The sequence below is a fragment of the Sphingomonas sp. Leaf33 genome, assembly GCF_001421785.1.
In the GTDB taxonomy this organism is placed as follows: domain Bacteria; phylum Pseudomonadota; class Alphaproteobacteria; order Sphingomonadales; family Sphingomonadaceae; genus Sphingomonas.
Map to the genome: position 1 here is coordinate 312,176 of NZ_LMLB01000017.1, position 53,850 is coordinate 366,025.

The following is a 53,850-nucleotide window of genomic DNA, read 5'->3' on the forward strand; positions in this document are numbered from 1 at the left end:
CGCCCGGTCGGTCGTCGGCGGACGTCGGTCCCTAGTCGATCCGACGCGCGTCGGGCTGCACGCGTGCGTCAGGGAAGCCATCGAGGCACGACTGCCGTTCGCCGGCGACGCACTCGGCGTAGGTCGCATATCCCTCGATGGATCGCTGGCAGGTCTCGGTGGCCGCACGCAGGCACACCGCATTCTTGCTCTGCGCGACCGCAGGCGCGTCGGCCGCGAGCATCACGCCCGCCATCAGGAAAGCGGCGCCGCAGAGTTTGCCGAACAATCGGGTCGTCATGATCCATCTCCTACATGTCAGCGCATCGACGTGCGCGTGCCGGAGGTAGCACTTTCCGAAAACCCAGCGTCGCGGAACTGGCGCAGTATCGGACCGAACTGGTCGGCCGAGGGCGGTAGGAAGCTCTTGATTCTAAACGGCAGCCCGTCGCGGGTGCGACTGCGCGATAAGACATCAGAGCTGTTGATGGTGCCGCCTACAGGACCATAACTCGATGTTCGCAGCTGCTCGCGGCTGTTCGCTTCGCCCTTGGCGTTCCCGATTGATTCACGTCGCGCGTTTCGTATCTGTTCGTTGACGTTCGCCACCGACCGCGTAAATATGTGGGAACAATGTGGGGAACCGATGGCGAAGCTGAACGCCCTTCAGGTCAAGAACGCGAAGCCCGGCCGGCATGGCGATGGGGCGGGCCTTTACCTGCTCGTGAAGCCCAGCGGATCGAGATCTTGGGTATTGCGGGTGCAGCGTGACGGCAAGCGTCGTGACGTTGGTTTGGGGTCGCTTGCAGCCCTCAGCCTTTCCGAAGCACGTGAGAAAGCGGCCGAACTGCGCAAGCATGCCCTCAACGGCCGCGATCCGATTGCCGAGCGCGATAAGGACAGACGCGCCGCGCCGACCTTTCGGGATGCTGCGAAGCAAGCCCACGCCGCCTTTAAGTCGAGCTGGACGGACAAGACGGCCGCCGTGTTTCTCTCATCGCTCGAAACCTATGCATACCCGTCGATCGGCAACCTGCGCGTCGACACGATCGAGGCGTCGCACATCCGCGATATGCTCGCGCCGATCTGGACGACCAAGCCTGAAGTCGGCCGAAAGGTGCGCGTCCGGGTCGGCCAGGTGCTCAATTTCAGCCATTCGAAGGGGTGGAGAAAGACCGAGGCACCGGGAAAGGCGGTGTCGGTTGGCCTGCCGAAGCAGCCCAAGGGGTCGAATTTCCTGTCGATGCCATATGCCGACGTCCCGGTTTTCTTCGCAGGCTTGAGTGGCAAGGCGCCCACGAAAGGGCGGCGCGCGCTACAGTTGTTGATCCTCACGGCGTCGCGTCCGGTCGAAGTGCGGCGCGGTCGCTGGGACCAGTTGGACTTCGGCAAGCGCGATTGGGTCCGACCCGCGGAGATTATGAAAGAGCGGGTCGCGCACACCGTCACTCTGAGCCAGCCGGCAATCACCTTGCTCGAACAGATCAAGGCCGACGGAGTCGCCAAGCCGGACGCGCTTTTCTTCCCCAACCGCGAGGGCAACCCGATCTCGGACATGACAATGAACAAAGTGCTGCGCGATGCAGGGCTGAAATGGGACGTGCATGGCTTTCGCAGTTCGTTTCGTGACTGGGCGGCGGAGCAGATGCCGGAGATACCTGATCCTGTCGTCGAAGCCGCTCTGTCGCACGACGTGCCCGACAAAGTAGTGCGCGCCTATAAGCGGACCAAATTCATCGACATGCGACGCACCCTATTGGAGGCATGGGGAAAGTTTGTGGCAGGCGCAGGTCCGCACAATGGTTCCTAAGCCAGTATCCTTCACCGCGAACTTGGTGGCCATTCCGCAAAACAGCGAGGGTGCCGCCCGCTATCTAGCGCAGATTGCCAAGCCGACGAATGTGCCAGCCGGCATGAAGAAGCTACGCGACCTGCACGCAATATTCGAAGGTGAGGTTCCTTGGAACAACCGTAGTCGGGATCAGGTGCTGTCAGCAGCTTCCACCATCTGGCTTCAACTTCGTCATGCGGTCCAGGTCGGCGATTGGTTTGACCGCGCTAGTCTCTATCATAGTCGCGCGGACCTGGACCCGAACGATCCTGCGCGCGAGTATGCGCGACCGCTGTCTGTTTCTCTCGCTGGTCGAGACAAGAAGACCGTGTGGAAGCCTTTTCTGCCAGTCGTTCATATGGCTGCGGGTTTTCGGTCGATGCTTAGCAAGACATCGCGCCTGCGTTTTTTCGCAGAGGGTTCAGTCCCTCGCAGCGTTCAGATTGATGAGCTGCGAACTCTGCTTTTCGACGACCACGAATGGCTATCGCACGCCGTCGAGGCTGGCGAGGCGCGGCTCGTGATCCCACGCCTCATGGGGATGCAACTGCCCGCAGAGACCCGCATTTTCGTCCTCACCGAAGCATTTTCGCAAGAAACACCCCCCGGTTCGCAAATCTAGCGTCCCGGCAAGAGCGGTCTCGTCCTCCATCTTCTTCTCGTCCGCTGCTGTTCGCCAGCGGCCATAAGGAGACAAACGATGGACGAGCCCTTTTTGTCGGTTCACCAAGCGCGCGCGGATCTCGGGAACATCGGGCGGACGAAGCTGTATCAGCTCGTTGCCCGGGGTGATCTGGAACTGCTGAAGCTCGACGGAAAGTCGATGATCACTGGACGCAGCTTGAGCCGGTTTAAGGCGAAGCTGCTCGAACAGCTTGCGGCGTGATCCGTCATGGCATCAGCAGCACGGGTAGCGTCGCCCACTAAGACGCGAAAGGCCCGCACCGCGCCAACGGTGCAGGCCTCCACGAATTTCGTCATCAACAGCGCTGACGAATATAGCCTTGCCGCCCGCCGCGCGCAACGCCTCGCTGACCGTTTCGGGCTAACCGAGCGCCGCGCCCGCGTTGTTGCCGACCTCTGCTGGGAGACGGCTCATGGCTGATATTCTTCCGTTCGGCCGCCGACCGCAATCGGTCGACGAGTTTCTCGCCGGCGTCGATCACCTTCCCGAGACGGAACGGTTCAATGCGCTGCACGGGCATGTCGCTTGGGCGATGGGCCAGGCCGACGACATCACCCAGGCCCGCGGCTGGATCGACACCGCCATCCTGCATTTGAAGCAGGCGAGCAGTGGTCGGACGGACGGCGGTGTCGATGTGTCGGTGGCCTCGCTTCATCTCGTGCTTGGCTATGTCGAGCATCTGGAAGGACGTCTGGGACTTATCCCCCAGCCGCCGCGTGCCGCATGACGAAATTTGTCACAGAGGAAGCTGCGGAATTTTTGAGCCTGATGCAGGAAGAGACCCGGTTGCCAGCCGACTGGGATGTGTCGGGCTTCTGGCTTGCTCACGCACAGCAGCTTGCCCAGTTCCTTGCTGACCAGCGCGGACGCATTCCATTCGCCGATGCCGCAATGCTCGTGGGCCTGGGCGGCATGATCGTCGAGATGGCGAAGCGGGAGCGTGAAGCCACCGACGCGGCTGCGTGTCTCTTCGACCGAAGCGGAGGCGACGCATGACGGCGTTTACCGACCACCGTCCAGCAGCAATGGCACTACTCACCAGTGGCGCCACCCTGCGCCCCCGAGAGGGGCAATTCCTCGGGGGGCTGGCGTTTGATGCCAACCCGCTGACGCAGAAGCAGAGAGATTGGTTGCGAATTCTGCTCGACCGGCACGGCCTCCCCCCGTTCAGCGATGGAGGGGCAAATGCTTGAATATCCAGCTGGCCCCGGCCACCGCGGGGTGGAAACGTCAATCGCAGCGGCGCGGGACATCGATCTGTCGGTGGGGCGACTGCAACGCATCGCCCTCTCGGCAATCCGAGCGGCTGGCGCCCGCGGTTTAACGACCAATGAGCTGTCCGCGCGTGTGCGTATCGACCGCGATTCGATCCAGCCGCGCACGTCCGAACTTCGCGAGCGTGGGCTTATCCGCGATAGCGGCGCACGTCGCCTGAACGCCAATGGCAAACGGGCGATCGTCTGGGTGGCGAACCGCCTGATAGGAGTGGTGTCATGAGGGCGCCGATCGACATCTCCACCGTCTGTGCCGACATCCGCGACCGATTTCCGGTTTCGGGTGTGGCAAGGCAGGCCGGCGTGAAGCTCGCGCGGGCTGGTCGCGAGTTGAAGGGGTGTTGCCCCTTCCATCCCGATAAGTCGCCGAGCTTCACCGTCTATGCCGATGACCGCCGCTTCCAGTGTTTCGGCTGCGGCGCCGAAGGCGACGTCCTCGACTTCGTTCAACGCGCCTATGGGGTGAAGCTGATCGCCGCGGTCGAGATGCTGGACGGCGGAGCGTTGCGCGAACTCGAGCAGCAGCGCGTCGTCGCCACCCCCAAGGCTGACTGGTCGAAGGCGGCACGGTCGATCTGGGACGCCGCGTCGGCGATCGCCGGCACCCCGGCCGAAGCCTATCTTCGCTCCCGTGGTATCACGATGGATCTGCCGCACACCCTTCGGTTCGCCCATCTCCGCTACCCGCAGGAGCAGGGTCGTCGTCCGGCACTCGTCGCCGCGGTGTGCGATCTGGCAGGCGACCTCACCGGGATCCAGCGCACGTTCTTAACCGAGGAGGGTCGCAAGGCTGATGTCCTCGAGGTGAAGCTGTCGCTCGGCAGGGTTGCCGGTGGCGCGATCCAGCTTGGCCCGCCCGTCGCCAGCCTCGTCGTCACGGAGGGGCTGGAGGATGGCTTGACGCTCGCCCAGGCGCTCGGGCGGTCGGTCTGGGTGTCGGCCGGCACGTCTATGCTGCCCCGCATGGAATTGGCTGACGTCACCCGCGCCGTCGTCATTGGTGCCGATGGGGACGCTGCCGGCGAAACCGCGGCCAACAAGGCTGCCCATGCTTTCGCGGCCGTCGGTCGCAGGGTGCGAATCATGCGGCCAGCCGCGGGATTCAAGGACTTCAACGCCGAGCTATTGGGGACGCGCTCGTGAACGCCGCGTCGATGCAGGCGCGGTTCGATACCGCGCAGCCCTTCGTCAGCCCCGTGGCCGCCGAGCCCGTGAAGATCTTCGCGTCCCCTTTCCGGTGGCCTGATCATCGCTCCCTACCCCGCCGACCTTGGGTGTGGGGACGATGGCTCCTACTCGGCACGGTGTCCGCCATCGTCGCGCCCGGCGGGGTCGGCAAGTCGTCGTTCGTCGCCTCGATGCTGCTGTCGTTGGCGAGCGGGCGCCGGGACATTCTCGGCAAGACGGTGTGGGTCGCCCCGAAGCGGGTTTGGTATTGGAACCTGGAGGACGGCATCGACGAGCTTGAGATGCAGCTTGTGGCGGCGTCGATGTTCCACGGCGTGGGGCAGGACGAGTGCGGCGACCGCATCTTCCTCGACAGCGGCCCGGAAGGCTCGGAGCTGCGGATCGCGATCGAGGATCGTGATGGCTACAGCATCGCCATCCCCGTCGTCGAAGCACTGATAGCGGAGCTCCTGGCGCGGAAGATCGACGTCCTGGTCATCGACCCGTTCGTGTCGTCGCACGGCGTGTCAGAAAACGATAACAGCGCCGTTGATGCCGTGGTGAAGACCTGGGCGGGCATCGCCAAGCGAGCCGCCTGCTCGATCGTCCTCGTCCACCACTCAAAGAAGCTGGGCAACGAGAAGGTGACTGCGGAATCTTCGCGGGGCGCCAGCGCGCTCGTGTCGGCGGCTCGGGTCACCTTGGTCCTGAACCGGATGGACAAGGATGAGGCGCAGCGATTCGGTATCGCCGAGGACAAGGAACGTCGCCGGCTCTTCACGGTGCAGGACGACAAGGCGAACCGTGCACCCGCCGAGGACGCGCAGTGGTATCGCCTCGCATCGCAGAATGTCGACAACTCGATCGGGCAGGATGATCCCTTCGGCGAGGAAGGCGACAGCGTTGGTGTTGTCACCCGCTGGTCGCCACCTGATGCCTTCGACGGCGTCACCGCCGATCACCTCTATCGGGTGCAGCAGCGGATCGAGACCGGTCAGTGGCGAGCTGACGTCCAGGCCAAGGAATGGGTCGGCAAGGCCGTCGCCGAAGTCCTCGACCTCAGCGCGGAAAGCGAAGCCAAGGCCGACCGAGCGAAGATTAATGCCCTGCTGCGAACCTGGCTCGCCACCGGTGCCCTGATCAAGGTCGAAGGCAAGGACGCGAAGAGCATGCCCCGCACCTTTGTCGAGGTGGGTGAATGGGCGCTTCAAGGCGTCGCCCCCACCTCCACACCCAAGGTGTGGAACGGTGTGGGTGGTAGGGAACCTTCGTCTCCACACCACACCTCCTCCCCTATGGGGGAGGTGGTGGGGAAGCGAGGTTCGGACGCGCCTGCGAAGGTGTGGAAATCGAACCCCGCGCTGGGGCGGACAGAAAGCGGCGAGCAGGACAACGGAGCACGAGCATGACGAAGGCGAAACCGAAGACGGCGAAGGCAACTATCGCGAAAGTTGCGCCGGGGCCGCTCACACGGGCCGCGATCGAGCGAGCGCGGGTAAAGCACGACGCGCTACCTCGCCGACCTTTTATGGCCGTGGAAAAGGACGAAGACGGCAAGTCGGAGATGGCGCCCACTCATTCTGACGACGTGGGTCATTCCGCATGGCTGCATGCATCGCTCGGCACCACCTCGACCTCGTTCCTGATGCAACAACTCTATTCCCTTCAGTTGGCGACCGGGGGAACAGCAACCGCAGGCGAGCCTGACGTCGCTGGCATGAATGCCAACTTGGCGCTGTTGGGGGCGATCGATCCGAAAGATGAGCTTGAAGGCGCCTTGGCCACCCAGATGGTGGGCTGTCACGCGCTTTCGATGGCGATGCTGTGTCGCGCGAAGACCACCACCCGGGTCGATCAGCTACAGCTCTACGGCAATCTCGCGGTGAAGCTGCAGCGAACCTTCACAGCGCAAATCGAGGCGCTCGCTCGAATGCGCGGCAAGGGGCAGCAGACTGTTCGTGTGGAGCACGTCACGGTCCAGCCGGGCGCCCAGGCGATCGTCGGAGACGTCCATCACCACGCCCCGGGGGGACCGGGGATCCTGCCGAAAACCGAGGAACGACCTCATGAACAGAGTGCCGCAGCCGCAAGCGCTCAAGGCCGCCCGGCGCTGCCTAGCCCGGACCCGACGCGGAACGGCGTGCCAATCCCCGGCGATGCGAAACGGGCGGTGTCGAATCCACGGCGGGCTGTCGCCCGGCGCGCGGCCCGGAAACCAGAACGCGCTGAAGCACGGTCATTGGAGCCGCGAGATGATCGAGCTTCGCCGCGCCATTCGGGTGATGAGGCGTGATCTGGCCGATGACCGATACATCTGACCACGCCGCGCAGACGTTGACCGGGGTAGCGCGCGCATTGGTGGGGTTCCGACCGTAACAACGCGTCGACCAGCCGCTTACCGAGCGCTGATGGCGGAGTATGCGGCGCTTAATCGTGACCTCGCACGCATGCCGCACCTGCCGGAACTCGAGGTGCACTCGACCATGCGGGCGCTCAACTGCGGCGCGAAGACGCGGGCTGGTGCCCCATGCAAGCGTCGGATCTTTGTCCGAGCGGTCGCTGTCGCTTTCACGGGGGCGCAAGCACCGGCCCGACCACTGCGGCCGGGATCAAGCGGGCGAGAGCGAACTTAGCCAGGCGATGGGAGAAGTGATTCAAACTATTCTGGCTGCTATTTCCGCCTGTAATTTGGACAAGAACTATAGCATGCTCACGGATCAACCGGGGGGTAATGTGATGACGAAGCTGAAGGGCCTGTTGGCCGCAATCGCACTGTGCGCGGCCTCGCCCGCTCTGGCCGACGAGTTCCTAGCGGTGACCCCGTCTGGCATGGCGGAAATGGCTTTCGGCGAAAAGCCGGCGACCACCATCGGTAAGCTGTCGAGCAAGTGCATAGATGCGCGCTGGACGGTCACTTCATCGACGCAGACGGAGCTGGTCTGCGAGGCCCCCATGAACTTTGGTCAGTCGTTGCTTGGCCAGATGCTGATGGGGAACAGCTACTCAACTCCTCCGCGCCGCTTCTTTCGGTTCAATGTTGCTGAGGTGAATGGAGTATCGCGTGTCCAGGCGTCCGGCTGGATGGAGCTTCAGATGGCGTTCGGCCAGATGAAGCGAACTGATTTCTCCGGTCCCGAATTTCAGAACAGCGTGATGTCGTTCATGGCCGCGGCCGGCGGCGCTTACCCGGTAGGCACTACGTTCCCGAATCATGCCGCCCTCGGCGTGCAAGCTGACAATGTGCAGCAGGGCAAATTGGTGTCGTTCCGCCTGACGGCTGTCGAACCGGACAGTGCAGCGTCGAAGGCGGGCCTTCAGGTCGGTGACCTCGTTACTCATATCGCCGGAAAGCAGTTCAAGAACACCGACGATTATCTCGATGCAACTGCAAAGGCGGCAAAGACTGAGAATTACGAAGTGCAGGTTACGCGTGCCGGCAAATCCATGAAGGTGCTGGTGCCAAGAGCGTTCCGAGCACCTATCACCCAAGGGGTTGCCGCGGTGTCGGAACCAGTAACGCCGGTTCCGGCTGGCGGGATGTCGATCGCAGATGAACTCGCCAAGCTGGCTAAGCTGAAGGAGCAGGGGCTTCTGACGGATGCCGAGTTCGACGCCCAGAAAAAGAAGTTGCTCGATCGCTAAGGCCAGCCTTAAGCGGTGAAGAGCGGGCTGCAGGGGTCGGTGACGAAGGCCTTCTCAGCGGTTGCCCTTCGTAGACGACTCGAATTCAAGTATGACTGTTCGCTGCTGCCCCTCCCCGATAACCGCGCGCCATTTCGAGAAGCCAATATCACGCGCTTGATCACCTGGGAGTAGCTCGCCCAGAAGAGGAAAATCGCGCACCTCATCAAATCCGTGACTGTCGCGGTAGACGGTAGAGATCCGCACACCTGCTGGACCGACAATGATGGCGCCGACAGGCTCTTCAGTGAAAGCGGGAAGAAACTGGCTAGACTGATCGACCTCAAAACGAAGGTTTTCGACTGCGTAGCCGTTTAGACGAACGTCCGCGACGCGGCCGGAACGTCCGACATCACTCCCACTTACTAGAACGAACATTCTGTCCGCCTCAGCGGTTACCAGCATCGGATCTCTATCCGGACGATTAGTCCAGAATAAAGCCGGTCCTTGCACCTGAGAAATCGAAACGACCTTAAGCTGTTCAACGGGTATGTAAGCCATGCCCCCTCCGACTGCGGAAACCGAACGCTCGTATCCAGACGGCGGTAACGGTTATTACGTTTTCGGGGAAGTAATTCCTTGTGGCGGATACATCATCTTCTCTGCGGCGTCAGCCCGACACCGGCACTCAGCGCCCTTATCGGCCGGCTCCGCGAGACTTTTGCGAAACCTACATCCGCATGGGGTGGGACGGCATCGCCGACCACTATCGGACCAACTACCGTTGCATCGCCCGATGGGTCGAAGAGTGCGGCGGCGACGAACTCCGGCGCGAGCGTTCGCAGGTGAGCGGAATTCCTGCCCGCCCGACGATGCGATCGGAACGGTATCGTGGTGTCGCCGACCGCGTAGGCCAAGCGAAGCGCGATGATGATGGCAACTTCCATGTTCCGACCGCCGGCACTTGGCTCAAGACCGCAGGCGGGGCATATCGACTTCTTCTGAATCTGCCGCGGATCGCCGAGCTGGAAGAAGCCTTCGCTGGCCCCGACCCAAACGGATCGGCCCAGCCGAAATCCATCTACAAGATGCATGACGACCTATCCGGCGGGTGGAACGAGATGGCCGACGCGCCGCTTCCTTTCGGTCCATCCTCTCCGGCGGGCTCGGCGTCGGAATGCGTCGAAGTGCTGCGGCAGGCGCTGATCGGCGGCGGGATGGCGGTCATCGGTGGGGAGCTGGTGAGCGTGGATCGCGCACAAGCGCAGCGCTTCCTCGACGTGCACATCTTGAATCGTCCGGTCGAACACGCCCGCAAGCTCGCGAGCATAATCCTGTCGTGGACGATTTTCGGCCCTCCATCGCCCGCATCAACCAGTTCCGGAGCAGCAGCTTGACCGATACCCGCCCCGCTCAGCGCATCGAGTTCGCCAACGGCACCGTGCTGGAAATCCCTCGCTACGATCCGCGCCATCGCACGGACCTGTGGATGGACGTGTTCGACGGCACTTATCGCTTCTTCCTGCCGATCGCGCTGGACCGTGAGCTGGAAGAGAAGTGCAACGGCCGAGCGATCATAGCGATCTACGGTTCTGTGGCGAGGGGACGCTACGAGCTGGAGGGTAAGTCCGTCGGGTTCAGCGTCGAAGGCGCTGCTTCGCTGCACGAATGCCTGGAGACGATCAGGCTGGCGCTTATCGGCGGCGGCACAGCCATCGTCGATGGGATGCAGGTCCGGATCGATGCGACCCGCGCGAAGCAACTGGTCGACGTGTATCTCGCGCCGGCGCCCGTCGAAGCCAGCTGGGACCTCGCCTACATGATCCTGCACACGCTGGTGCACGGACGCATGCAGCGTCCCGAGGAGGACGGGACGACTTCGAAAACAGCGGTCCGTCCATCCTACACCCTCGCCGGCCAGGTCGATGCGATCTCCCATGCTGGTGCTGACGCCACGATGTCGGCTGATCCAGCCGCGGGCGAAAAGTCCGCCTAGTGCCGGTCGTCACCTTTACGAAGCGCTGGGACCGCGGGGAGTCGCCCACGACTATGGTTCGCTACCTCGGCGACCATTCCTATGACGTCGCCCCGGCTATCGTGAAGGAGGCTCGCGCGGCTGGCGTCCTGAAGCGCGCCGCACGGACGAAGAAGCCTCGCTGATGGGAAAATTCGAACGCTTCGATACGGTGACGGACACGATCATCAGCGAGGTGGCCAGCGGCATGTTCGCCATCGGGTCGATGATCGCGGTTGAGGCGCAGATTTCGATCACCGCAGGGTCGGTGTCGGGAAAGAACCACGTGCCGTCGAAGCCCGGCGAGGCACCGAACAACGACGATGGCGACCTCGCCAACGGGATCGAGGTGCGCCAGCCTTCGCCCTTGACGGTGCAGGTAGTGAGCACCGCGGCGCATTCGATCCCATTGGAATACGGGACCAGCCGAATGGCCGAGCGACCATTTATGCGCCCCGCTCGTGATCGGAAGGCTCGCGAGGCTCAGCAACTAACGGCGAAGGCGATCAATCGCGCGCTCCGCAAGCATTTCCGGAGATAGCCGATGCCAGCCGTCTATACCGACCCGCTCATCCTCGACATCATGGCGCGCACCGACAAGCTCGAACGCGCGATGAAAGGTGCACGCGCACAGTTCACGACCGAAGCCGAGCAGATGAAGCGGGCGAGCGCGGCTATGCGCAAGCAGATGGAGTCCGACAGCGCGGGTGCCAGCGCCGCCTTCAAGCGCATGGCGGGGGCGATCGGCGGGTATTTCTCCGGGCGAGAAATCATCGCTCTGACCAACTCGTTCACCCAGTTTCAGAATTCGCTTCGCGTAGCCGGCGTGGCGTCGAGCGACCTGTCCGCGGTCCAAGAACGGCTATTCGCCACCGCCCAAAAATACGGGGTGGAGATAGGCACCTTGGGGCAGCTGTTCGGTTCGCTGACGAACGCTTCGAAGGAGCTGGGCGCGAGCCAGGAGCAGATTTTCAAGCTGACCGACGTTGTGTCCGCTTCCCTCCGCGTGTCGGGCCAATCGGCGAGCGAAGCTGGTGGCGCGCTACTGCAGCTTGGGCAGGCACTTCGCGGCGGCAAGGTTCAGGCGGAGGAATATAACAGCCTGCTCGACGGCATGTATCCGCTGTTGGAAGCGGCTGCGGCTGGTTCCGATCGGTGGGGTGGCTCGGTCGCGAAACTCACGGCTGACGTGAAGAACGGCACGGTCGCCTCGCAAGAGCTTTTCTCGGCGATCCTCACCGGCTCGGGCGACGTGATCAAGCGGGCTGAACTGTCGACCCTTTCGCTCGCCGGCGCTTTCACCCAACTGAAGAACGCGCTGACCGTCTATGTCGGAGAAGCCGCCCAATCGAGCGGCGCGCAGGCCGCGCTGGCCGCTGGCATCGGTAAGATCGCCGAGAACCTCGACAGCCTTATCCCCGCGCTGGCCATCGTCGGTGCAGCGATGGGAGTGAAATACGTTGTGGCGGCTGGCGCGGCGACCCTCGCCACTGTGCGGACGGACGCGGCGTTGCTCGGCCTGACAACCCGAGCCGAAGTCGCCGGCTTCGCTATGGGTGCGCTCGCGCGGGCGCTGGCGATCAATGGCGCTATCCTCGCGGTGACGGCCGCGATCGGAAGCATGGCGGCAGAGATCGCCACAACCGATTCGCTGGTGCGACAAGCCAACACGCAGTTCGACGAGATGCGTGGCCGGCTGGAGGCGACTGAAGCCGGTGCCAGGGCCGCCGGTGATGGCTCACGCTCGGTCGGTGATGGTGCCGCTTCCGCCGAACCCAAGGTGCGCGCCTTCGCCGGTGCGGTTGAGGACCTCGCCGACCAGCTCTATCGCCAGGCTCAGGCAGCGCGAACGGCGCGAACCGAAATGCTTGAGAAGCGCCTAGCCGATTCGCGGACGGCCGAGGTTGAGTTGGGCCGGCGCACACCAGCCGGAAGGAACGCCAGCGCGGGTGATTTTCGCAGGGGCGATTTCCTGAATAACGCGGGGATCATCGGACGCGCCGCGACTGGATCGCTACGTAACTTCCTGTCGGGCGGCCGAACTGATCGTGAAGCCAACGACGCCTACACGAAACAGGTTGCGGTCAGCGTCGACCTGCAACGTCAGCTTCGTGCTGCTCGCGCGGCTCCCCTAACCTCTTACGTGCCCAAGGCTTCGTCTGCGCCCGCCCCCGCCCGCACATCAGCCGGCCGCGGGAGAACATCGGCCGGCTCGACGTCCAGCACGTCGGGCAGCGCGGACCAGCGCCGCGAGGCGCAGCAGCGAATCGATGCCGACATCGCCAACGCTCAGGTCGGCTATCTCCAGGAACTGGCGCAGACGACGCAGAACGCCGCTGACCGCGCCGATCTGGAAAAGCGGGTCATTGAAGCGATGCGCGCCGTGAACGAGCGCGAGATCGGCAACAACGAATCCTTGAACGATGCCCAGCGTCAAAAGCTGGTCGAGATCAACAACCAGGTCGCGGGCCTTCGTGTTCAACAGATCGCCGACCGTGAAGCTGACCGCCTCCGTCAGCAGCAGCTAACCCTGACGGCTCAGGCGCTTCGTGACGAGGACGCACAACTGCAACTGAAGGCGCGACTAGCCGATAGCTCGGCAGAACGCCGGGACATCGAACTTCGCCGGGTAGACATCGCCTACCGTTTGGAACGAGCCGGCATTGCGGAGGAACTTGCACAGGCCGAAATCGCTGGCGACACCGATCGGATCGCGGCAGCCCGCAAGCGGCTTGCCGACCTAGAGGAGCGGCGTGTCCTGGAGACGAAGGGCGTTCGACGCGACACCGAGAGCCCCGGCGAGCGCTACATGCGCGAGATCAACAAGACGAGCGCACAGATTGGCGACGACATAGAGGCGGTCGGCGCCCGTGGTCTGGATCGATTGAACGATGGGCTTGTGGATGCGATTACCGGGGCGAAGAGCCTTGGCGATGTGTTCAGCGACGTCGCCGACCAGATCATCGGCGACTTGTTGCGGATCGCTATCCAGCAGGCCGTGATTAAGCCGCTCGCGAATGCCCTGTTCGATGGCGCGGGTTCCGGGGGTGGAGGCGGTGGCGGCGGTCTACGAGCGCTCGCCGGGTTGATCTTCGGCACCGCGGCTCCGCCAGCCGAGGATCTCGGCTTTGGCCCGATAGCGACCGCAGGCGGATCACTTGAACCCTGGAGGGCGAAGGCATGAGTTCGATCATCATTATTCAGCAGGCGGAAGCCGTGCATCTGATCACCGACGGTGCGCACTATGAGCGCGATGGGACATTAGGGCTGATCGGCTCGAAAGTGCGGCAGCTTCCTCGCGCCGAAACGGTTTTCGCGCTTCGCGGGATCGGGGCATTCGAGCCGTTCGAGGAAATTTTCGCGTCCTGCAGGTCGTTCGATGACGTGATCGATACAATTCCTTCGGCGCTTGCGTTCTTCGACCTCGCGGTGCGCACGTCGGTCCCCGATGCGGGCTTCCCCCATCTGGGCCTAGAACTGGTCGCGGCCGGCTGGTCTGATGCCCGCCAAGCATGGTCCGTTGGTATCGCCAGCCCCCTACCTGCACGTTACCCGCAGGATCAGGTCGGCATCTCCCACCTTCCCGGTTATGTGCAGTATGAGCCCTTCGTGGCCGCCCCGCTCAGTTGCGCGCCGCCGGTCGACATCGAAAAGGCGGTCGGTCGCAGCATTCCCGATCCCGCCGCGGTGAACGAGCTTTACCCAGCTGCCGCCGGCCTCGCGATCATTGAAGCACAACGCCTCGTCCCCTGCGACCTCAGCGCTGATGGAGACGGATTTCAATACGTTGTCGGTGGCTTCGCGGAACTGACGACCGTGTCTGCAAGCGGGATTTCACACCGAATCCTACGGACCTGGCCGGACGAGATTGGCCGCCGGCTTGAGCCGGCCGGTGCGGAAAGCATCGAAAGCGTGACCCGCCGCCTTCGCGACGACGGGACCGTCAGGCTCGCAGCATGACGCCAGCCAGCGTCAGTTGGTCGAGTTCATGGCCTCGTATTGCTGATTCGCCCGGTCGACGATGGCGTCGGCTTTCCACGATTCGACCATGAAGCTGGCGATCAGCCAGAGGATGACGGCAGTGATTAGGTTGCCGATAACCACGCCGGCGACGATCTTTGCGACTGACATAGCTTCTCCGGTTTCAAGCATGCCAGCCGCCCTAGGCACAAGCAACATCGGTCACCGATCGGGCAGAAAAGGCTGTGCATGTCGGTGCATCGCCTGCCTAAAATCTCGCTTGATATTGCGGTTCGACGCCGCGGCAGACGCCGATGGTTTTTAACCCCAGTATCTAGGCACGGAAGCTCACCGACACCGGGCAATGATCGGACGGGTGCTGCTCGACCGGCACCCCATAGGTGTATTCAGCGAACGATCCCGGCACGATCAGCTTTGCGGCATCGGCGCCGGCAACGATATAGTCGATGAAGTCGCGGTATCGCGGGTTGCACGTCGCGGATCGCCCGTCGTTCGTAAGCGTTAGATCCGCAGCTTTCGGCTGCGCCCGGTCGAGTGCCGCGAAGAACTGGTCGCCAGCCGACGACAGCCGGCGATTCCAGTCGCCCAAGATGGCGAAGGCCTCACTCGTGCGCACGCGATCCTCGATCCACTTCTTCAACACCGGCTCTTGGCTGAATAGCACCGGGCAGTCGGTGTCCGCAAAGTCGCGGCCGATATTGCAGCCCGACTTCAGGTGCACGGCCAGCAGTCGAAGGGGCTTCGACCCGCGCACGGTGATGTCGACGCCCCAACGCAGATCGGGATTGCCCAGGCCGAGGGCTTGCACATCGGGATTGCGGGACCAATCGACGCCCTTTCGGATAGCGAAGCCCACGTCCTGCTGGCGAATGGATAGGCCGGACTTACCGTTGCACGCGCCACCTCGCCCGCTCATCGGCCTGCCGGAGATCACGACATCATAGAGGGCGGGGTCGAAGACTCGCTCGGCCGCCGCCTTCGTTTCCACTTCCTGGAACGCGATGACGTCCGCGTTCAACGCCGCCGCGTCGCTCCGCATCCGGGCATAGTCCGCATCGGTGCGGGGACGGCAACCGACCCCGTTCGCTTCGGCCAAGTGCTCCATGTTCCAGGTCGCGACCCGTATCGACTTCGCCGCGGTCAATGACGCGGAAGGCGCCTTGTTCAACGCGCAGCCGGAAATACCAGCCGCGAGGACCGCGAGCGCGAGAGCGTGTGCCTTGAACATGCGATCCGATCCTGACGTGACCCCGCTGGCTATGCGCCCCACGGGGGAAAGAAGAACCAGAATAGGCAGGACAGCATTACAAGCAACCAGAGGAACGCGCCCCACGCCCGCTGGAGCGTCTTCAGGATCACCGGTCGATCGTCATGAGCTGGGCCGGATAGGGCTGGGCCAGTTCAGCGGCTGGCGCACCGTTCAGCCACCGCTGCTCGTCCTCGTCGTCCAGGATGACCGGCATCGCCTTGGGGTGGATCGGGCCAACGACCGAGTTGGGTTCGCACGTCAGAAAGGCGAAGGTGATCCCGGCAGTCGATGGCCGCCAGATACCGGCAAAGCTAAAGATCGGGCGGCTGGGCACGTCGAACCAGTGAAGAGGCAATCGGCCGTCCTCGCCGCGGACCTGCCCATACTCGCTAAAGGTGGTGACCGGGACCAGGCATCGCTGCGACGGCTTGTCGAGCATCGACCGCCAGAATGGGCTGTTCAGATTGCGGACGTTAGTCACGCTCTTCGTCAGCATCGCCGGCTTGCCCGTCACCTTGTCGATGCGCTTTCCAGGGACCTGCGTCGGGACGCCCCATGACATGACGTCGAGAATGCGCCGACCTTCCTCTTCGCGCACGACCCACGCCGGTTTGTCGGGGAAAAGCTCACCCGGCGGATAGCTCTCGTCCTCGGGATAAGGCACCTCGATCCCATAGCGTCGCGCGAGATCGGCTTGGCTGGCGGACATACGGTAACGGTTGCACATGCCGCGATCATGTCACCGCCAGCGATGTTCGCCAATGTCGTCTTGCGCCCAATCGCGGACATTGCGACGACCCGGGGGTGACCGCGTCTCATCGGCCGGTTAGGTGAGAAGGCTGATGGCGATCGGAAGTCGATCAGCGTCAAGGAGAGTATGCATGCTTTTCCACACCATGGTCGGATCGAACGACATTGAACGGTCGAAGCGCTTCTACGACACGGTGCTCGCCACCTTGGGGGCAGGCGAAGGGGCGCGGAACATCGCCGACAGCGGCCATACACGACTGATCTATAATAATGGCAACGGAACCAACTTCATCGTCAGCCAGCCGATTAACGACGAACCGGCAAGCGTCGCCAACGGCAGCACAGTCGCCTTTTCGTGCAACTCGCCTGAACAAGTGAAGCAGCTTCATGATACCGCGGTCGCCAACGGCGGCACCTCGATCGAAGCCCCGCCCGGCCCGCGTAATACGGCATCGCTGGGGACAGTCGAACTTGCCTATTTTCGCGACCCAGACGGCAACAAACTATGCGGAATTCATTTTCCTGCCTGATCTGTTCGGCACGGTTCCGCTTTTGACGCTAGCGGAACCGGATTTTGCGATCGCGCGAATGTCCGCTTACCAACCAGAAGCGGGCGTTCCGCTTTCGCCCAATAGCGGACCTTCGGCTTCACGGCATGTTGTCGGGCTCTACGTCGGCCTTCATCGCGACCAGCCGCTGGACGATCGCGCGATAGGGCTTGTGACAGCTGCTCCACGGGTGCCGAGGCTCAAGGGTGGCGGCTCTCCAATAATTGGTGAGGAGCGCCTGCTCGCGAACGAACGGGCGTAGGACGTGCAGAGCCAGCCGAACCTCGATGGTGCCGACTGGCATATCCGCCGACCGGTGCGCGGCATCGCGCAGGATCTGTAGCGCCAAGTTGATAAGCGCATGTCGATGGGCGCGTCGTCGCGCGCGCTGCTTGCCGTAGGGTATCGGCAGCAGGTGGATCATCGGCGACGCGCACCGATGCGGACACTTGATCGCCGACCGAGCTGCCCGCCAGTCAGTGTTGCCGCCGTTCGACCGCACCTCGTCGATCAGCGCGCCAAGTTCCCACACCTCGGTCGCTTTGCAACTGCGGCAGGTGACACGGACCTGCGCCTCGATGCGATACAGGTCGTGCAGGGTTTTCGGGTCGCCAACCACATCCGCCGTTTACGCGAAGACGAGAAGCGGTAGCTGCTCGCCCTGCGACGCCAACGCAGCTCGAGCCTGCTGCGCGGCGCCGACAGCTTGGCGGTAGTGGATGGTGCGGCATCGTTCGGCCTCGTCGAAGCCGACAGGTGCCCATTCCTCGCTCGGGTAGCAGGCGTCGTAGATCGCGCGCGCAGCCGCACGCAGCCGGAGATCGTGCTCCATGCCAAGGCTCCATATCGTCGAATCGCCGCAAGTCGCGGCGCCGGCCCAGCTAGAACAATTAGAGAACGAACTTCAACCCGGAGGCTGCGCAATTCCGATCAAGCCTGCGCAAATGCACAAGTCGGTGCACAATTGCGCAGGCGGATGGCGCATTTGCGAACCGGGATTTAACCGGGCAAACCTATCGTTGCGTGGGTATGTCGCTGCATTTCCTACCCAACAGCTTCAGTGTCGATCGAGCACACCCGCCGGGGCAGAAGCGGCGGCTGGATGTTACGCTCGACACCCGGGCAGCGTGTCCCACGTGCGGCCCACATGGTCGTATCCACAGCCGCGGGTTCCTGCACGGCGATAGATGGCCGGTCCGCGACCTCCCGCACGGCGTGCCGGTTGAACTGCATGTTCGTAGGCGGCGGTTCGAGTGCGCGGTCTGTAAGGGCGGCGGTGACCCTCTGGCCGCAAAGACGTTCACGGAGCGAGGGCCGGACACGCATCCGCGATATGACATTACGAAGCGCCTACATGCGCACGTCCTTCGGCTGCTCGCGCGGGAACCGTTCACGAAAATCACGGAGCAGACAGGCATCCCGCCTTCAACGCTCTGGCAGATGGCGATCGAACTGAGCCAGCGCCTCGACAGTGGCCACCGATTCCCTACCCCTTCAGTTCTCGCGATGGACGGGATTAAGATCCGCGGCGAAGAATACATGGTCGTCGCGGACGGGATCACAGGCCGGCCGATCGGATTCATACCGTCAATGCGGTCAGAGCCTATCCGGCAATGGGTGATGGATCGCCTGGACGTCGCCGCGGTTAGAATATTCGTCGCCGACCTCCATCGCACGAACACCAGCGTAGCACGCCTGCAATTCCCCAATGCCCTCTACGTCGCCGATAAGTGGCATGTCGTGCAGCGCTTCCAGAAGGTGCTTTCGCAAGTAATTAACCGCGAGATAGACAGGCTGCGGAAGGCCGGCGAAACCGACCGAGGCAACACGATCTATGACTTCAAGCCCGGCTTGATGGCGGTTAACAAGCGACTGAGACGGACGAGGCGGACGGCTAAGGGCGGGCAGCGCCGCTTGGACTTTTACGACGACCTCGTATCCATACTGAAGTCCCACCGCGTGATCCGGCTGGCCTTTTGGGCGCGACACGATCTTATCCGGTTCTACAGTGCGCCAACCTTAGCTGAGGCACTGCCCTGGCTGGATCGCTTTCGTCGGCATACCGAGACGTTCGCTGCGCTGCCAGATTACGAGACGTTCGAGGCGCACCTGACGAATAACTGGACGTTGATCACGAACTATTTCCAGACCACCACACGACGTAGCGATGGCCGTTGGCGTGGTGTGACTACAAACGGCCTTGAGCAGCACAACGGCGAGATCCGGAAGCGGGTGCGGGTCCGGAACGGTGTTCAGAACCTCGACCTGCTGCGGCTGGTGAGCGTGTATGGCTCCCGCTCCATCGGGGAGGACATCCTCCTCTGCGCGGGCGAAGGGTGCGACCAAGCGATCGGCCCTGTATTCGGTCCGCCCGCGGCGTTCGAAGTGAGGCAAGCGGCTGGTGTTTTCTGGCGCTGTCCCGGCTGTCGTTAACCATGCATCCCACAGCCCGCGCGCGCGCGCGGGGGGCTGCTCCCACCGTAGTATTGTGGGGCGTGTAGTTAACAACGGCTTCGGTAAGGCAGTGGCAGCACGCGGTTCGGCGCTAGCCGATCAGGGTGAGCGGAGCGAATTCCTGTGTCCATTTTGGGCATAGGAGAAAATGAAATGTCAAATCCACGAAACTGGCGTGGCCGCGGGCGGACCACGACCCCCAACAGCCGTCAGAAGCGCAACAAGCTCTATCTCGATGCACATCCCGTCTGCCATCGGTGCAACAGCCGTCCCTCGGCCGAAGCCCATCACGAACTGCCGAAGGGGCACCCTAATCGATACGACTGGCAGCACATGAAGGCGCTGTGCGTGCCGTGCCACATCGCGGTGCATCAGCCGCTGAAGATGGTGCTCACCCCCCGGAAGAAGGCGATGTGAGCCGAGCGCCTTCACCGCCGTCCGGGGACGACTCCCCGGCGGCGATGAAAGTGACCCCGGCGGACATCATGGCATCGCTGATAGCAGCAAGCGATCCGGCTGCGATCGCTGAACCGGCTTCGAACCGTCGAACCGTTGCGACGCCAATACCTGCCTTGTCGGCAAGTGCCTGGGCGGACCAGTCGAGCAAGGCTCTGCCAGCCCGGCATTGGTCCACACTGATCATGTGATCGGGAATAGATCAGTTCGCACTTGTTCGCCACCGTTCACGGTGATATGAAAGCGATCAGTCGACCGGACGTGGGGATTAGGCCCCCCACGCCCGGTCTGACCAAAACCGTCTGTTGAGGAGACGATTATGGCTGTTGCCGCTCTTAGCACCGCTGCGCGCGGTGCGGATACCCCTGCGCCCGTGGGGACCTTCGCATCGAGCGCGCGCTGGACCGAAGACCCCCACGCGCAGATGCTTCTCTCAAGTTGCGTCGAGAGCCCGCCGAAGGGTGTCTGGCGCAGCGAAGCCTTTGGCCGCGTTCGTGACCGCTGGTTCGAATACGCTGGCCGACGTGTCGAGCGGCTGGAGGCGATCCGCTCCCGCATCGGCCGCACCGCCCTCGATCAGTATGACCGCCTGGGTGAGGAAGGCGCTGAGGCGTTCCGCGACTGGTGCAACCAGCCGGGCGTGACCGAAGCGATCGAACTGGCACGCTCCGGCGCGTCCACTTCTATGACGCAGGGGGGCTGAGCCATGACGCATCAGCCCAGCCGCCGCAGCTTCATCGCGGGCGCAAGCCTACTCGCCGTCGTGCCGATTGCCGCGCAAGCAAGCACCACGGCTCCGCCAGCCGAACCGTCTGTTAGTCCACGCCTTCAGCGCGTGATGACGCTTCACCTTCGTGCAGCCGCTGAATGCGAGCGTTTCGACGTGGCCGTCCACTCGCCCGCATGTGAGGCTTTTGCGGCCGATCTCGCGCTATACCCGAAGGAACCGGAACCGCCGCACGAACAGGTCGAGACCACCTTCGTTAATTGGGACGAGAAAGAGATTCGGCTGTCGACGAACAGCGTTGGCTCGCGTGCCTCGGCCGACAGGGTCGTCAATGATCCGACTTGGGCGGACATGGGCGATGAAACTTGGCGCCAAGCCTTCCGCGAGCTTCACGCCCTTCATCAGCGTCGTGACGGGGTGATCGCCGAGCAAAAAGCGCGATTGGCTGCATATCGCCTGGCGGCGAGGAAGCGGCACCAACTCGCAAAGTTGGAAGCCCGCGCCGCCAGCCTAGCCGATCGCTCGGTCAACCTATGGCGCGCGGTCCTCGCCAGCCCATCGCAGGGGGTAGCCGACATGGCTGCCAAGGTAGCATTCATCGAGAAAGACGATGACGAGCCCGGCGAGTACGAGTTCGCCGCCCTTGCTGCTGACATCAAGCGGCTGGCGGCGGGGGCGACGGCATGAGCGCGCCTACATCTGCCAGCGAGGCACCATCCACCATCGCCGTTCTGCATGCTCGGTATGAAGCGACGTTCGACGAATACAACGTGGTTGACCGGGCTGCGACGCGGCTGAACCGGAAGGATAATGCCACTCTGCCCATGCAGTACGCCTGCGATCGGGCGATGAGGGCGATCGAGCGAGAAGCCGACGCGCTTCGTCAGGCGATCCTATACCAAGTGCCGATCACGTGGCCCGACGCGCTGATCCTTCAGCATCACATCCGGATCGCGCAGGACTTGGTCGTCAACTCGGACAAGCCCGCCGACGCACACAAGGACGCGCTCGACGCCGCGGTCGATACGCTGTTGGACTTCATGGCGAGTGAGATCGTCACGGACCACGATGCGATCGGCCAGCAGTTCAAGACCGCGGTCAGTATCGTCGCGGAACGGCGCCGAATGCGTGCGGGCGACGTGGAGGCGGTGGCATGAAGCACGCTGTATTCCACCCCGCGCGCGCTGACCGATTCCATCGCCTGCTCGCCACACTGAGCCCGAACGAAGTCGGCGACGCGATCGACGCGCTGATCGCCCGGCTGGACGCCTTGGGCGGCGACCCCGATCTTGAGGAAGACGATCACGCCGGCGGCAATGTCGATGACGTGGGCGAGGCGGGCACGCTGCCCGAATCCGATCTCGGCTGCGTGGGTGTCCATTTCTCCAGCGATGATGACGACGAGGGCGACCTTGAGGACCGCCGCTTGCGGATGCCGCATATCAAGCGAATCCAGCGCACCCGATGCGATCGTCACGTGGGTCGATGGGGCAATGTCACCCATCTGCTTCGCGACCAGCGGGCCGGCGATCTGCGTCAGGGGGTGCGAGCATGAACTCGCGACGTAATTCGGTAGCGACCCTGATCGCTACCCTCACCACCCGCAACGCCCTGACCGACAGCGAGATTGCCGACAGCCTTCACCACGAGATTGCCCGAGAGCGGCAGGAGGCTGATGACATGATGGCCCAAGCAATCGCCCGCGGTCGGCAGCGGACCTACTATCTCTCGCCTGCAATTTTCAACGCGATCCCGACGCTTGAAGCGTCGCTGGCGACAGCAGAGGCGGCACTAGAACGGAACCGCGGCGGTCGATGCGAACGCTATGTTCGCGGTGCGGTTCAACAGACCCGCGTCGAACTGGACATTGCCCGCGAACTGCGCACCATTCGGTCACATGTCGCGCATACCGACCCGCCGGATTACTGGCAGCGGCTTGAGCTCGAAGCCAACGCCCAACCGATCGTCGTCAACCCGACCTGGAGCGATGGGGCCTCCAACAGGGAGTGCGGCGCATGATGGTTGGCACACAACCCGCAAAGCTCGCTCCACCGCCGTTCGACCCCTGGGATTGGCTTAGCGAGCTGACCGAGGCGGGCGGCGGCTACGCCTTGGCCAGCGGGCGGAAGCTATGGCTGGTCGTCGATCACGTCCCAGCCGACGCGCTCTATCCGCTAATGGCCAAGCTGGTCGGGCATCCAGACCGCCAAGAAGCCGTGCGTCTGACGATCGAGCGTCGGCAGGCCGGTGAGGGAATCGCGTGAGCACGCTGTTCATCAGCACCGGGGGCGCCCGTGCGCTACCGGTCGACCTGCTGCTGTCGGCTATCCCAAGCCTTCCCCGCCCGGCGCTCGACCGCCTTGTCGACCGTGCGATCGAGCACATGGACGACGACGATGGCGATCCTGACATAGAGCCGGAGGAGGACAACGATGTCGCATGACTCGATGACGCCTGCGGGAACGGCAACCGCTCGGCGCATCATCGTCGTCTATAGGGCGGACCTGCCGATGATGACGCGCGCGAAGGGTGAGGTGCAATTTGGCCATGCGGTCGCAGGCTTGCTGCATCAGACCGATGCCGCGCTGTTCGCGGCCTACATGGCGGACGGCCAGCCGAAGATCAGCATGGAGGTTGGCAGCCTCAACGACCTCCTGCGCATCCAGGCAAAGGCCTTCCGCCGCGGCGTGACTGCATTCCTTGTCGAGGACGCCGCCCACACCGTGTTCGATCAACCCACCATTACCTGCATTGGCCTCGGCCCCATGACCAAGACCGACGGCAATTCGATCACCCGCGGCGCGAAGATGCGCTCGTGAAACCACCGGAGGAATATCACGCTTAGCACCGCATCTTGGGAACCGGCTCTGCCGCTGGCTCCGCTTCGTCAGCCCGTCGCCCGCACCTCGCGGCCGGCGGGCTTGCCGCGTCTCCATCGCTTCCACGACAGCTTGGCCCTGTCCGAGCAGTATGGGCCTGACTGGTGGCTGCCGATCTACCGCCGCGCCTTCCCGACGCTGAAGTCCGCGGTGGCGGTGGAGCATGACGGCTGGGCGCAGCGTGGTGGGATCGACCGGTTGCTGACGCTCGGCTGCGGTCGCACCTTCACTGTCGACGAGAAGATCAGGATGGAAGATTGGCCCGACGTTCTGCTGGAGCGCTGGTCGGACGAAGCGCGCCAGTCTCCCGGCTGGGTGCAGAAGCCCCTCGCCGCCGACTTCATCGCCTATGCGCACGCTCCAGCCGCTACGTGCGTCCTGCTGCCGGTGCCGTCGCTCCAGCGCGCGTGGCGCCAACATGGCCGGCAGTGGATCGGTCTATATGGGCAGCGTCGAGCGCAGAACGGAGGCTACACGACGACCAGCGTGCCGGTGCCACGAGGCGTGCTGATGCAAGCGATTGTTGAAGCTATGTTCGTATCCTAAGTGGGAATCTCTCGACCCCACCTGAACCGGGAGAGCTTAGGCGGAGAGATTCAGCAACGAGCTTCAACTAGGAGTTGAAACTTTAACGATCCGCGTCTATTTAGTTGTCACGTCCGAAGCGAGATTCGGGATGTGCCGCCCGCGAGGGTTCCGCGAAATGTGGACGCAAGGGTTTTCTCGCACCAATAGCCTCTCCCTAACCGGAGAGGCTATTTTGCTATGGCGGGCGGGCATGTTTGGTGCACCAACCGCGCAAATTTTATCGACTGCAGCCTGTGGCGAGCAGGCAAATCCGGATTCTGATAGGCGCTTATGACGTGCAGAATGCCGTCCACGCCTGGGATGCGGCTAGCTTTCCGCAATCGAAAAAACGCTGGATATGCGATTCCTTCTGCCTCGGCATAGAAAAGGTAACTGAGCACGCCGTTGCCGTCGCGGCTTTGAAACGCCTTTCCACCGATATGATATTCTACGATCGCGCGAAGGCCAATCGAGCATCCGTAGCGAACCGGACAAAATGCCCGCTTCTCACCGTCCGCTGTAAAGGCGTGAGCGTCGATGTGCCGGCTATCATCCCATTTTTCGCTGAAAACATGATGACTAAACGTCACCTCCAGTGTCGCAGGCGCGGCCAAAGGATCCTTAGCGGGCACGATCACCTGGAAACGATCCAGGTGTGCCAGAGGATATTCAGTCTCCCCCATTCGGAATGATCCATACGACATGCCGGATATGTAGCGCATCGACGCGAAGAGTCAACGCTAACACCACTGCACGTGCCATCGTGCAGAAATTGACTTACTGCACATACTGAACTAAATGCCGATTCAGATTTCAAGGGAGGCGAATGTGGCCAGGGTTCGAAGCCCCAATTTTCCAGCGATTGGCTTGTCCAAATCAATCGAGCGCGCGCGGAAAATATTCGACCGAGAGCAGCAACTGCCCGCCAACCGGGACGTCCTATCAAAGCATCTCGGCTATAGCGGATATAACGGAAAGTCCGCGAAAATCCTGTCCGCCCTCAGCAAGTTCGGCCTTCTCGAGCCGGTGAAGGATGGCAAGCTACGCCTGTCTCAGCGCTCCATGCGCATTCTCTTTCCCAGAAACGAAGTCGATAAGAATGAGGCGTTGCGGGAAGCCGCATCGGCACCAACGCTTTTCCGAGAGATCGCTAAGGAGTGGGACGGCGGGACGCCCAGCGACGACAATCTCGCAAATTTTCTACTGCACAATGGGTTTTCACAAACCGCCATCGCCCCTGCTATCGCCGCATACCGCGACACGCTGAGCCTTGTAACACCTTCGGCTGGGCAGTATAACGCCGCTACCGAAGACCTCGAAGATGAGGCAGGTGACGAGGACGACGACATGGACATGGATCCGACCCGGATCCCGGGCAAAGACGCTGTTGGCGTGGGGCAAACGCGTAAACCAGTCGCGCTGCAGGGCGAGCCCTTCAATCTTCAGCTTATCAAAGGCGGAGTGCTTGGCGCCTTCGATTTGCGGAATAAGGGTGACCTCGAAACCTTCGTCGCGGGGCTCCAAGCCTTAAAGGCCTTCTTACCTGAAACTCAGCTCGAAGAAGATGGCCTCGACTAACGCGGTCAAATCTCCTCAGTCCGTTACACCCGCAGCTGCTTTCACGCTCACAGTCGTGATGCGCGTCCCCACTGAGTTTGGCTGTCGAACGAGCTTGCCAGCCCCCAGCAAATCATAAACCTTCGTCCGCCCACAGCGCAGCACGGCCTGCGTCTCCTTGACGGTTAGGGATGGTGCATCGAGCGAAACACCTTCGGCGCTGGGGATCAGCGAACGCCGTGCTTTGCGTTCCGGCTCAAGCGGACTTTTAACCGCCGCAAGCTGTTCTGAAGCGGCCGGCCCTGACCGATCGCGCTGCAGCTCGTTCTTGCGCCGTGGACGGTTGCCATGCTCTGCCACCAACTGGAGCAGCGAGACGTCGTCGAAGCGGATTCCAACGATAGTGTATTTGGGGCCCCCGCCGAACTCAGTTGATCCATCCAGACGGACGGTGCCGTTGCAGACGTCCGCTACCTTGCCCTCAGCCACGATCCGGCGCCACAGATCCGGTGCAATCCGCTTATCTCGAATCTCTTCGCGAGTGCCATTCGGCTGGAGCCGCTCGGTCCACCGGGCATAGCCTTTCACTAGCCCGGCGATCGCGTTGTCTGCCAGGAACGTCATCGGGTCGCTGATCCCGGCAGCCTCGATCAGCGACGCGGCCTGGGCAGGGGAGATCGGGTTGAAGGCTTTCATGTTGTCTCGTGCGCGATATTGAGACGATCGTCATGAAGCCCCGCGGTAAAGAACCGACTACCGATCAAGCGACATGTTCGCGTGTGGTCGCCGTCGAGTGTGGGAACCAGCGTGGGAGCGCATAGCAAGACCACGGCATAATATGCCGCTATCTCAGGTTCTTACGCGATTTGTGGTGGTGCCGCCTACAGGACTCGAACCTGTGACCCCCGCATTACGAATGCGATGCTCTACCAGCTGAGCTAAGGCGGCCTGTGTCGGCGGCGGATGGTATCCGTCGTCCGAGGTGGCGGCGCTTAGCAGTGTCTTTTTGGCGTGGCAAGCGGTCGCGCGGGGGAAAGCGCCTTTACGCCGTCTTTACCACAGGTCAGCCAGAACGACCGCGAAGGTTCGGGGCGTCGTGTCCCGTCGTCGAGGGTGAGTGGCATGGAATTCGCGCGCGGTATCGAGGACGGCACCGATTCGCCGTCTGGCGAGGGGCACGCCGGCGGCGATCGCGGGGAGCTGGCGATGGTGCTGACCGACGAGCGCCGGATGCACGTCCGCGCCTATAACCACTGGGTGTCGCTGCTCCAGGGGCGCCCCTATCCCGCTATCGAGGACCTCGACCCGGCGTCGATCGCCGATTTCGGCCCGCATAGCGTGCTGCTCGACTTCACCGACGGGATCGAGGACCCGCGAGTCGCCTTTCTCGGCCGTGCGCTGCGCGAAGAGGGCGAGGTCGAGGTCGGTGTCGAACGCATTTCGCAGGTCCGCAGCCGGTCGCTGTTGTCGCGGCTGACCGATCATTACCTCCAGATCATCGCCAACCGCGCGCCGATCGGGTTCGAGGCGGAATTCGTCGGCACACGCGGGCACAACACGATGTACCGCGGCATCCTGATGCCGTTCTCGTCCGACGGGCAGCAGATCGACTTCATCTACGGCGTCATCAACTGGAAGGAAATGGTCGACGCGGGTACCGAGGCGCAGCTGATCGCCGATCTGGCCGCCGCGCGCCGCGCTGCGCCTGCGCCGGCTCCGGCACCGCAGATCTGGGCCGATGGTCCGGGATCGGGCTTTGACGAGCCCGTGCGCGATCCGCTGCCGAGCGAGGCGAGTCTGTACGATCGTCTCGCCTCGGCCCGGGCGAGCGCGGAGGCGTTTGCCGCCAGCGAAGGCCGTAGCCGCGGGGCGCTGTATCAGGCGCTGGGCGACGCGCATGGCATTGCGACCGCCGCTGAGCAGGATCCGGACACGCTGGCCGAGGTGCTGGCCGACGCCGGCTTGAAGGCTCAGGCCCGCGCACCGATGACGCCGATCGTCAAGCTGGTCTTCGGCGCCGATTACGACAAGACGCGGCTGACCGAGTTCGCATCGGTCCTGACGCACGCCAGGCGGCACGAAGTCGGCGCCGATGGCCTGAGCGGCTATCTCGAAAGCTTTCCCGGCGGGATCAAGGGCATCGTCGGCGCCGAACGCGCGTTGCGTCGCAAGCCCGCCGACGCGACGCGCTGGGACAGCATCGCCGCCGAACTGCGCACCCGCGCGCCGCTGGCGCATGTCGATATCGCGCGGGCGGGGGAGGGCGAGTTCGTCGTCCTGCTGGCCCGTGCCGACGCCGCCGGCGGACTGGATGTCGTGGCTTGTGTCGAAGGTGACCGGCAACTGACCGATCGCGCCCTGCGTCGCGCCGCTGCGTGATTTTCCGCGCGAAATAAAATTACAACGGTCTTGAGCGACCGGGCGACCCGGCGCATAGAGCGGGCATGGCACACAAGACCAGTTCGCTGTCGGACGCGCTTGCCGCCCGACTGATCGAAGGCGCCCTGCCGGGAGAGATCGAAGGCCTGACCGCGGCCGAGCGCGCGGAGGCTGCGTCCTTCGTCGCGCACACCGCCGCCAGCCGTCCGCCCGGCACCCCGGCCATCGCGCTGGAGATGATCGAGGGCGACGGCCACCGCCGCCGGATGCGCCTGGCGGTTGTCAACGACGACATGCCGTTCCTGGTCGATTCGATCGCCGCGACGATCGCGGCGCACGACGTGCCGATCGACCGGGTGATCCACCCGGTGGTGCTCGCCAAACGCGACGCTGCGGGCCAGCTGACCGCGATCGGCGAGGGCGCGTTCGAATCGATGGTCTACATCGAGATGCACCGCGCCGATGCCAAGATCCGCCGCGCGATCGAATCGGAACTGGCCCGCAACCTGGCCCACGTCCGCAGCGCGGTTGCCGACTGGCCCGCGCTCCAGGCGGCGATGCGCGCGGACGCGTCCCGGCTGGTCGGTGACGGCAATATCGAAGGCGGCACGCTGCTCCAGTGGTTCAACGACCGCGCGATGACGCTGCTGGGCCACGAAAGCTGGTATCGCGACGGGCACCGCGAAAATGCGCTGGGCATCGCGCGGCATGAGTTCGACGTGCCGCTGCTGGCCGTGCGGTCGCGCGAGACCGCGATCACCTTCTTCGAGAAGGGCGGCTCCGCGCCGCTGCTGCTGAAGAGCAACTGCATCGCGACCGTGCACCGCCGCGTACCGCTGGACCTGGTGCTGGTGCCGATCCACGAGAACGGCAAGGTGAAGGGCCTGTCGATGCACGCCGGGCTCTGGACCTCGGGCGCGCTGCATGCGTCCCCGCGCGACGTGCCGGTGCTGCGCGAGCGCCTGGCGATGATGGAGGCCAAGTTCGGCTTCGATCCCAAGGGGCATACAGGCAAGGCGCTGACGCACGCGCTGACGGCGCTGCCGCACGACCTGACGGCCGCGTTCCAGCCCGCCGAGCTCGAGCGGCTGGCGCTAACCGCGATGAGCCTGGCCGATCGCCCGCGCCCGAAGCTGGAGATGGTGAAGTCCGCGCTCGGCCGGCACATCTTCGCTTTCGTCTGGCTGCCGCGTGACGACGTGACGACCGCGCGGCGCTTGGCGATCGGCGACATGCTGGCCAAGGCGGCGGATGCGACCGTGCTCAACTGGTCGATCGCGCTGGAGGACGGCGTCGTCGCGCTGATCCGCTACACGCTCGACGTGCGCGACAGCAGCAAGACGCCCGACGTGCCCGCGCTGGATGCGGAGCTGGAGCGGATGGTCCGCGGGTGGGTGCCCGCGATCGAGGCCGCGCTGATCGAGCAGGTCGGCGATACCCGCGGCACGCGCCTGGCGCTGCGCTTCGCCAACGCGTTCCCCAACGGATACCGGATGCATTACGCGCCGGAACAGGCCGCGCAGGACATCCTGCACCTGGGTGATCTGGCCAACACCGACAGCCGCTCGATCCGCATCACCGATACTGCGACGGCGGGCGAGCGCCGGGTGAAGCTGTATCGCCTGGGTGGTGCGCTGGCGCTGTCGGATGCGGTGCCGGTCTTCGAGAATTTCGGCTTCCGCGTGCTGGAGGAGGTGCCGGTCGCGCTCGCCGATGCCGATGGCGCGTTCGTCCACGACTTCCTGGTGTCGTCGCCGGCCGATGCCGCGACGTTCGACGTCGCGACCGTGGAAACTGCGGTCGCCGCGGTGCTGGAGGGGCGCGCGGAGAACGACGCGTTCAACCGCCTGATCGTCGAAGCGGGCATGGATCCCAAGGCGGTCGGCCTGTTCCGTGCCTGGTTCCGCTACCTGCGTCAGGCCGGCCTGACCTACGGTCTGGCCACCGTCGTCGATGCGATCCGCCGCGCGCCCAAGGTCGCGTCCGCGCTGATCGAGCGGTTCGTCGCCGCGCACGACCCGATGGCGAACGACCGCGACGCGCGCATCGCCGCCGCCGACCGCGCGGTGCTCGACGGGCTCGACAAGGTCGCCGGTGTCGACGACGACCGTATCCTGCGCACGATCCACGGGGTCATCGTCGCGACGCTGCGCACCAACGCCTTCGCGCCCGCCGCAGCCGAAGCGCTGGCGTTCAAGCTCGATTCGGCGAAGGTCCCGGGGCTGCCCAAGCCGCTGCCGTGGCGCGAGATCTGGGTGTACAGCCCGCGTGTCGAGGGCATCCACCTGCGCGCCGGCCCGATCGCGCGCGGGGGGCTTCGCTGGTCCGACCGCCGTGACGACTTCCGCACCGAGATCCTGGGCCTGATGAAGGCGCAGCGCGTGAAGAACGCGGTGATCGTACCGACCGGCGCGAAGGGCGGCTTCTACGCCAAGCAATTGCCCAATCCCGCGGTCGACCGTGACGCGTGGTTCGCGGAAGGAACGGAGAGCTACCGGATCTTCATCCGCACGCTTCTGTCGATCACGGACAATCTGGTCGAGAACCAGGTCGTGCATCCCGAAAGCGTGACGGTGCTTGACGGCGACGATCCCTATTTCGTCGTCGCCGCCGACAAGGGCACGGCGACGTTCAGCGATGTCGCCAACGCCATCGCGCTCGAACGCGGCTTCTGGCTGGGCGACGCCTTCGCCAGCGGCGGCTCGGTCGGCTACGACCACAAGGCGATGGGCATCACCGCCAAGGGTGGGTGGGTGTCGGTCCAGCGTCACTTCGCCGAAAAAGGCGTCGACGTGCAGACGCAGAGCATCGACGTGGTCGGCTGCGGCGACATGTCCGGCGACGTGTTCGGCAACGGCATGCTGTTGTCGAAGGCGATCCGCCTGGTTGCCGCGTTCGATCACCGCCACATCTTCCTCGACCCCGCACCCGATCCCGCCAAGTCGTGGGACGAGCGCAACCGGATGTTCCAGCTGCCGCGATCGAGCTGGGCGGACTATGACGCCAAGCTGATCTCCAAGGGCGGCGGCGTGTTCTCGCGCGCCGACAAATCGGTGAAGCTGTCGAAGGAAGCCGCAGCCGCGCTGGGCGTAGAGCCGGGCGAGATCGAGCCGGCCGCGCTCATCTCCGCGATCCTGAAGGCGCCGGTCGACCTGATCTGGTTCGGCGGCATCGGCACTTATGTGAAGGCGCGCGCGGAGAATAACGCGACCGTCGGCGATCCCGCCAACGACCGCCTGCGCGTCGATGCCGAGGATCTGCGTGCGACCGCGATCGGCGAAGGCGCCAACCTGGGTGTCACCCAGGCCGCGCGTATCGCGTTCGCGGCGCACGGCGGGCGGATCAACACCGACTTCATCGACAATTCGGCCGGCGTCGATTGTTCGGACAACGAGGTCAACATCAAGATCGCGTTGAACCGTGAGATGATCGAAGGGCGGCTGAGCGAGGCCAAGCGCAACACGGTGCTTGCCAGCATGACCGACGACGTCGCGCATCTGGTGCTGGAGGACAACCGCCTCCAGACGCTGGCGCTGTCGATCATGGAGAATGACGGCGCGATCGCGGTGCCGAGCTATGTCCGCACGATCGAGATGATGGAGGCATCGGGCCGCCTCGACCGCGCGGTCGAAGGGCTGGCGAGCAACGAAGACTATCTGCGCCGCGCGCAGGAGGGCGGGCATCTGACCCGGCCCGAACTCGCCGTGCTGCTGGCGACCGCGAAGCTCGCGCTGCAGGACGCGATCGAGCAGCGCAAGCTGGGCCTGGACGACGAACTGAAGCCCGACCTGCACGCCGCCTTCCCGCCGGCGATGCGCAAGTCGTTCGCCGCGGCGATCGACGCGCACCGTCTGCGCGGTGAGATCGTCGCGACCAAGCTCGCTAACCGCATCGTGAACCGGCTGGGTGTGCTCAACCCGTTCGAGCTGGCCGAGGAAGAAGGCGCGGCGATGGGCGACATCGCAGCGATGTTCGTCGCGGCCGAACGCCTGTTCGACCTGCCCGCGCTATGGGAAGCGATCGAGACGGCGGCCATCCCCGAAGGCGCGCGTATCGCGCTGTTCGAGGAAGTCGCGGTCGCCACGCGCTCGCAGATCGCCGACCTGTTGCGCGCGGCTCGGCCGGGCGAAGGCCCAGGCGAGGTCGTCGCGCGACTGAAGCCGCAGATCGACGCGCTCGACCGCCAGACCGAACAACTGCTGCGCGACGAAGTCCGTGCCGGCAGCGATCGCATCGTCGAACGGCTGGAAGCCGCCGGTGCACCGGGGCCGCTGGTCCGCCGCACCGTCCGCCTGTTCGAACTGGACGGTGTCGTCGGTCTCGCCGACCTGGGGCAACGCAGCGGTGCCGACGAGACGCGACTGACGCATGCCTTCACCCATCTGGGGCAGGCGCTGGGTCTCGACTGGGCACAGACGACCGCGGCGCGCGTGACGACCGGCGATCCGTGGGAACGCCTGCTGATCGCGGGGCTGGCGCGCGACTTCCAGCAGTTGCGCCTCGATTTCCTGGCGCGGCATGGGGGCAAGGACCCGGAAAAGACGGTTGATACATGGCTGGTCGACAACGCCGCGCGGGTGACCCAGTTCGCCGACCTGGTCCGCCGCGCGCGGGCGGCTGCGGCACCGAATGCGGCTATGCTGGCGCAGATCGCCAGTCAGGCGCGGGTGCTGCTGGGGCGGTAGGGCGCACTTTCCGCCGTTCGTGCCAATAACCCGGTCATCCCCGCGCAGGCGGGGATCCATCTCGTGCACTCGCCAAGCTGGACGTCCGGGAGATGGGTCCCCGCCTGCGCGGGGACGACGGCCGCGCGGGTTGTCGACCGACGGCTGCGCGGCGTGGGTCCCCGTCTGCGCGGGGACGACGGTGCCTATCGGCGAGCCGTCCGGTCGAACAGCCACGTCCGGAGTGCACTTGCCAGGTTCGGCGGGGCCTCGGCAGCGATCCGAAGCACGTCGATCTGCGCGATCAGCGCGTTGAGCGGTAGCCCGGCTTCAACCGCGGCCCGATCGAGCGCGGTCCAGAACACCGGTTCCAGGCTGATCGACGTCTGGTGCCCGGCGATCGTCACCGACCGCTTCACCGGCCCGACAAAGCCGCCGTCAGGAGCGTCGATCACACGGCGTCATCGAACAGCCCGGCCAGCTGCTCGATCATCGTGCCGGCGAGCTGCTCGACATCCATGATCGTCACCGCGCGGCTGTAATATCGCGTCACGTCGTGCCCGATGCCGATCGCGACCAGTTCGACCGGCGACCGGCTCTCGATCCAGCCGATCACCTGCCGCAGATGCCGCTCCAGATAGGCGCCGGAATTGACGCTCAACGTCGAATCGTCGACCGGCGCGCCGTCCGAGATGACCATCAGGATGCGACGATCCTCGGGCCGCGCGATCAGCCGGCCGTGCGCCCACAGCAGCGCCTCGCCGTCGATATTCTCCTTCAGCAGCCCTTCGCGCATCATGAGGCCCAGCGATCGCTTCGCCCGTCGCCACGGCTCGTCGGCCTGTTTGTAGATGATGTGGCGGATGTCGTTCAGCCGGCCCGGCTGTGGCGGGCGACCCGCCGCCAGCCATGCCTCGCGCGCCTGCCCGCCTTTCCACGCGCGCGTGGTGAAGCCCAGGATCTCGACCTTCACCCCGACCCGCTCCAGCGTGCGCGCGAGGATGTCGGCGCTGATCGCGGCGATGCTGATCGGTCGGCCCCGCATCGAGCCTGAATTGTCGATCAGGATCGTGACGATCGTATCCTTGAACTCGGTGTCGCGCTCGCGCTTGTAGCTCAGCGACAGCATCGGATTGACGATCACCCGCGCAAGGCGTGCCGCGTCCAGGATGCCCTCTTCCTGGTCGAAGTCCCAGGAGCGCGACTGCTGCGCCATCAACCGCCGCTGGAGCCGGTTGGCGAGCTTGGTTACGACGCCCTGCAGATGGACGAGCTGCTGGTCGAGATAGGCGCGCAGGCGATCGAGCTCTTCGGCGTCGCACAGGTCGGTTGCGGCGATCTCCTCGTCGAACTTCCGTGTGAACGGCTTGTAGTCGAACTGCGGGGACAGGTCGCTGAACGGGCGGTTGGGGCGGACCGGCTGCATGCCCTCGTCCCCGTCGTCGCCCGGGTCGCCATCGGCGTCGTCGAACGAATCCTCGCCCTGTTCGCTGCCCTCGCCATCATCGGTGTCGCTCTCGCGCTGTTCGCCGCGCGCCTCGACCTGGCCTTCGCCCTGGTCGCCGCCGTCCTCGTTGTCGTCCCCTTCGTCGGGGCGCTCGTCCTCTGTGCCTTCGTCGTCGTTGCCGCCGTCGTCGTCCTCCTGCGGCAGGACTTCGCCCTCGACCAGGTCGAGGTCCTCGAGCAACCGGCTGACGACCTTGGCGAACGCCCGCTGGTCGTCGATCGCAAAGGCCAGCGCATCGAGATCGGCGCCCGCCTTCGCCTCGATATCCTCGCGCACCATCGCCAGCCCGGCGGCAGCCGACGCGGGTGCCTCGCGCCCCGTCAGTCGCTCGCGCACCAGTAGCGCCACCGCGCTCGACAGCGGCACTTCCTCCGCCGTCCGCGCGCGTGCGATCGGGTCGGACTTCATCCGCATGGCAAGCGACCGGTCGAGGTTTGCGGCGATGCCGGCATAGCCCTTCGATCCCAGCGCCTCGACCCGCGCGGTCTCCACCGCATCGAACACCGCCCGCGCCACCGCATCCTGCGGCGCCCCACGCTGGTGGATCGCGGTGTCGTGGTGCTTCAGCCGCAGCGAGAAACCGTCGGCGAAACCGCGCGCCTCCGCCACCTGCTCGGCGGGCAGGGTGCGCGCGGGCATCGGCACCTTCAGATGCCGTCCGGCCTGCGTCGGTGCATCGGCCGTGAACGCCAGTTCTACGTCCTGCCGCTCCGACAACGCGCGCGACGTACCGGCGAGGACGGCCTTGAACCGGTCGAGAGGCGTTTCGTTGGCCAAGCCGTCAGGCCTTCGCCGCCACGCTTTCGGGCAGGTCCTTGCCGAACACGCGCTGGTAATATTCCGCGACCAGCGACTTTTCCGCATCATCGCACTTGTTGAGGAACGACAGGCGGAAGGCGAAGCCGACGTCGTTGAAGATCAGCGTGTTCTGCGCCCACGTGATGACGGTGCGTGGGCTCATGACGGTCGATATGTCGCCGTTGATGAAGCCCTTGCGGGTCAGGTCGGCGACGCGGACCATGTTGTCGACCTGTTCCTTGCCGCCGGGCTTGTCGTATTCGCCCGACTTGGCGAGCACGATCTGCGCCTCGGTCTGCGCGGGCAGGTAGTTCAGGCCGACGACGATGTTCCAGCGGTCCATCTGACCCTGGTTGATCTGCTGCGTGCCGTGATACAGCCCGGATGTGTCGCCCAGACCCACCGTGTTGGCGGTGGCGAACAGGCGGAACCACGGGTTTGGGCGGATGACACGGTTCTGGTCGAGCAGCGTCAGCTTGCCCTCCGTCTCCAGCACGCGCTGGATGACGAACATCACGTCGGGGCGGCCGGCGTCATATTCGTCGAACACCAGCGCGGTCGGCGTCTGCAGCGCCCAGGGCAGCAGGCCTTCGCGGAATTCGGTGACCTGCTTGCCATCCTTCAGCACGATCGCGTCGCGGCCGATCAGGTCGATGCGGCTGATGTGCGCATCCAGGTTGATGCGGATGCACGGCCAGTTCAGCCGCGCGGCGACCTGTTCGATGTGCGTCGACTTGCCGGTGCCGTGATAGCCCTGCACCATCACGCGGCGATTGTGCGCAAAGCCCGCCAGGATGGCGAGCGTCGTGTCGGCGTCGAAGACATAGGCGGGGTCCAGATCGGGGACGCGCTCGTCCGCCTCGCTGAACGCGGGCACTTTCATGTCGATGTCGATGCCGAACAGGTCGCGGACCGAAACTTCCTTGTCGGGCGACTCCAGGATGGTCGTGTCGCGGCTGTCGGGCTGGGTATTTGGAATATCGGTCATCGGAAGCCTTTCGCGCCACGCCCTACAGGAAGCGCTAGAACGCGTTCAAGTGATCCTGGCCTTCTCCGGCATCGGAAAAAATGTCGAAAGGCGCGCCGCGAGCGCACGGTCGCCCTCGATCGTCAGCATCCCGTCGCTTTCGAGCTGCTCGAGCGGCACGCCGGCATAGAGCAGGGCGGCGACGCCGCCGGTCTCGCCACCGAAGACGATGTGCGGATCTGCGGGCAGGCCGCGGCCGAGCGCCATGGCGCCGCGATCGATGGTCCAGTGGAACTGTTCGTCGCCGTACCGAAAGCCCAGCCGGAGGACGGCATCGCCTGCCGCGGCGACATCGATCATCGTGCGCAACGACAGCAGCAGCGAGATCGGACTGAACGGCCGCGTCGGGTCGTGCAGCGGCGATCGGGACGCCCAGCGGCCCAGCGCCTGGAACACCGGCCCCGCCTGCTGCCCCCATTCGGTCAGGCCATAGACCTGCACGGCGGCGGGCGGCGGCAGTTTCGTGCGGCGGACGATCCCGCCGGCCTCCAGCCCCTCGAGTCGTTGGATCAGCACGTTGGCGCTGATCGCGGGCAGGCTCCGGCGCAATTCGCCGAACCGCCGCGGCCCAAGCATCAGTTCGCGCATGATCGGCAGCGCCCAGCGCTCACCGATGATGTCCATGCCGTGGGTCGCGGCACAGGCATCGTCATATCGGCGTTTGGCGGCATCCTGACGCATATCAGTTAGATTACATAACTCATCGGTTGTCTTTTGTAACTCCGCAGAGCAGGTACGTGTCCAACAAGACGCATTCAAGGGAGAGGGCGATGGCGAAGATGATTTTCGTGAACCTGCCGGTTCATGATGTCGCGCGGGCGACGGCGTTCTACGAAGCGATCGGCTTCACCAGGAACCCCATGTTCTCGAACGACCGGGGATCGGCAATGGTCTGGTCCGACACGATCAACGTCATGCTGCTCCAGCGCGATTTCTACGCAACGTTCACGACCAAGCTGATCATCGATGCACACAGTTCGAGCGGCGTGCTGCTGGCCTTGAATTTCGATACCCGTGACGACGTCGACGCGATCACCGGAGCCGCACTGGCCGCGGGCGGGCGCGAACTGCACGATCCCGAGGACGAAGGCTTCATGTACAGCCGCGCGTTCGAGGATCCGGACGGTCACGGTTGGGGGCCGTTCTTCATGGACATGGCCGCCGCGCAGGCGCAGTTTTCGGATGCCGGCGCCACGGCCGGGCAGGGAGAGACGGCATGACCTATATCGAGGGGTTCCTGACCCCGGTCCCCACCGCCAACCGCGACCGTTATCTGGAGCATGCCAAGGCGGCGGTACCGATGTTCAAGGATTTCGGCGCGGCGCGGATGGTCGAGGCGTGGGGCGAGGACGTGCCGCGCGGCACCCGCAACGACCTGTGGGGCGCGGTGGCGGCGACCGCGGACGAGACGGTCGTCTTTTCGTGGTTCGAATATCCCGACAAGGCGACACGCGACGCGGCGACGGCGAAGATGATGGCCGATCCGCGGCTGGCGGAGATGATGCAGGATATGCCGTTCGATGGCCGGCGCATGGTCATGGGCGGCTTCGAAAGCGTCAGCGATGCAGGCGACGGACGCGGCACCGGCTTCATCGACGGGATCGTTCTGCCCGTGAAGACCGCTGACCGCGCCGCCTTTGCGCAATTCGCGCGGGGCGTCGCCGCACCCTTCCTGGAACATGGCGCACTGCGCGTGATGGATACGGTCGCCGACGACGTCCAGCCGGGCAAGCAGACCGACTTCTTCCGCGCGATCCTTGCCGAAGCGGGCGAGGAACCCTCGTTCGGCTGGGTCGAATGGCCCGACCGAGCGACACGCGATGCCGGCTGGGAAGCGATCATGGCCGACCCGCGGATGCAGGGCAATGACGCGCCCTTTGACGGCAAAAGGATGATCTTCGGCGGCTTCACGCCCATCATCGACGCCTGAGCAGGAGGGACATCATGGCCAATCGTAACGGTACGCCGATCTGGTTCGAACTGAGCACGCCCGATGCCGCGGCGGCTGCGGACTTCTACACGGCGGTGGCCGGATGGACGGTCGCGCCGTCGCCGATGGCGGAGCATAGCGGTTACCGGATCGCTACCGCCGCGGACGGCAGCGGCATCGCCGGCGTGATGACGCCGCCGCCGGGCGCCCCGGCCCAGCACGGCTGGACAATCTATTTCGCGGTCGACGACGTCGATGCCCATGCCGCCCGCATCGACGAGCTCGGCGGTGCGATCGGCTTCGGGCCGATGGATATCCCGCACGTCGGCCGCTTCGCCATCGCCACCGACCCCCAGGGCGTCACCTTCGTTGTCATGCGCGGCGACGGTCCGGAGGACAGCCAGGCGTTTCGCAGCTCGGGCGGTCCCGACACGGTCGGCCACGGCGTCTGGATCGAACTCGCGACGCCCGATCCCGACGGCGCCTTTGTCTTTTACGGCGCGCTGTTCGGCTGGGAACAGGCAGGCGCGATGCCGATGGGGCCGATGGGCGACTATGCCTTCATCGGTGGTAGTGCGGCCGGGGCGGAATGTGCGGCCGGCGAAGCGACCGGGCCCGGGGCGATCATGTCGAGCGCGCTGACCGGCGCGCCACCGCGGTGGAACTGGTACGTCCATGTGCCCGACATCGATGCCGCCATCGCGACCGCACAGGGACGTGGCGGCACATTGCTCCACGGGCCGAACGAAGTCCCCGGCGGCGATTTCACCGCCAGCATCGCCGATCCGGACGGCAGCCAGCTGGGGCTGGTCGGCCCGCGCACGGGCGCGTGACGAAGGCGCTAACACAGGACACCCTGCCATGACCGACGCCCACGAACTCCGCATCGATCGCACGATCGACGCCCCGCCCGAGGCGGTGTGGCGCGCGTGGACCGAGCATCTGGAGGAGTGGTTCTGTCCTCGACCGTGGCGCGCCGAGATCGTCGAGCAGGACCTGCGCCCCGGCGGGCGATCGGCCATGGTCATGCGCGGGCCCAGTGGCGAGGAGAACCCGATCGAGGGCATCATCCTCGACGTCGAGCCCGGCCGCCGTATCGTCTCGACCGATGCCTTTACCGCCGGCTGGGTGCCGGCAGGGCCCTTCATGGTGCGGATCGACCTGTTCGAAGCCGATGGCGGCGGCGGTACCCGGTACACTGCGATCGCCCGGCACTGGACTGCGGACGCCGCCGCGCAGCATCGGGCGATGGGGTTCGAAGCCGGCTGGTCCGCAGCGACCGACCAGCTGGAGGCGGTGGCGAAGCGGCTGGCGGCCGAGCGCGACGGGGGCGGGGCATGATCGGCGGCGCGTCGCTGGCGCTGGCGTTTGTTCAGGGGCAGAGCGGCGCCATACCTATACCCCCGCCACCGGTATCGCGGATCGAGATTCTGCGGGCGACACCCCAGACCCATAGTGTCGAGCCGCAGTGCGGCACGCGACCGTCGCTGGTGCGGTGGGTCTACGACGGGGAAATTGCGCGGCTATCCGATTTCACGTTCAACGGCGCGGCGGCGACACTGGCCGATCTGGCGGCGATCAATGCGCGCGTGGCGACCCTGCGAAGTGATCTTCTCGCCCGTGTCGAGTGCACCGCAGATGGGGCGTCGGTGACGTTCTTCACGTCGCTATCAGCCGGCACGCCGCGGGTCAGGCGCATGACCTACGACATCGACGCGCGCGGCATCCGCCTGGTCGACACCGATTTCTGATCACGCCGCCATCCGCCAGCGCAATGTCTCACCGGCGCGGAACGGGACGACGTGGCTGTCGCCGGCGTCCCACACCGCGGGCACCTCCTGCGCGACCCGTTCCAGCGTCACCGTGCCGTCGTTCAGCGGCAAGCCGTAGAAGCGGGCGCCGTTCTCGCTCGCGAACGCCTCGAACCGGTCGATCGCGTCGTCTTCCTCGAACACCTCCAGATAGAGTTCGAGCGCGGTCGGAGCGCTGAAGATGCCGGCGCACCCGCACGCCGATATCTTGGCCTCGACCATATGCGGCGCGGTGTCGGTGCCGAGGAAGATGTTCGGCGCGCCCCCGGTCACGGCCTTGCGCACGGCCACGCGGTGCGTCTCGCGCTTGGCGACGGGCAGGCAATAGGCGTGCGGGCGCAGGCCGCCTGCAAAGATCGCGTTGCGGTTGATGATCAGGTGCTGCGGCGTGACGGTCGCGCCGATCCGGTCGGGATGGGCGAGTACGAAGGCGGCGGCCTCGGCCGTCGTGATATGCTCCAGCACGACCTTCAGCGCCGGCAAGTCGGCGAGCAGCGGGACCAGAACGCGCTCGATGAACACCGCCTCGCGGTCGAAGATGTCGATCGCCGGGTCGGTCACTTCGCCGTGGACGAGCAGCGGCATCCCGATCGCCTGCATCACCTCCAGCACCGGACGGATGTGGGCGATGCTGGTGACGCCGTGCGCGGAATTGGTCGTGGCGTGGGCAGGGTAGAGCTTGCACGCGGTAAACACGCCGAGCTCGAACCCGCGGCGGACCTCGGCCGGGTCGGTGGCATCGGTCAGGTAGCAGGTCATCAGCGGCGTGAAGTCATGGCCCTCGGGCAGGGCGGCCAGGATTCGCGCGCGATAGCTTTGCGCCGCAGCGACATCGGTGACCGGCGGCGACAGGTTCGGCATCACGATCGCGCGCGCGAACTGCCGTGCGGTCGGCGCTGCGACCGCGGCCAGCATAGCGCCGTCGCGCAGATGGACGTGCCAGTCGTCGGGCCGGCGAATGGTCAGACGGTCGCGCATCGTTTCGGGGTCCCGCTTGGAAATGGTCCCCGGCCGCTTACCTAGTTCGCATGACCGAGACCACCCTTGCCGACCGCCGTGTGTTCCGCGTCTCCGGCGACGATCCGCGCGGCTTCCTGCAAGGCCTGGTGACGCAGGACCTCGGCGCCGTCGCACCCGATGCGCCGCAATGGGCCGCACTGCTGACGCCGCAGGGCAAGGCGCTGTTCGATTTCCTGTTGTGGGACGATGGTGAGGGCGGCGTGCTAGTCGATTGCCAGCCGAGCCAGCGGGACGCGTTGATGCGGCGGCTGACGCTGTATCGCCTGCGTCGCGCGATCGACATCGCGCCGGTCGATCTGTCGGTCCACTGGTCGCCGGACGGCGACACCGGCGTTCCCGACCCGCGCCTGGCCGCGCTTGGCCGGCGCTGGCTGGCGGCGGCGGCGGGGGACGGTGATGCGTCGAATGCCTGGCGCGCGCATCGGCTGTCGCTGGGCGTGACCGAAGGCGTCGAGGAATTGGGCAGCGACGCGACGCTCTGGCTCGAATGCAATGCGCGCGAGCTGAACGGCGTCAGCTTCACCAAGGGCTGCTATGTCGGCCAGGAAAACACCGCGCGGATGCACCACCGCGCGAAGGTCAACCGGCGGCTGGTCGTGGCACCGATCGCGGAGGGCGGTGACCGGGTGCGGGCGCGCTATCCGGAGCTGGAGCTGATGGTCGAGTTGCGCCGTGTCGAGGCGCTGGGCGACGCGCTCCGCCCGGCATGGCTCGACGCCGCCGTTCACGCGGCCGACTGACGCACGCCACGGGGAGAGCCACCATTTTTCATCTGTTCTTTGCGGTGCCGGCCGTGCTGGTCATCGCGCGCTGGATCTGGCCGCTGGCACTCGCCCTGCCGGTCAAGCTGGTGCTGACGGCGGTCCTGCTCGCCGCGTCGCAATATCATCTGTGGAGCCGGCTGTCGTCGGGCTCGGTGTTCGCGCCGGAATTTCCGCGCGCCGTCGTCATCGCGTTCAACTGGGCGTTCGGCGCGATCGTGCTGCTTGCCGTGCTGCAGATCCTGCTCGACATCGGCACGCTGGCGACCGCGGCGCTGCGGCGCGAGTGGGTCGCGGCACCCGATGCGGCGCGCTATGCGATCGGTGGCGTCGCAGGGGTGCTGGCAGCGGTCGGGGTCGCCAACGCGATCCGCGTGCCGCCGATCAAGGATGTCGAGATCGCCGTGCCGGGGCTGGCGCGCGAATTCGACGGCTATCGCCTGATCCAGTTGACTGACCTGCACATCAGCCGCTTGTTTCCGCGAGACTGGGCGCAGGCGGTGGTCGAGCGGACCAACGCCGCGGGCGCCGACCTGATCGTCGTGACGGGCGACTTCATCGACGGATCGGTCGCGATGCGCCGCGACGATGTGGCCCCGCTCGCGGCCCTGCGCGCGCCGGACGGCGTCTATGCGGTACCGGGCAACCACGAATATTTCTTCGATTACGCCGCGTGGATGCGGCACCTGAGCGACATGGGTATCGCCCTGCTGCCCAATGCGCATCGCCTGCTGCGGCGCGGGGAGGGGGCGCTGGTGCTGGCCGGCGTCACCGACGTGTCGGCGCCGAGCGTTGGGCAGGCGGGGCCTGACCTGACTGCGGCGCTGAGCGGCGCCCCAGCGGGCGTGCCGGTACTGCTGCTCGACCACCAGCCGCGCGAGGCACGCAAGGCCGCGGCCGCGGGCGTGGCGCTGCAATTGTCGGGGCACACGCATGGCGGCATGATCGTCGGGCTCGACCGGATGGTCGCGCCGGCCAACAACGGCTTCGTGTCCGGGCGCTACACGGTCGGCGGCATGACGCTGTACGTGAACAACGGCACTGCGCTGTGGCCGGGCTTCGCTCTGAGGCTCGGGCGGCCGTCGGAGCTGACGCGGATCACGCTCAGGCGACAATGACATAGCTCGCCTCCATCATCCCTCGCCACCGTCATCCCCGCGAAGGCGGGGATCGATAGTCGCTGAAGGATGTGAGTCTCACCACGTTCAGCCAGAATTGATCCCCGCCTCCGCGGGGATGACGGGGAAAAGGGGGGGCGAGGGCCCTTACTCCACCGCCAGCCCGCGCCGCAGCATCGCCGCGACCGTCGCCGCCACCTCGTCCGCCGGCACGTCGGCGTCCCACACGCCGTAGCGCAGTCCCAGGAACACGTTCATTCCCATGATTGCCCAGGCGTGGACCTCGCCCACGTCGGCGCGGAGCTCGCCGCGGTCGGCGGCGGCGGTCAGGCGGTGGCGGATACGATCGGCGGTCGTGGCGTAATGACGGCGGAAGCTGTCAGGGTCGACGAATTCGGATTCGTCGATGATGCGGTAGATTTCCTTGTGCTCGCGCACGAAGCCCAGGAAGCCCGCCAGACCGGCACGTTCGCCGTCGATCCCGTCCTTTGCCGCACGGATGCCGGGGGCGACGTGATCGCGGACCTGACCCGACATGTGCGCGACCAGCGCGCGGAACACGGCGTCCTTCGAATCGAAATAGGTATAGAAGCTGCCGAGCGCGACGCCCGCACGCCGCGTGATGTCGCTGATCGAGGCATCGTGGAATCCGCGCTCGCCGAACTCCTGCGCCGCGGCGTCAAGGATCGCCTGCTGCGTGCGCCGCCCGCGTTCGGTGCGCGGTGCCTTGCCTTCGCCCGCCGCCGCGCCCGCATCGATCGATGCTGTTGCCGCCGGGACACGCTTAGAACGTGATGACATGGTTTTGACCCATCGTGACGGAGCCGATTTTGGTTTGTGGATAGGAGCGAGCAAGGAGCGGGGCTTTGCCCCCGTGACTGACGAGGGACGACTCCACAGAGTAAAATCGGCCCGCCGCTTTGCGGTTGCCCTGCGCCGTCCGCCGGACGTCGTCGCACCGCTTGCACGGGCCGCCAGCCCGCGCTGCGCATCGCTCCTCGCCGACGAACGGCGCAGGGCAATCACGATGGGTCAAAACCATGTCACCACGTTCTGACCGCCATCACCTGTCCTCCCCGCATTTCCCAAGTTGAAACCTGGTTCAACTTTCAGTAGAACCCTCATCAACCATGCGCAACCCTGCCGGTTTAACGGACGGGGCGCATTCAAAAGGGGAGGAAAGCATGATCCGCACCGTCACGTCCCTGCGCGCCGCGCTCGCCATCGGCGCCAGCGTCGCCGCTCTCGCCGCCGCACCGGCCACCGCGCAGGACAGCACGCAAGCCCAGACCGAAGCCGAAGCGGCCGAGAACAGCGGCGACGTCATCGTCACCGCGCGCCGCCGCGAGGAAACCCTGCGCGACGTGCCGATCGCGGTCACCGCCTTCACCGGCGCGCAGCTGGAAGCCGCCGGCGCGATCGACATCACCGACATCGCCGCGACGACCCCGAACGTCACACTGGAAGTATCGCGCGGCACCAATTCGACACTCAGCGCCTTCATCCGCGGCGTGGGCCAGCAGGATCCGGTCGGCGGGTTCGAGGCGGGCGTCGGCCTTTATCTCGACGACGTGTACCTCAACCGTCCGCAGGCGGCGGTCATGGACATCTACGATGTCGAGCGGGTCGAAGTGCTGCGCGGGCCGCAGGGCACGCTCTACGGCCGCAACACCATCGGCGGCGCGGTGAAGTACGTGACCCGGCGGCTGGGCAATGACCCGACGATCATGGCGAAGGGCACGTACGGCTCGTACAACCAGATCGACGGCGTGCTGTCGGGCAGCGTCCCGCTGGGCGACAGCGGATTCAAGCTGGGCGGCGCGGTCGCGCGGCTGACGCGTGACGGCTTCGGCCAGAATCTGACGACGGGTCTGGAAAATTACGACAAGGACATCTGGGCGGGTCGCGGCACGCTGCAGTTCGAACCGTCGTCGCAGGCGTTCTTCCGCCTGTCGGGCGACTATACACTCGACCGCTCGGCCCCGCGCGGCGGTCACCGCCTGATCCCGGGCATCGTCAGCGGGACGCCGGTGCTGGCCGACGTCTACGACAGCCGCGGCGCGCTGGTGACGCCGCGGCAGCGGGTCGAAGCCTATGGCGGATCGTTCTTTGCCGAGCTGCGCCCGGCCGACTGGCTGACGTTCCGATCGATCACCGGATATCGCAAGGACGATACCGCGACGCCGATCGACTTCGATGCGCTGCCTGCGGTCCAGGTCGACGTGCCGAGCTTCTACAACAACGAACAGTTCAGCCAGGAAGCGCAGATCCTGGTCAACACCGGCGGGCTCTCGCTGCTGACAGGGCTCTATTACCTCGATGCGAAGGCGCGGACCGTGTTCGACGTGCGCCTGCCCGGCGGCGTCACCGCGCTGACCTTCGGCGACGTGAAGACCGATACGGTCGCGATCTTCGGCGATGCGACCTATGATTTTTCGCGCCAGTTCAGCATCTCGGTCGGCGGCCGGTACACTTGGGATAACCGCAAGGCGCAGGTGTTGCGCCAGACGTTCCTGGGCGGCGGGTCGCCGTTCTTCGGCGGCACCGGCACGCTGTTCGCAACCACGTCGGACTTCCGCGGCGACGCATCGTTCAGCAAGTTCACGCCGCGCGCATCCGTCAGCTTCAAGCCGACGCCGGACCATAACATCTATGCGTCCTATTCGAAGGGCTTCAAGGGCGGCGGGTTCGATCCGCGCGGCCAGTCGACCGCCTGCCGCACGCCGGCCGGCGCGACCTGCACCGCGGCGCAGGTCTATGATTTCCTGTCGTTCGATCCCGAAACGGTCGACAGCTATGAAGTCGGGTACAAGGCGAGCGTCCTCAACAACCGCCTGAACTTCGCGCTCGCCGCCTTCCACGCGGCGTACAAGGACGTGCAGGTGCCGGGATCGATCGGCACGACCGTCAACGGCCAGCAGACCTTCATCGGCGTGACCACCAACGCCGGTCGCGCGCGGATCAACGGTCTGGAGGCGGAAGTGAACGCAACGCTCGCCCGCGATTTCGCCGGCGCTGGCAGCCGCATCACGCTGTCGGGGACCGGCGGTTATCTTGATGCGAAGTACACACGCTTCATCGATGCGCGTGGGATCGACGTCGCCAGCCGCCGCCGCATCCAGAACACCCCGGACTGGACCGCCAGCGGCACGTTCGCGGCATCGCTGCCGGTCGGCCCGGGCACGCTCGGCGCATCGACCACGGTCAGCTATCGCAGCGCCAGCCAGCAGTTCGAACTGCGCACGCCGATGCTCGACCAGCCGGGCTATTCGCTGTGGGATGCCAACCTGACCTACGACCTGAACCGCAACCTGACGTTCGGCCTGCATGGCCGCAACCTGACGGACAAGCGCTACATCGTGTCGGGCTACAACTTCCTGTCGCAGAACCCGGACACCGGCGACTTCAACCGCACTGCGGCCGGCGCGTACATCCCGACGCTGGGCAGCGAAGGCGTGCTGACGGCCTATTACGGCAATCCGCGCCAGGTGATGTTCTCGGTGACGGCTCGGTATTGATCGACATGGGGGAGGGAGACTTTCTCCCTCCCACCGTTCGTGCTGAGCTTGTCGAAGCATCGTACTGCGATACACTCGGGCGAACCTTGCGGCATAAAGTACGGTGCTTCGACAGGCTCAGCACGAACGGGAGAGGTTTCAGCGTGACCATTCGAGCGGGGCAGGCCGCCCCACCCACGCGCCGCTACGCCAATACCGTGCTGGCGATGCTGTTGCTGGTCTACACCTTCAACTTCCTCGACCGGCAGATCCTCGGCATCCTCGTCGCGCCGATCAAGGCGGATCTGGGGCTGACCGATACCCAGCTCGGCGCGCTGGGCGGTATCGCCTTTGCGCTGCTCTATTCGACGCTGGGCGTGCCGCTGGCGGTCGTTGCCGACAAGACCAGCCGCAGCTGGGTCATCACCGTCAGTCTCGCGATCTGGAGCGGCTTCACCGCGCTGTGTGGCCTGGCGACCGGTTTCTGGAGCCTGTTCCTCGCGCGGCTGGGCGTCGGCGTGGGGGAGGCGGGGGGCGTTGCGCCGAGCTACGCGATGATCGCCGACTATTTCCCCCCCGAACGCCGCTCGCGCGCGCTGGCGATCTATTCGCTCGGCATCCCGATCGGTCTGGCGGCGGGCGCTCTGCTCGGCGGCTACATTGCGCAGAACGTCAACTGGCGGACCGCGTTCATCATCGTCGGCGTGGCGGGGCTGGTAATCGCACCGATCTTCCGCCTCGTCGTCCGCGAGCCCGCGCGCGGTGGTGCCGATGTCGCGGGGCCGGCGCCGGTGCAGCGCGTGCCTGTATCGGCGGTGTTCCCGATCCTCGCGCGCAAGCCCAGCTTCTGGCTGATGGCGTTCGCCGCGGCCTTCAGCTCGATGTGCGGTTACGGCCTCGCCTTCTGGGTGCCGTCGCTGCTGATCCGCAGCTTCGGCTTCGACCTGATCGGCGCGTCGCAGTTCGTCGGCTCGCTGCTGCTGATCGGCGGGACGGCGGGGGTGTTCCTCGGCGGCTATCTGGCCGACAAGCTCGGCACGCGCGATCGCGGCAACTATGCCAAGCTGCCCGCCATCGCCTGGCTCATCACGCTGCCGCTGTTCGCCGCCGGCTTCTGGAGCGGCTCTCCGTGGCTCGCCTGGGCGTTCCTGCTGGTGCCCAACGGGCTCAACATCCTGTGGCTGGGGCCGGTAACGACCGCGGTGCAGAACCTGGTCCCGCCGCAGATGCGCGCGACCGCAAGCGCGTGTTTCCTGTTCATCAACAACCTGATCGGTCTCGGTGCGGGCAGCTGGGTGATGGGCGCGATGTCGGATGCGATGACCGCGCGATACGGCACCGAGTCACTCCGCTATTCGCTGATCGCGGCGACCGGCTTCTACCTGATCGCGGCGGTGCTGATGCTGCTGGCGGTCAAGCACCTGCGGAAGGATTGGGTGGAGGTCTGAACCCTCCGCCGTCATCGCCATCTGCCGTCATCCCCGCGAAGGCGGGGATAAATTCTGGCTGGCCTCTCGGTTCTATCCGCACGTTCAGCGACTATTGATTCCCGCCTGCGCGGGGATGACGGGGGGAGCGCTTATCGCTCCCGCGTCGCCGCGAACGTCACCGCGGGATAGCGGTCCGCGATGTACCCGACCTCCCACGCGCTCTTCGCCAGGAACACCGGGTTGCCATCGCGGTCCTTGGCCATGGCGCCCTTGTTCTGGTCCATGAACGTCCTCACCTCGCCCGCATCCCCGCCGACCCAGCGCGCGGTATCGTAGGGCGAGGGTTCGAGCCCCGCGGCGACCTTGTATTCGGCGTCCAGGCGCGACAGCAACACGTCGAGCTGAAGCTGACCGACCACGCCGATGATCCAGTTCGACCCGATTTCGGGATAGAACACCTGGATCACGCCCTCTTCCGACAGATCGTCGAGCGCCTTGCGCAACTGCTTGGTCTTGGTCGGGTCCTTCAGCACCACGCGCCGCAGGATTTCGGGCGCGAAGTTGGGCAGGCCGGTGAAGCGCACGCCGGGCTTTTCCGCCAGCGTATCGCCGACGCGCAGCGTGCCGTGGTTGGGGATGCCGATGATGTCGCCCGGAAACGCCTCGTCCGCGACTTCGCGGGCCTGCGCGAAGAACAGGATGGGCGAATGTACCGCGATCGGCTTGCCCGACCCGGACGGCGTCAGCTTCATGCCCCGCTTGAACGTGCCCGACACCAGCCGCATGAACGCGATGCGGTCGCGGTGGTTGGGGTCCATGTTGGCCTGGACCTTGAACACGAATCCGGTGACGTCCGGATTGTCGGGCGACACCGGCGCGGGCTCGGCCGGCAGCGCGTGCGGCGGCGGCGCGTGCTCGGCGATCGCCGCAATCAGCTGATCGACGCCATATTCGCGCAACGCCGAGCCGAAGAACACCGGCGTCAGGTCGCCGTTGCGATAGGCTTCGACGTCGAACTCGGGATAGCCGGCCTGTGCCAGCTCGACCTCGTCCCGGATCGCGTCCGGCAGGGCGGACGTATCGTCGCCCATGACGTGGAGGCCTTGGTACATGCCGCCCATGCCGATCGGCCACATCATCGGCGCGACATCCAGCGCCAGCTTGTCGGCGACCTCATCGAGCAGCTCGAACGGGCTCAGTCCTTCGCGGTCGACCTTGTTGATGAAGGTGATGATCGGGACCGATCGCAGACGGCAGACCTCGAACAGCTTGCGCGTCTGCGCCTCGATCCCGCGGGCGGCGTCGATGACCATGATCGCCGAATCGACCGCGGTCAGCGTGCGGTATGTGTCCTCGCTGAAATCCTCGTGGCCCGGCGTGTCGAGCAGGTTGAAGGTGATGCCGTCGCGCTCGAACGTCATCACGCTGGAGGTGACCGAGATGCCGCGCTGCTGCTCGATCTTCATCCAGTCCGACCGCGCGCGGCGGGCTTGTCCACGCGCCTTCACTTCGCCGGCCAGATGGATCGCGCCGCCCTTCAGCAGCAGCTTTTCGGTGAGCGTCGTCTTGCCGGCGTCGGGGTGCGAGATGATCGCGAAGGTGCGGCGGGGCTGGGCAGTCGTCATCGTCAAAATCCATCGTCGTTCCCGCGAAGGCGGGAACCCATCTCCGGCATGGGCCGGAGGGAGAGCGGGGGAGATGGGTTCCCGCCTACGCGGGAACGACGGGAGTTGGAAGGGTCAGGCGGTCAGCGTCACCGACATCGTGAATATCCGGTGTTCGCCCGGTGCCACGCGCAGGATGCCCGGCTTTTCCCAGATCTCGCCCGAAAAGCCTGCCGGATCGGCCTCGCCCCACCATGGCTCGACGCAGACATACGATGCGCCGGGCTTGGTCCAGATGCCAAGCTCGGGCGCGTCCCACTCGATCCGCAAGCCGGGCTGCCCCTCGACGCCGTACGTCAGCCCCCGCGATTCGACCGGCGACCAGATCAGCGCGTCGTCGGCGAACAGGTCGTCGCGCAGAGTCAGCACCGGCCCGTCGAGCGGGCTGGCGCGCTTGCCCGCGATCAGGCCGTCGGGCGACAATTCGCTGATCGCGCCGGGCTCGGGCGTATCGAACACCATGTGGTGATCGGTCTTGGCGCCGCCGTATGGCAGCGGCCAGGCGAAGGCGGGATGATAGCCGAAGCTCGCCGGCAGGTCGCGTATCCCCGAATTGGCCAGCGTCGTGGTGATCGTCAGCGTCGCTTCGACGATCCGGAAGTCGACCGTCAGCGCGAAGTCAAACGGATAGGCCGCGCGTGTTGCCTCGGACGCTTCCAGCCGGAACGTCGCACGGTCGTCGTCGACGCCGACGACCTCGAACATCGACCGCCGTGCGAAGCCGTGTTTGGCAAGCTGATACTCGCGCCCGTCCAGCCGGTAGCGATTTTCCGCCACCGCGCCGACGATCGGGAACAGGATCGGCGCGCGGCCGGTCCAGTATGCCGGGTCGGCATTCGTCATCAGCTCCGCCCCGTCGCTGTCGATCAGCGACGACAGTTCCGCACCATGAGGGTTGACCTCGGCGCGCAGAGCCTCCGACCCGAAGGAAATCCAGTCCGCCATCACCCCTCCCGGTGCACGGCAAACGCCTGCCACGACTGGTTGGTCGGCATCAGCTCAAGCGTGTTGATGTTCAGGTGCGGCGGCAGCGTCGCGACCCACAGCAACGTATCGGCGATGTCCTCGCTCGTCATCGGGTTCACGCCGCCGTACAGCTTGTCCGACGCATCCTGGCTGCCGGTGCGGACCAAGGTGAATTCGGTTTCGACCATGCCCGGCTCGATCGATGTCACGCGCACCCCGGTGCCGTGCAGATCGGCGCGCAAGTCCAGGCTGAACTGGCGGACGAAGGCCTTGGTGCCCGCATACACGTTGCCGCCAGGGTAGGGATATGTCGCGGCGACCGACGACAGGTTGATGATCGCCCCCTTGCGCGCGACGATGCCGGGCAGCAGCGTGTGGGTGATCGCGACCAGCGCGGTCACGTTGGTGTCGATCATCGTCCGCCAGTTGGCGAGCGACGCTTTCTGCGCCGGCTCCAGCCCCAGCGCGAGGCCTGCGTTATTGATGAGAAGATCGATCTCGGCGAACGGCCCCTCCAGGCTGTCGATCGCGGCATCGCGCGCGGCATCGTCGCGAATGTCGAAGGCGAGGGTATGGACATTGTCCGACCGGAGCGCCTCCAGCCGGTCGGCGCGGCGGCCGGTGGCGACGACGTGCCACCCGGAATCGGCGAACGCCTCGACCGCGGCCTTGCCGATGCCCGAGGTTGCACCGGTGATGAGGACGGTTGGCATGTACGTCTCCAAATCTTCAAACGTCATCCCCGCGGAGGCGGGGATCAATTCTGGCTGGCCGCAGTGAGTTTCACGACCTTCAGCGACTATTGATCTCTGCCCCGCGGGGATGACGGTGGTCAGGCGCGCAATACCGCCCCAAGCTTGGCCGCCGCCGCGACGACCTTGTCGGCAACCGCCTTTAATTCCTCGTCGGTAAAGCTCTTCGCACCCGGTTGCAGCGTCACCTCGACGGCCAGGCTTACCTGATCGTCCTTCACGAAGCGGTCGAACAGCCGGGCGTCGACGATCGTTCCCTTGTCCGCGCCCTTGACCCCGCGCACGAGGTCGCCGGCCTTCAGCCCGGCCGGCACGAGGAAGGCGAAGTCACGCGTTACCGCCTGCAACGCGGGAGGGGTGTAGGCGGGGCGCATGAAGCCCGTCGAGCGCTTGGGCGGTAGCGCATCGAGGTAGATTTCGACCGCTGCCACGTCGCCCGACAGGTCGAACGCCTTCAGCGTCAGCGGGTGGAGCATCCCGAAGGCGGCGAGCACCGTCTTCGGCCCCAGCCGCAAGGTCGCCGACTGGCCCGGGTGCCAGGTCTCGCCGGCTTCACCCATCACCTTCAGGTTCGCGACAGGGGCGCCGGCGGCCTCGAGCAGTGCCAGTGCCTCGGCCTTGGCGTCGAACGCATCGAAGGTCTTCGCTTTGCCCTGCGCCCAGCCCCGCGGGCGCGCGTCGCCGGCTAGCACGACGCCCAGCGTCAGACGCTCGCCATCCGCCAGATACCGCCGACCGAGTTCGAACAGCTTGATGCTGGTCGCCCCGCGCTTCGCGTTGCGTTCCGCTGCGGCGAGCAGGCCGGGCAGCAGCGAGGGGCGCATGACCTTCATGTCCTCGCTGATCGGGTTGGCGAGCGTCCACGCACCGCCCCCGAAGGCCGCGGCCTCGCGCTCGCTGATGAAGCTCCACGTCACCGCTTCCGACAGCCCGCGAGCGGCGGCGGTGCGGCGGACCTTGCGTTCGATCAGTTGCATCGGCGTCGCGGTCGGGCGGGCGACGCCGGGCGTCCGGGGCAGTGGGGTCGAGGGGACGTTATCGAGCCCCTCGATGCGGATGACCTCCTCGACCAGATCGGCCGGGCCGTCGACGTCGCGGCGCCAGGTCGGAACGATGACGGTCCAGTCGTCGGCGACGCCGAACCCCAGGCTCTCCAGGATCGCGCGCTGGCGATCCTCGGCGACGATGAGGCCGCCCAACCGCTCGGCAAGCTGCGGGTCGTAGGTCAGCGTCTTGGGCTCGGTCGGCGGCGTGCCGGCGCGGGTGATCCCGCTCGGGGTGCCGCCGCAGACATCGAGCACCAGCCGCGTCGCGATGGCGAGGCCCGCGTCGAGGAACGCGGGATCGACCCCACGTTCGAACCGCTGGCGCGCGTCGCTGGTCAGTTGCAGCTTCTGGCCCGTCCGCGCGATGCTTTCCGGCGTGAAATAGGCGCATTCGATCACCACGTCGGTCGTCGTTTCGCTGACGCCCGAATCCTCGCCACCCATGATGCCGCCGATGTCATGGACCTGGGCACCGTCGGCGATGACGGTCATGCCCTCGGACAGCATGTAGGTCCTGCCGTTCAGCGCCAGCACCTGCTCGCCCGCCGCCGCCCTGCGCGCGACCAGCCCGCCCGACAGCTTCGCCGTGTCATACACATGCAGCGGGCGACCGAGGTCGATCATCACATAATTGGTGATGTCGACCAGCGCCGAGATCGGCTTCTGTCCGATCGCTTTCAGCCGCGCCTGCATCCAGTCGGGCGACGCCCCGTTGGCGACGCCGCGGACCGCCTGGGCATAGAAGGCAGGGCAGGCCTCGGGGTCATCCGTGCGCACGTCGGGGCCGGGGCCTGCGCCGACGACAGGAGCAATTTCCTCTCCCGCTCGCCCTGAGCTTGTCGAAGGACTGTCCTTGTTATCGCTCGACGAGAAGGGCAGGGCTTCGACAAGCTCAGCCCGAACGGTGGAGAGGTGGCCGGCATATACATCGGCCAGCGGCTTCAGCGTCCCCAATCCCGCCGCCGCCAGATCGCGAGCGATGCCGCGGACGCCCATGCAGTCCTGGCGGTTCGGCGTGACACTGATATCGAAGACCGGGTCGTCGAGCCCGGCATAGTCCGGGTACGGCGTACCGACCGGCGCATCGGCGGGAAGCTCGATGATCCCCTCATGCCCCTCGCCGATCTGGAGTTCGCGCGCGGAGCACATCATGCCGCTCGATTCGACCCCGCGGATCGCGGCGACCTTCAGCGTGATGTCGGCGCCGGGGACGTACGCACCGGGAGGACCGAACACGCCAACCAGGCCCGCGCGCGCGTTCGGCGCGCCGCAGACGACCTGCATCGGTCCGTCGCCGGCATCGACCGACAGCACCTGCAGCTTGTCCGCCTGCGGGTGACGCTCGGCCGACAGCACCTTCGCGACGCGGAAGGGCGCGAGCTTGGCGCCCGGGTTCTCGACACCCTCGACCTCCAGGCCGATGCGGGTCAGCGCGTCGGCGACATCGTCCACGGTTGCCGACGTGTCGAGATGCTCCTTGAGCCAGGCATAGGTGAACTTCATGCGCCGACTCCTCCCGACAGCGTGGGTACGTCGAGTGCCGCAAAGCCGTAATGCTTCAGCCAGCGCAAATCGCCGTCGAAGAACGCGCGCAAGTCATCCATTCCGTATTTGAGCATCGCCAGACGATCGATCCCGCAGCCGAAGGCGAAGCCCTGCCACTCATCGGGGTCATAGCCGCCTGCCGCGATCACCTTGCGATGGACCATGCCGGAGCCCAGCACTTCCATCCACCCTTCCG

Annotated in this window: 63 protein-coding genes and 1 tRNA gene (1 of these 64 running past the window's edge); 40 read left to right on the plus strand and 24 right to left on the minus strand. The window is 65.4% G+C overall.

Annotated features, from left to right (window positions below; genetic code table 11):
* Positions 1-31: 31 nt before the first annotated feature.
* Both ASE86_RS14635 and ASE86_RS16105 read right to left on the minus strand, forming a co-directional pair.
* Positions 32-280 (minus strand): hypothetical protein, encoded by a 249-nt coding sequence (locus tag ASE86_RS14635; RefSeq protein ID WP_056428510.1) that lies wholly within the window; start codon positions 278-280, stop codon positions 32-34.
* A 17-nt stretch (positions 281-297) separates the two neighbouring features.
* Positions 298-588 (minus strand): hypothetical protein, encoded by a 291-nt coding sequence (locus ASE86_RS16105; protein WP_156347197.1) that lies wholly within the window; start codon positions 586-588, stop codon positions 298-300.
* 37 nt (positions 589-625) lie between these two features.
* Here ASE86_RS16105 and ASE86_RS14640 point away from each other — a divergent pair, with 37 nt between their 5' ends.
* The 8 genes from ASE86_RS14640 to ASE86_RS14680 all read left to right on the plus strand — a co-directional run bounded on the left by ASE86_RS14640 (position 626) and on the right by ASE86_RS14680 (position 6,345).
* Entirely contained in the window at positions 626-1,789 is a 1,164-nt protein-coding gene (locus ASE86_RS14640; protein ID WP_162233345.1) for a tyrosine-type recombinase/integrase, read from the plus strand.
* A 25-nt stretch (positions 1,790-1,814) separates the two neighbouring features.
* Positions 1,815-2,432 carry a hypothetical protein gene (locus ASE86_RS16110; protein WP_156347198.1) on the plus strand — a complete coding sequence of 206 codons (618 nt, stop codon included), beginning with the start codon at positions 1,815-1,817 and terminating at the stop codon, positions 2,430-2,432.
* 78 nt (positions 2,433-2,510) lie between these two features.
* On the plus strand, positions 2,511-2,696 hold the full coding sequence (locus ASE86_RS14655) for a hypothetical protein (protein WP_056428523.1): 186 nt from the start codon (positions 2,511-2,513) through the stop codon (positions 2,694-2,696).
* A gap of 211 nt (positions 2,697-2,907) precedes the next feature.
* Positions 2,908-3,222, plus strand: coding sequence for a hypothetical protein (locus ASE86_RS14660; RefSeq protein WP_056428526.1), 315 nt, complete (start codon positions 2,908-2,910; stop codon positions 3,220-3,222).
* Positions 3,219-3,491 (plus strand): hypothetical protein, encoded by a 273-nt coding sequence (locus ASE86_RS14665; protein WP_056428529.1) that lies wholly within the window; start codon positions 3,219-3,221, stop codon positions 3,489-3,491. The genes ASE86_RS14660 and ASE86_RS14665 overlap by 4 nt, the downstream gene beginning before the upstream one ends.
* Before the next feature lie 189 nt (positions 3,492-3,680).
* A complete protein-coding gene (locus tag ASE86_RS14670; RefSeq protein WP_056429103.1) occupies positions 3,681-3,992 on the plus strand; it encodes a hypothetical protein in 312 nt (103 codons plus the stop codon).
* Positions 3,989-4,912, plus strand: a complete 924-nt coding sequence (locus ASE86_RS14675) for a CHC2 zinc finger domain-containing protein (RefSeq protein ID WP_082441955.1) — start codon at positions 3,989-3,991, stop codon at positions 4,910-4,912. The genes ASE86_RS14670 and ASE86_RS14675 overlap by 4 nt, the downstream gene beginning before the upstream one ends.
* A gap of 11 nt (positions 4,913-4,923) precedes the next feature.
* On the plus strand, positions 4,924-6,345 hold the full coding sequence (locus ASE86_RS14680; RefSeq protein WP_235524147.1) for an AAA family ATPase: 1,422 nt from the start codon (positions 4,924-4,926) through the stop codon (positions 6,343-6,345).
* 449 nt (positions 6,346-6,794) lie between these two features.
* Here the strand turns inward: ASE86_RS14680 and ASE86_RS16695 are convergent, their stop codons facing one another.
* Positions 6,795-6,950, minus strand: coding sequence for a hypothetical protein (locus tag ASE86_RS16695; protein WP_414881294.1), 156 nt, complete (start codon positions 6,948-6,950; stop codon positions 6,795-6,797).
* 142 nt (positions 6,951-7,092) lie between these two features.
* On the opposite strand from ASE86_RS16695, the gene ASE86_RS16700 reads away from it, so the two are divergent.
* The 3 genes from ASE86_RS16700 to ASE86_RS14685 all read left to right on the plus strand — a co-directional run bounded on the left by ASE86_RS16700 (position 7,093) and on the right by ASE86_RS14685 (position 8,578).
* Positions 7,093-7,254, plus strand: coding sequence for a hypothetical protein (locus ASE86_RS16700; RefSeq protein ID WP_414881299.1), 162 nt, complete (start codon positions 7,093-7,095; stop codon positions 7,252-7,254).
* A 209-nt stretch (positions 7,255-7,463) separates the two neighbouring features.
* Complete coding sequence (locus tag ASE86_RS16705) at positions 7,464-7,589, plus strand: HGGxSTG domain-containing protein (protein ID WP_414881296.1); 126 nt, start codon at positions 7,464-7,466, stop codon at positions 7,587-7,589.
* Positions 7,577-8,578: a PDZ domain-containing protein gene (locus tag ASE86_RS14685; RefSeq protein WP_235524133.1), complete on the plus strand. Its 1,002-nt coding sequence runs from the start codon at positions 7,577-7,579 to the stop codon at positions 8,576-8,578. Before ASE86_RS16705 ends, ASE86_RS14685 begins: the two co-directional genes overlap by 13 nt.
* A gap of 54 nt (positions 8,579-8,632) precedes the next feature.
* On the opposite strand, the gene ASE86_RS16120 is transcribed toward ASE86_RS14685, so the two are convergent.
* Positions 8,633-9,118 (minus strand): hypothetical protein, encoded by a 486-nt coding sequence (locus ASE86_RS16120; RefSeq protein ID WP_156347200.1) that lies wholly within the window; start codon positions 9,116-9,118, stop codon positions 8,633-8,635.
* A 179-nt stretch (positions 9,119-9,297) separates the two neighbouring features.
* Here ASE86_RS16120 and ASE86_RS16255 point away from each other — a divergent pair, with 179 nt between their 5' ends.
* The 5 genes from ASE86_RS16255 to ASE86_RS14710 all read left to right on the plus strand — a co-directional run bounded on the left by ASE86_RS16255 (position 9,298) and on the right by ASE86_RS14710 (position 14,531).
* Positions 9,298-9,954 (plus strand): hypothetical protein, encoded by a 657-nt coding sequence (locus ASE86_RS16255; protein WP_056428536.1) that lies wholly within the window; start codon positions 9,298-9,300, stop codon positions 9,952-9,954.
* On the plus strand, positions 9,951-10,553 hold the full coding sequence (locus tag ASE86_RS14695; RefSeq protein WP_056428539.1) for a GTA-gp10 family protein: 603 nt from the start codon (positions 9,951-9,953) through the stop codon (positions 10,551-10,553). Before ASE86_RS16255 ends, ASE86_RS14695 begins: the two co-directional genes overlap by 4 nt.
* 163 nt (positions 10,554-10,716) lie before the next feature.
* Positions 10,717-11,112 carry a hypothetical protein gene (locus tag ASE86_RS14700; RefSeq protein ID WP_056428541.1) on the plus strand — a complete coding sequence of 132 codons (396 nt, stop codon included), beginning with the start codon at positions 10,717-10,719 and terminating at the stop codon, positions 11,110-11,112.
* Positions 11,113-11,115: 3 nt separating this feature from the next.
* Positions 11,116-13,755, plus strand: a complete 2,640-nt coding sequence (locus ASE86_RS14705) for a tape measure protein (RefSeq protein ID WP_056428544.1) — start codon at positions 11,116-11,118, stop codon at positions 13,753-13,755.
* On the plus strand, positions 13,752-14,531 hold the full coding sequence (locus tag ASE86_RS14710; RefSeq protein ID WP_056428547.1) for a hypothetical protein: 780 nt from the start codon (positions 13,752-13,754) through the stop codon (positions 14,529-14,531). The genes ASE86_RS14705 and ASE86_RS14710 overlap by 4 nt, the downstream gene beginning before the upstream one ends.
* A gap of 12 nt (positions 14,532-14,543) precedes the next feature.
* Here ASE86_RS14710 and ASE86_RS16125 read toward each other — a convergent pair whose 3' ends face one another.
* From ASE86_RS16125 to ASE86_RS14720, 3 genes are all read right to left on the minus strand, one after another.
* Entirely contained in the window at positions 14,544-14,723 is a 180-nt protein-coding gene (locus ASE86_RS16125) for a hypothetical protein (protein ID WP_156347202.1), read from the minus strand.
* Between the two features lie 142 nt (positions 14,724-14,865).
* A complete protein-coding gene (locus ASE86_RS14715; RefSeq protein ID WP_056428550.1) occupies positions 14,866-15,780 on the minus strand; it encodes an endonuclease/exonuclease/phosphatase family protein in 915 nt (304 codons plus the stop codon).
* 127 nt (positions 15,781-15,907) lie between these two features.
* Positions 15,908-16,528, minus strand: a complete 621-nt coding sequence (locus ASE86_RS14720) for an SOS response-associated peptidase (RefSeq protein WP_082441958.1) — start codon at positions 16,526-16,528, stop codon at positions 15,908-15,910.
* Between the two features lie 154 nt (positions 16,529-16,682).
* On the opposite strand from ASE86_RS14720, the gene ASE86_RS14725 reads away from it, so the two are divergent.
* The gene (locus ASE86_RS14725) at positions 16,683-17,081 is read left to right on the plus strand and encodes a VOC family protein (protein ID WP_039097455.1); all 399 of its coding nucleotides are present in this window, start codon (positions 16,683-16,685) and stop codon (positions 17,079-17,081) included.
* A 118-nt stretch (positions 17,082-17,199) separates the two neighbouring features.
* On the opposite strand, the gene ASE86_RS14730 is transcribed toward ASE86_RS14725, so the two are convergent.
* Positions 17,200-17,718, minus strand: coding sequence for a hypothetical protein (locus tag ASE86_RS14730; RefSeq protein WP_056428557.1), 519 nt, complete (start codon positions 17,716-17,718; stop codon positions 17,200-17,202).
* Positions 17,719-17,727: 9 nt separating this feature from the next.
* Positions 17,728-17,931: a hypothetical protein gene (locus ASE86_RS14735; RefSeq protein ID WP_056428560.1), complete on the minus strand. Its 204-nt coding sequence runs from the start codon at positions 17,929-17,931 to the stop codon at positions 17,728-17,730.
* Positions 17,932-18,539: 608 nt separating this feature from the next.
* Between ASE86_RS14735 and ASE86_RS14740 the strand changes: the two genes are divergently transcribed.
* Positions 18,540-19,532, plus strand: coding sequence for a transposase (locus ASE86_RS14740; protein WP_162233346.1), 993 nt, complete (start codon positions 18,540-18,542; stop codon positions 19,530-19,532).
* 174 nt (positions 19,533-19,706) lie between these two features.
* Positions 19,707-19,970 (plus strand): hypothetical protein, encoded by a 264-nt coding sequence (locus ASE86_RS16130; protein ID WP_156347203.1) that lies wholly within the window; start codon positions 19,707-19,709, stop codon positions 19,968-19,970.
* On the opposite strand, the gene ASE86_RS15825 is transcribed toward ASE86_RS16130, so the two are convergent.
* Positions 19,945-20,196: a helix-turn-helix domain-containing protein gene (locus tag ASE86_RS15825; protein WP_082441959.1), complete on the minus strand. Its 252-nt coding sequence runs from the start codon at positions 20,194-20,196 to the stop codon at positions 19,945-19,947. The two genes, ASE86_RS16130 and ASE86_RS15825, sit on opposite strands and share 26 nt — an antisense overlap.
* Before the next feature lie 132 nt (positions 20,197-20,328).
* Here ASE86_RS15825 and ASE86_RS14745 point away from each other — a divergent pair, with 132 nt between their 5' ends.
* The 9 genes from ASE86_RS14745 to ASE86_RS14785 all read left to right on the plus strand — a co-directional run bounded on the left by ASE86_RS14745 (position 20,329) and on the right by ASE86_RS14785 (position 24,161).
* A complete protein-coding gene (locus tag ASE86_RS14745) occupies positions 20,329-20,712 on the plus strand; it encodes a hypothetical protein (RefSeq protein WP_156347204.1) in 384 nt (127 codons plus the stop codon).
* A 3-nt stretch (positions 20,713-20,715) separates the two neighbouring features.
* Positions 20,716-21,423, plus strand: a complete 708-nt coding sequence (locus ASE86_RS14750) for a hypothetical protein (RefSeq protein ID WP_156347205.1) — start codon at positions 20,716-20,718, stop codon at positions 21,421-21,423.
* A gap of 215 nt (positions 21,424-21,638) precedes the next feature.
* A complete protein-coding gene (locus tag ASE86_RS16135; protein ID WP_156347206.1) occupies positions 21,639-21,893 on the plus strand; it encodes a hypothetical protein in 255 nt (84 codons plus the stop codon).
* Positions 21,890-22,291, plus strand: coding sequence for a hypothetical protein (locus ASE86_RS14760; protein ID WP_056428572.1), 402 nt, complete (start codon positions 21,890-21,892; stop codon positions 22,289-22,291). The genes ASE86_RS16135 and ASE86_RS14760 overlap by 4 nt, the downstream gene beginning before the upstream one ends.
* Complete coding sequence (locus ASE86_RS14765; protein ID WP_056428573.1) at positions 22,288-22,755, plus strand: hypothetical protein; 468 nt, start codon at positions 22,288-22,290, stop codon at positions 22,753-22,755. Before ASE86_RS14760 ends, ASE86_RS14765 begins: the two co-directional genes overlap by 4 nt.
* Positions 22,752-23,000 carry a hypothetical protein gene (locus ASE86_RS14770; RefSeq protein ID WP_156347207.1) on the plus strand — a complete coding sequence of 83 codons (249 nt, stop codon included), beginning with the start codon at positions 22,752-22,754 and terminating at the stop codon, positions 22,998-23,000. The genes ASE86_RS14765 and ASE86_RS14770 overlap by 4 nt, the downstream gene beginning before the upstream one ends.
* The gene (locus ASE86_RS14775; protein WP_056428574.1) at positions 22,997-23,179 is read left to right on the plus strand and encodes a hypothetical protein; all 183 of its coding nucleotides are present in this window, start codon (positions 22,997-22,999) and stop codon (positions 23,177-23,179) included. Before ASE86_RS14770 ends, ASE86_RS14775 begins: the two co-directional genes overlap by 4 nt.
* Positions 23,180-23,183: 4 nt before the next feature.
* Positions 23,184-23,555 (plus strand): aminoacyl-tRNA hydrolase, encoded by a 372-nt coding sequence (locus tag ASE86_RS14780; RefSeq protein WP_162233347.1) that lies wholly within the window; start codon positions 23,184-23,186, stop codon positions 23,553-23,555.
* 132 nt (positions 23,556-23,687) lie between these two features.
* Entirely contained in the window at positions 23,688-24,161 is a 474-nt protein-coding gene (locus ASE86_RS14785) for a hypothetical protein (RefSeq protein WP_235524134.1), read from the plus strand.
* A gap of 209 nt (positions 24,162-24,370) precedes the next feature.
* Here the strand turns inward: ASE86_RS14785 and ASE86_RS16140 are convergent, their stop codons facing one another.
* Positions 24,371-24,865, minus strand: coding sequence for a hypothetical protein (locus tag ASE86_RS16140; RefSeq protein WP_156347208.1), 495 nt, complete (start codon positions 24,863-24,865; stop codon positions 24,371-24,373).
* Positions 24,866-24,980: 115 nt separating this feature from the next.
* On the opposite strand from ASE86_RS16140, the gene ASE86_RS14795 reads away from it, so the two are divergent.
* On the plus strand, positions 24,981-25,760 hold the full coding sequence (locus ASE86_RS14795; protein ID WP_156347209.1) for a hypothetical protein: 780 nt from the start codon (positions 24,981-24,983) through the stop codon (positions 25,758-25,760).
* A 15-nt stretch (positions 25,761-25,775) separates the two neighbouring features.
* Here the strand turns inward: ASE86_RS14795 and ASE86_RS14800 are convergent, their stop codons facing one another.
* Together ASE86_RS14800 and ASE86_RS14805 are read right to left on the minus strand one after the other, a co-directional pair.
* Positions 25,776-26,435, minus strand: a complete 660-nt coding sequence (locus tag ASE86_RS14800) for a hypothetical protein (RefSeq protein WP_056428590.1) — start codon at positions 26,433-26,435, stop codon at positions 25,776-25,778.
* Positions 26,436-26,611: 176 nt separating this feature from the next.
* Positions 26,612-26,687, minus strand: a tRNA-Thr gene (locus tag ASE86_RS14805).
* Positions 26,688-26,861: 174 nt separating this feature from the next.
* Between ASE86_RS14805 and ASE86_RS14810 the strand changes: the two genes are divergently transcribed.
* Together ASE86_RS14810 and ASE86_RS14815 are read left to right on the plus strand one after the other, a co-directional pair.
* A complete protein-coding gene (locus tag ASE86_RS14810; RefSeq protein WP_056428591.1) occupies positions 26,862-28,118 on the plus strand; it encodes a hypothetical protein in 1,257 nt (418 codons plus the stop codon).
* A 65-nt stretch (positions 28,119-28,183) separates the two neighbouring features.
* Entirely contained in the window at positions 28,184-32,803 is a 4,620-nt protein-coding gene (locus ASE86_RS14815; protein ID WP_056428594.1) for an NAD-glutamate dehydrogenase, read from the plus strand.
* Positions 32,804-32,988: 185 nt separating this feature from the next.
* On the opposite strand, the gene ASE86_RS14820 is transcribed toward ASE86_RS14815, so the two are convergent.
* From ASE86_RS14820 to ASE86_RS14835, 4 genes are read right to left on the minus strand one after another with little or no spacing between them, the layout of a single operon-like run.
* Positions 32,989-33,237 (minus strand): ribbon-helix-helix domain-containing protein, encoded by a 249-nt coding sequence (locus ASE86_RS14820; protein ID WP_056428596.1) that lies wholly within the window; start codon positions 33,235-33,237, stop codon positions 32,989-32,991.
* Entirely contained in the window at positions 33,234-35,066 is a 1,833-nt protein-coding gene (gene cobT, locus ASE86_RS14825) for a cobaltochelatase subunit CobT (RefSeq protein WP_056428599.1), read from the minus strand. Before cobT ends, ASE86_RS14820 begins: the two co-directional genes overlap by 4 nt.
* 4 nt (positions 35,067-35,070) lie before the next feature.
* Entirely contained in the window at positions 35,071-36,075 is a 1,005-nt protein-coding gene (cobS, locus tag ASE86_RS14830; protein ID WP_056428602.1) for a cobaltochelatase subunit CobS, read from the minus strand.
* A gap of 45 nt (positions 36,076-36,120) precedes the next feature.
* Entirely contained in the window at positions 36,121-36,795 is a 675-nt protein-coding gene (locus tag ASE86_RS14835) for a winged helix-turn-helix transcriptional regulator (RefSeq protein WP_056428604.1), read from the minus strand.
* Positions 36,796-36,884: 89 nt separating this feature from the next.
* Here ASE86_RS14835 and ASE86_RS14840 point away from each other — a divergent pair, with 89 nt between their 5' ends.
* Genes ASE86_RS14840 through ASE86_RS16145 form a run of 5 tightly spaced genes read left to right on the plus strand, consistent with a single transcriptional unit; the run spans position 36,885 to position 39,795 of the window.
* Positions 36,885-37,334, plus strand: coding sequence for a VOC family protein (locus ASE86_RS14840; protein ID WP_056428607.1), 450 nt, complete (start codon positions 36,885-36,887; stop codon positions 37,332-37,334).
* A complete protein-coding gene (locus ASE86_RS16710) occupies positions 37,331-38,044 on the plus strand; it encodes a DUF1428 domain-containing protein (protein ID WP_056428610.1) in 714 nt (237 codons plus the stop codon). The genes ASE86_RS14840 and ASE86_RS16710 overlap by 4 nt, the downstream gene beginning before the upstream one ends.
* Before the next feature lie 14 nt (positions 38,045-38,058).
* On the plus strand, positions 38,059-38,877 hold the full coding sequence (locus ASE86_RS14850) for a VOC family protein (RefSeq protein ID WP_056428613.1): 819 nt from the start codon (positions 38,059-38,061) through the stop codon (positions 38,875-38,877).
* 28 nt (positions 38,878-38,905) lie between these two features.
* Positions 38,906-39,385 (plus strand): SRPBCC family protein, encoded by a 480-nt coding sequence (locus ASE86_RS14855; protein WP_056428615.1) that lies wholly within the window; start codon positions 38,906-38,908, stop codon positions 39,383-39,385.
* Positions 39,382-39,795, plus strand: a complete 414-nt coding sequence (locus ASE86_RS16145) for a hypothetical protein (RefSeq protein WP_156347210.1) — start codon at positions 39,382-39,384, stop codon at positions 39,793-39,795. Before ASE86_RS14855 ends, ASE86_RS16145 begins: the two co-directional genes overlap by 4 nt.
* On the opposite strand, the gene pyrC is transcribed toward ASE86_RS16145, so the two are convergent.
* Positions 39,796-40,833, minus strand: coding sequence for a dihydroorotase (gene pyrC, locus ASE86_RS14865; RefSeq protein ID WP_056428621.1), 1,038 nt, complete (start codon positions 40,831-40,833; stop codon positions 39,796-39,798). It abuts the gene before it with no gap.
* Between the two features lie 50 nt (positions 40,834-40,883).
* Between pyrC and ASE86_RS14870 the strand changes: the two genes are divergently transcribed.
* Both ASE86_RS14870 and ASE86_RS14875 read left to right on the plus strand, forming a co-directional pair.
* Positions 40,884-41,615 carry a YgfZ/GcvT domain-containing protein gene (locus ASE86_RS14870; protein ID WP_056428624.1) on the plus strand — a complete coding sequence of 244 codons (732 nt, stop codon included), beginning with the start codon at positions 40,884-40,886 and terminating at the stop codon, positions 41,613-41,615.
* Positions 41,582-42,754: a metallophosphoesterase gene (locus tag ASE86_RS14875; protein ID WP_056428627.1), complete on the plus strand. Its 1,173-nt coding sequence runs from the start codon at positions 41,582-41,584 to the stop codon at positions 42,752-42,754. Before ASE86_RS14870 ends, ASE86_RS14875 begins: the two co-directional genes overlap by 34 nt.
* Before the next feature lie 147 nt (positions 42,755-42,901).
* Here ASE86_RS14875 and ASE86_RS14880 read toward each other — a convergent pair whose 3' ends face one another.
* Positions 42,902-43,555, minus strand: coding sequence for a TetR/AcrR family transcriptional regulator (locus ASE86_RS14880; protein WP_056428630.1), 654 nt, complete (start codon positions 43,553-43,555; stop codon positions 42,902-42,904).
* Positions 43,556-43,938: 383 nt separating this feature from the next.
* Here ASE86_RS14880 and ASE86_RS14885 point away from each other — a divergent pair, with 383 nt between their 5' ends.
* The gene (locus tag ASE86_RS14885) at positions 43,939-46,272 is read left to right on the plus strand and encodes a TonB-dependent receptor (protein ID WP_056428633.1); all 2,334 of its coding nucleotides are present in this window, start codon (positions 43,939-43,941) and stop codon (positions 46,270-46,272) included.
* A 206-nt stretch (positions 46,273-46,478) separates the two neighbouring features.
* Positions 46,479-47,699: a spinster family MFS transporter gene (locus tag ASE86_RS14890; protein WP_056429117.1), complete on the plus strand. Its 1,221-nt coding sequence runs from the start codon at positions 46,479-46,481 to the stop codon at positions 47,697-47,699.
* Positions 47,700-47,830: 131 nt separating this feature from the next.
* Here the strand turns inward: ASE86_RS14890 and ASE86_RS14895 are convergent, their stop codons facing one another.
* From ASE86_RS14895 to pheS, 5 genes are all read right to left on the minus strand, one after another.
* Entirely contained in the window at positions 47,831-49,306 is a 1,476-nt protein-coding gene (locus ASE86_RS14895) for a peptide chain release factor 3 (RefSeq protein WP_056428634.1), read from the minus strand.
* A gap of 114 nt (positions 49,307-49,420) precedes the next feature.
* Complete coding sequence (locus tag ASE86_RS14900; RefSeq protein ID WP_056428637.1) at positions 49,421-50,290, minus strand: aldose 1-epimerase family protein; 870 nt, start codon at positions 50,288-50,290, stop codon at positions 49,421-49,423.
* Positions 50,290-51,024, minus strand: a complete 735-nt coding sequence (locus ASE86_RS14905) for an SDR family NAD(P)-dependent oxidoreductase (protein ID WP_056429119.1) — start codon at positions 51,022-51,024, stop codon at positions 50,290-50,292. The genes ASE86_RS14900 and ASE86_RS14905 overlap by 1 nt, the downstream gene beginning before the upstream one ends.
* Positions 51,025-51,143: 119 nt before the next feature.
* Positions 51,144-53,612, minus strand: coding sequence for a phenylalanine--tRNA ligase subunit beta (gene pheT / locus ASE86_RS14910; RefSeq protein ID WP_056428640.1), 2,469 nt, complete (start codon positions 53,610-53,612; stop codon positions 51,144-51,146).
* Positions 53,609-53,850, minus strand: the final stretch of a protein-coding gene (pheS, locus tag ASE86_RS14915; protein ID WP_056428643.1) for a phenylalanine--tRNA ligase subunit alpha. 841 nt of this gene lie beyond the right edge of the window; only the last 242 of its 1,083 coding nucleotides appear in the window; its start codon lies off the right edge, out of view; the stop codon is at positions 53,609-53,611. Before pheS ends, pheT begins: the two co-directional genes overlap by 4 nt.

Excerpts from the sequence above, each read along its gene's own strand:
- ASE86_RS14665 (WP_056428529.1), top strand. The coding sequence starts at position 3,219 with ATGACGAAATTTGTCACAGAGGAAGCTGCGGAATTTTTGAGCCTGATG.
- ASE86_RS14815 (WP_056428594.1), top strand. The coding sequence starts at position 28,184 with ATGGCACACAAGACCAGTTCGCTGTCGGACGCGCTTGCCGCCCGACTG.
- ASE86_RS14780 (WP_162233347.1), top strand. The coding sequence starts at position 23,184 with ATGACGCCTGCGGGAACGGCAACCGCTCGGCGCATCATCGTCGTCTAT.
- ASE86_RS16120 (WP_156347200.1), bottom strand. The coding sequence starts at position 9,118 with ATGGCTTACATACCCGTTGAACAGCTTAAGGTCGTTTCGATTTCTCAG.
- ASE86_RS14770 (WP_156347207.1), top strand. The coding sequence starts at position 22,752 with ATGATGGTTGGCACACAACCCGCAAAGCTCGCTCCACCGCCGTTCGAC.
- ASE86_RS14855 (WP_056428615.1), top strand. The coding sequence starts at position 38,906 with ATGACCGACGCCCACGAACTCCGCATCGATCGCACGATCGACGCCCCG.
- ASE86_RS14685 (WP_235524133.1), top strand. The coding sequence starts at position 7,577 with ATGGGAGAAGTGATTCAAACTATTCTGGCTGCTATTTCCGCCTGTAAT.
- ASE86_RS14720 (WP_082441958.1), bottom strand. The coding sequence starts at position 16,528 with ATGTGCAACCGTTACCGTATGTCCGCCAGCCAAGCCGATCTCGCGCGA.
- ASE86_RS16255 (WP_056428536.1), top strand. The coding sequence starts at position 9,298 with ATGGGGTGGGACGGCATCGCCGACCACTATCGGACCAACTACCGTTGC.
- ASE86_RS14850 (WP_056428613.1), top strand. The coding sequence starts at position 38,059 with ATGGCCAATCGTAACGGTACGCCGATCTGGTTCGAACTGAGCACGCCC.
- ASE86_RS14835 (WP_056428604.1), bottom strand. The coding sequence starts at position 36,795 with ATGCGTCAGGATGCCGCCAAACGCCGATATGACGATGCCTGTGCCGCG.
- ASE86_RS16695 (WP_414881294.1), bottom strand. The coding sequence starts at position 6,950 with ATGGACGTCTCCGACGATCGCCTGGGCGCCCGGCTGGACCGTGACGTG.
- ASE86_RS14710 (WP_056428547.1), top strand. The coding sequence starts at position 13,752 with ATGAGTTCGATCATCATTATTCAGCAGGCGGAAGCCGTGCATCTGATC.
- ASE86_RS14880 (WP_056428630.1), bottom strand. The coding sequence starts at position 43,555 with ATGTCATCACGTTCTAAGCGTGTCCCGGCGGCAACAGCATCGATCGAT.
- ASE86_RS16145 (WP_156347210.1), top strand. The coding sequence starts at position 39,382 with ATGATCGGCGGCGCGTCGCTGGCGCTGGCGTTTGTTCAGGGGCAGAGC.
- ASE86_RS14885 (WP_056428633.1), top strand. The coding sequence starts at position 43,939 with ATGATCCGCACCGTCACGTCCCTGCGCGCCGCGCTCGCCATCGGCGCC.
- ASE86_RS14675 (WP_082441955.1), top strand. The coding sequence starts at position 3,989 with ATGAGGGCGCCGATCGACATCTCCACCGTCTGTGCCGACATCCGCGAC.
- ASE86_RS14760 (WP_056428572.1), top strand. The coding sequence starts at position 21,890 with ATGAAGCACGCTGTATTCCACCCCGCGCGCGCTGACCGATTCCATCGC.
- ASE86_RS14740 (WP_162233346.1), top strand. The coding sequence starts at position 18,540 with ATGGCGATCGAACTGAGCCAGCGCCTCGACAGTGGCCACCGATTCCCT.
- ASE86_RS16710 (WP_056428610.1), top strand. The coding sequence starts at position 37,331 with ATGACCTATATCGAGGGGTTCCTGACCCCGGTCCCCACCGCCAACCGC.
- ASE86_RS16705 (WP_414881296.1), top strand. The coding sequence starts at position 7,464 with ATGCAAGCGTCGGATCTTTGTCCGAGCGGTCGCTGTCGCTTTCACGGG.
- ASE86_RS14725 (WP_039097455.1), top strand. The coding sequence starts at position 16,683 with ATGCTTTTCCACACCATGGTCGGATCGAACGACATTGAACGGTCGAAG.
- ASE86_RS14680 (WP_235524147.1), top strand. The coding sequence starts at position 4,924 with ATGCAGGCGCGGTTCGATACCGCGCAGCCCTTCGTCAGCCCCGTGGCC.
- cobS (WP_056428602.1), bottom strand. The coding sequence starts at position 36,075 with ATGACCGATATTCCAAATACCCAGCCCGACAGCCGCGACACGACCATC.
- ASE86_RS14640 (WP_162233345.1), top strand. The coding sequence starts at position 626 with ATGGCGAAGCTGAACGCCCTTCAGGTCAAGAACGCGAAGCCCGGCCGG.
- ASE86_RS14750 (WP_156347205.1), top strand. The coding sequence starts at position 20,716 with ATGACGCATCAGCCCAGCCGCCGCAGCTTCATCGCGGGCGCAAGCCTA.
- ASE86_RS14800 (WP_056428590.1), bottom strand. The coding sequence starts at position 26,435 with ATGAAAGCCTTCAACCCGATCTCCCCTGCCCAGGCCGCGTCGCTGATC.
- ASE86_RS14875 (WP_056428627.1), top strand. The coding sequence starts at position 41,582 with ATGGCTCGACGCCGCCGTTCACGCGGCCGACTGACGCACGCCACGGGG.
- ASE86_RS14795 (WP_156347209.1), top strand. The coding sequence starts at position 24,981 with ATGCCGATTCAGATTTCAAGGGAGGCGAATGTGGCCAGGGTTCGAAGC.
- ASE86_RS14745 (WP_156347204.1), top strand. The coding sequence starts at position 20,329 with ATGGCTGTTGCCGCTCTTAGCACCGCTGCGCGCGGTGCGGATACCCCT.
- ASE86_RS14870 (WP_056428624.1), top strand. The coding sequence starts at position 40,884 with ATGACCGAGACCACCCTTGCCGACCGCCGTGTGTTCCGCGTCTCCGGC.
- ASE86_RS14810 (WP_056428591.1), top strand. The coding sequence starts at position 26,862 with ATGGAATTCGCGCGCGGTATCGAGGACGGCACCGATTCGCCGTCTGGC.
- ASE86_RS16140 (WP_156347208.1), bottom strand. The coding sequence starts at position 24,865 with ATGGGGGAGACTGAATATCCTCTGGCACACCTGGATCGTTTCCAGGTG.
- ASE86_RS14705 (WP_056428544.1), top strand. The coding sequence starts at position 11,116 with ATGCCAGCCGTCTATACCGACCCGCTCATCCTCGACATCATGGCGCGC.
- ASE86_RS14670 (WP_056429103.1), top strand. The coding sequence starts at position 3,681 with ATGCTTGAATATCCAGCTGGCCCCGGCCACCGCGGGGTGGAAACGTCA.
- ASE86_RS14840 (WP_056428607.1), top strand. The coding sequence starts at position 36,885 with ATGGCGAAGATGATTTTCGTGAACCTGCCGGTTCATGATGTCGCGCGG.
- ASE86_RS14890 (WP_056429117.1), top strand. The coding sequence starts at position 46,479 with ATGCTGTTGCTGGTCTACACCTTCAACTTCCTCGACCGGCAGATCCTC.
- ASE86_RS15825 (WP_082441959.1), bottom strand. The coding sequence starts at position 20,196 with ATGATCAGTGTGGACCAATGCCGGGCTGGCAGAGCCTTGCTCGACTGG.
- ASE86_RS14700 (WP_056428541.1), top strand. The coding sequence starts at position 10,717 with ATGGGAAAATTCGAACGCTTCGATACGGTGACGGACACGATCATCAGC.
- ASE86_RS14895 (WP_056428634.1), bottom strand. The coding sequence starts at position 49,306 with ATGACGACTGCCCAGCCCCGCCGCACCTTCGCGATCATCTCGCACCCC.
- ASE86_RS14715 (WP_056428550.1), bottom strand. The coding sequence starts at position 15,780 with ATGTTCAAGGCACACGCTCTCGCGCTCGCGGTCCTCGCGGCTGGTATT.
- ASE86_RS14765 (WP_056428573.1), top strand. The coding sequence starts at position 22,288 with ATGAACTCGCGACGTAATTCGGTAGCGACCCTGATCGCTACCCTCACC.
- ASE86_RS14660 (WP_056428526.1), top strand. The coding sequence starts at position 2,908 with ATGGCTGATATTCTTCCGTTCGGCCGCCGACCGCAATCGGTCGACGAG.
- ASE86_RS14900 (WP_056428637.1), bottom strand. The coding sequence starts at position 50,290 with ATGGCGGACTGGATTTCCTTCGGGTCGGAGGCTCTGCGCGCCGAGGTC.
- ASE86_RS14635 (WP_056428510.1), bottom strand. The coding sequence starts at position 280 with ATGACGACCCGATTGTTCGGCAAACTCTGCGGCGCCGCTTTCCTGATG.
- ASE86_RS14735 (WP_056428560.1), bottom strand. The coding sequence starts at position 17,931 with ATGGAGCACGATCTCCGGCTGCGTGCGGCTGCGCGCGCGATCTACGAC.
- ASE86_RS14655 (WP_056428523.1), top strand. The coding sequence starts at position 2,511 with ATGGACGAGCCCTTTTTGTCGGTTCACCAAGCGCGCGCGGATCTCGGG.
- ASE86_RS16130 (WP_156347203.1), top strand. The coding sequence starts at position 19,707 with ATGTCAAATCCACGAAACTGGCGTGGCCGCGGGCGGACCACGACCCCC.
- pheT (WP_056428640.1), bottom strand. The coding sequence starts at position 53,612 with ATGAAGTTCACCTATGCCTGGCTCAAGGAGCATCTCGACACGTCGGCA.
- ASE86_RS16125 (WP_156347202.1), bottom strand. The coding sequence starts at position 14,723 with ATGCTTGAAACCGGAGAAGCTATGTCAGTCGCAAAGATCGTCGCCGGC.
- ASE86_RS16700 (WP_414881299.1), top strand. The coding sequence starts at position 7,093 with ATGCGAAACGGGCGGTGTCGAATCCACGGCGGGCTGTCGCCCGGCGCG.
- pyrC (WP_056428621.1), bottom strand. The coding sequence starts at position 40,833 with ATGCGCGACCGTCTGACCATTCGCCGGCCCGACGACTGGCACGTCCAT.
- ASE86_RS14905 (WP_056429119.1), bottom strand. The coding sequence starts at position 51,024 with ATGCCAACCGTCCTCATCACCGGTGCAACCTCGGGCATCGGCAAGGCC.